The organism is Aeromonas sp. S9(2024) (assembly GCF_041403185.1).
Lineage (GTDB): Bacteria > Pseudomonadota > Gammaproteobacteria > Enterobacterales > Aeromonadaceae > Aeromonas > Aeromonas enteropelogenes.
In genome coordinates this window covers 1-57,671 of the sequence record NZ_JBGLRE010000004.1, presented here as the reverse complement: position 1 = coordinate 57,671, position 57,671 = coordinate 1, and the positions used below count along the sequence as shown (strand labels likewise).

The 57,671-nt window shown below is 58.8% G+C and carries 49 protein-coding genes, 2 other RNA genes and 1 pseudogene (1 of these 52 running past the window's edge); 19 read left to right on the top strand and 33 right to left on the bottom strand.

Translation table 11 applies throughout. The annotated features are described in order from the left end of the window. Positions 1-242, top strand: partial view of a sugar transferase gene (locus ACB028_RS08645; protein WP_042069523.1) — the end only. 394 nt of this gene lie to the left of the window's left edge; the window shows 242 of its 636 coding nt (coding positions 395-636); the start codon falls outside the window, past its left edge; it ends in the stop codon at positions 240-242. A gap of 538 nt (positions 243-780) precedes the next feature. Here the strand turns inward: ACB028_RS08645 and ACB028_RS08640 are convergent. From ACB028_RS08640 to ACB028_RS08615, 6 genes are all read right to left on the bottom strand, one after another. Continuing rightward, entirely contained in the window at positions 781-1,782 is a 1,002-nt protein-coding gene (locus ACB028_RS08640; RefSeq protein WP_371144042.1) for a glycosyltransferase family 4 protein, read from the bottom strand. Positions 1,783-1,864: 82 nt separating this feature from the next. After that, entirely contained in the window at positions 1,865-3,352 is a 1,488-nt protein-coding gene (locus tag ACB028_RS08635; RefSeq protein WP_371144041.1) for a SpoIIE family protein phosphatase, read from the bottom strand. A gap of 10 nt (positions 3,353-3,362) precedes the next feature. Next, a complete protein-coding gene (locus ACB028_RS08630; RefSeq protein WP_371144040.1) occupies positions 3,363-4,031 on the bottom strand; it encodes a CpsD/CapB family tyrosine-protein kinase in 669 nt (222 codons plus the stop codon). Position 4,032: 1 nt separating this feature from the next. Then, a complete protein-coding gene (locus ACB028_RS08625) occupies positions 4,033-6,138 on the bottom strand; it encodes an SLBB domain-containing protein (protein ID WP_371144039.1) in 2,106 nt (701 codons plus the stop codon). Positions 6,139-6,156: 18 nt separating this feature from the next. Continuing rightward, positions 6,157-6,573 carry a hypothetical protein gene (locus ACB028_RS08620; protein ID WP_371144038.1) on the bottom strand — a complete coding sequence of 139 codons (417 nt, stop codon included), beginning with the start codon at positions 6,571-6,573 and terminating at the stop codon, positions 6,157-6,159. Beyond that, complete coding sequence (locus tag ACB028_RS08615; RefSeq protein WP_371144037.1) at positions 6,570-6,920, bottom strand: STAS domain-containing protein; 351 nt, start codon at positions 6,918-6,920, stop codon at positions 6,570-6,572. The genes ACB028_RS08620 and ACB028_RS08615 overlap by 4 nt, the downstream gene beginning before the upstream one ends. A gap of 347 nt (positions 6,921-7,267) precedes the next feature. Between ACB028_RS08615 and ACB028_RS08610 the strand changes: the two genes are divergently transcribed. Together ACB028_RS08610 and ACB028_RS08605 are read left to right on the top strand one after the other, a co-directional pair. Continuing rightward, positions 7,268-7,759, top strand: a complete 492-nt coding sequence (locus ACB028_RS08610) for a molybdopterin-dependent oxidoreductase (RefSeq protein WP_026458109.1) — start codon at positions 7,268-7,270, stop codon at positions 7,757-7,759. A gap of 4 nt (positions 7,760-7,763) precedes the next feature. After that, positions 7,764-9,587 carry an ATP-binding protein gene (locus ACB028_RS08605; protein WP_371144036.1) on the top strand — a complete coding sequence of 608 codons (1,824 nt, stop codon included), beginning with the start codon at positions 7,764-7,766 and terminating at the stop codon, positions 9,585-9,587. Positions 9,588-9,707: 120 nt separating this feature from the next. Here ACB028_RS08605 and ACB028_RS08600 read toward each other — a convergent pair whose 3' ends face one another. Beyond that, positions 9,708-10,736 (bottom strand): MBL fold metallo-hydrolase, encoded by a 1,029-nt coding sequence (locus ACB028_RS08600; RefSeq protein WP_371144035.1) that lies wholly within the window; start codon positions 10,734-10,736, stop codon positions 9,708-9,710. 121 nt (positions 10,737-10,857) lie between these two features. Then, a complete protein-coding gene (locus tag ACB028_RS08595) occupies positions 10,858-11,841 on the bottom strand; it encodes an aldo/keto reductase (RefSeq protein ID WP_371144034.1) in 984 nt (327 codons plus the stop codon). A gap of 209 nt (positions 11,842-12,050) precedes the next feature. On the opposite strand from ACB028_RS08595, the gene ACB028_RS08590 reads away from it, so the two are divergent. Further along, the gene (locus tag ACB028_RS08590) at positions 12,051-13,034 is read left to right on the top strand and encodes a LysR substrate-binding domain-containing protein (RefSeq protein ID WP_371144033.1); all 984 of its coding nucleotides are present in this window, start codon (positions 12,051-12,053) and stop codon (positions 13,032-13,034) included. Between the two features lie 819 nt (positions 13,035-13,853). Further along, on the top strand, positions 13,854-16,010 hold the full coding sequence (locus ACB028_RS08585; protein WP_371144032.1) for a TonB-dependent receptor: 2,157 nt from the start codon (positions 13,854-13,856) through the stop codon (positions 16,008-16,010). A gap of 105 nt (positions 16,011-16,115) precedes the next feature. Here the strand turns inward: ACB028_RS08585 and ACB028_RS08580 are convergent, their stop codons facing one another. Together ACB028_RS08580 and ffs (ACB028_RS08575) are read right to left on the bottom strand one after the other, a co-directional pair. After that, complete coding sequence (locus ACB028_RS08580; protein WP_371144031.1) at positions 16,116-16,310, bottom strand: hypothetical protein; 195 nt, start codon at positions 16,308-16,310, stop codon at positions 16,116-16,118. A 181-nt stretch (positions 16,311-16,491) separates the two neighbouring features. Continuing rightward, positions 16,492-16,585: signal recognition particle sRNA small type (ffs, locus tag ACB028_RS08575), an RNA gene on the bottom strand. 269 nt (positions 16,586-16,854) lie between these two features. On the opposite strand from ffs (ACB028_RS08575), the gene ACB028_RS08570 reads away from it, so the two are divergent. Then, positions 16,855-17,037: a hypothetical protein gene (locus ACB028_RS08570; RefSeq protein WP_223920027.1), complete on the top strand. Its 183-nt coding sequence runs from the start codon at positions 16,855-16,857 to the stop codon at positions 17,035-17,037. A gap of 277 nt (positions 17,038-17,314) precedes the next feature. Here the strand turns inward: ACB028_RS08570 and ACB028_RS08565 are convergent, their stop codons facing one another. From ACB028_RS08565 to radC, 6 genes are all read right to left on the bottom strand, one after another. Next, a complete protein-coding gene (locus tag ACB028_RS08565) occupies positions 17,315-18,109 on the bottom strand; it encodes a hypothetical protein (RefSeq protein WP_223920026.1) in 795 nt (264 codons plus the stop codon). Positions 18,110-18,135: 26 nt separating this feature from the next. Further along, complete coding sequence (locus ACB028_RS08560) at positions 18,136-18,687, bottom strand: recombinase family protein (RefSeq protein ID WP_060389232.1); 552 nt, start codon at positions 18,685-18,687, stop codon at positions 18,136-18,138. 240 nt (positions 18,688-18,927) lie between these two features. Continuing rightward, a complete protein-coding gene (locus ACB028_RS08555; RefSeq protein ID WP_005345168.1) occupies positions 18,928-19,071 on the bottom strand; it encodes a hypothetical protein in 144 nt (47 codons plus the stop codon). Continuing rightward, positions 19,068-19,196: a hypothetical protein gene (locus ACB028_RS08550; RefSeq protein ID WP_254902196.1), complete on the bottom strand. Its 129-nt coding sequence runs from the start codon at positions 19,194-19,196 to the stop codon at positions 19,068-19,070. The genes ACB028_RS08555 and ACB028_RS08550 overlap by 4 nt, the downstream gene beginning before the upstream one ends. Before the next feature lie 17 nt (positions 19,197-19,213). Next, positions 19,214-19,582, bottom strand: a complete 369-nt coding sequence (locus tag ACB028_RS08545; protein ID WP_005345165.1) for a DUF2787 family protein — start codon at positions 19,580-19,582, stop codon at positions 19,214-19,216. Continuing rightward, positions 19,579-20,046 carry a DNA repair protein RadC gene (gene radC / locus ACB028_RS08540; protein ID WP_371144030.1) on the bottom strand — a complete coding sequence of 156 codons (468 nt, stop codon included), beginning with the start codon at positions 20,044-20,046 and terminating at the stop codon, positions 19,579-19,581. Before radC ends, ACB028_RS08545 begins: the two co-directional genes overlap by 4 nt. A 260-nt stretch (positions 20,047-20,306) precedes the next feature. Here radC and ACB028_RS08535 point away from each other — a divergent pair, with 260 nt between their 5' ends. After that, entirely contained in the window at positions 20,307-20,684 is a 378-nt protein-coding gene (locus ACB028_RS08535) for a hypothetical protein (protein ID WP_094697607.1), read from the top strand. Between the two features lie 216 nt (positions 20,685-20,900). Here ACB028_RS08535 and ACB028_RS08530 read toward each other — a convergent pair whose 3' ends face one another. From ACB028_RS08530 to ACB028_RS08510, 5 genes are all read right to left on the bottom strand, one after another. After that, positions 20,901-21,584 carry a M48 family metallopeptidase gene (locus ACB028_RS08530; protein ID WP_202009978.1) on the bottom strand — a complete coding sequence of 228 codons (684 nt, stop codon included), beginning with the start codon at positions 21,582-21,584 and terminating at the stop codon, positions 20,901-20,903. Then, entirely contained in the window at positions 21,584-24,928 is a 3,345-nt protein-coding gene (locus ACB028_RS08525; protein WP_371144029.1) for a type I restriction endonuclease subunit R, read from the bottom strand. Before ACB028_RS08525 ends, ACB028_RS08530 begins: the two co-directional genes overlap by 1 nt. Positions 24,929-24,989: 61 nt before the next feature. Beyond that, entirely contained in the window at positions 24,990-26,282 is a 1,293-nt protein-coding gene (locus tag ACB028_RS08520; RefSeq protein WP_371144028.1) for a restriction endonuclease subunit S, read from the bottom strand. After that, positions 26,275-28,950 carry an N-6 DNA methylase gene (locus ACB028_RS08515; protein ID WP_371144027.1) on the bottom strand — a complete coding sequence of 892 codons (2,676 nt, stop codon included), beginning with the start codon at positions 28,948-28,950 and terminating at the stop codon, positions 26,275-26,277. The genes ACB028_RS08520 and ACB028_RS08515 overlap by 8 nt, the downstream gene beginning before the upstream one ends. A 258-nt stretch (positions 28,951-29,208) precedes the next feature. Beyond that, the gene (locus ACB028_RS08510) at positions 29,209-29,568 is read right to left on the bottom strand and encodes a hypothetical protein (RefSeq protein WP_371144026.1); all 360 of its coding nucleotides are present in this window, start codon (positions 29,566-29,568) and stop codon (positions 29,209-29,211) included. 367 nt (positions 29,569-29,935) lie between these two features. On the opposite strand from ACB028_RS08510, the gene ACB028_RS08505 reads away from it, so the two are divergent. Continuing rightward, positions 29,936-32,629 carry a phage/plasmid primase, P4 family gene (locus ACB028_RS08505; protein WP_371144025.1) on the top strand — a complete coding sequence of 898 codons (2,694 nt, stop codon included), beginning with the start codon at positions 29,936-29,938 and terminating at the stop codon, positions 32,627-32,629. Positions 32,630-32,825: 196 nt separating this feature from the next. Here the strand turns inward: ACB028_RS08505 and ACB028_RS08500 are convergent, their stop codons facing one another. From ACB028_RS08500 to ACB028_RS08460, 9 genes are all read right to left on the bottom strand, one after another. Then, the gene (locus tag ACB028_RS08500) at positions 32,826-33,953 is read right to left on the bottom strand and encodes a tyrosine-type recombinase/integrase (RefSeq protein WP_371144024.1); all 1,128 of its coding nucleotides are present in this window, start codon (positions 33,951-33,953) and stop codon (positions 32,826-32,828) included. An 84-nt stretch (positions 33,954-34,037) separates the two neighbouring features. Continuing rightward, positions 34,038-34,134: signal recognition particle sRNA small type (gene ffs, locus ACB028_RS08495), an RNA gene on the bottom strand. 102 nt (positions 34,135-34,236) lie between these two features. Next, the gene (locus ACB028_RS08490) at positions 34,237-35,025 is read right to left on the bottom strand and encodes a sulfite exporter TauE/SafE family protein (protein ID WP_371144023.1); all 789 of its coding nucleotides are present in this window, start codon (positions 35,023-35,025) and stop codon (positions 34,237-34,239) included. A gap of 92 nt (positions 35,026-35,117) precedes the next feature. After that, positions 35,118-36,554, bottom strand: coding sequence for an arginine-ornithine antiporter (arcD, locus tag ACB028_RS08485; protein ID WP_371144022.1), 1,437 nt, complete (start codon positions 36,552-36,554; stop codon positions 35,118-35,120). A gap of 357 nt (positions 36,555-36,911) precedes the next feature. After that, a complete protein-coding gene (locus ACB028_RS08480; protein ID WP_201978972.1) occupies positions 36,912-37,673 on the bottom strand; it encodes an SDR family oxidoreductase in 762 nt (253 codons plus the stop codon). 51 nt (positions 37,674-37,724) lie between these two features. Then, complete coding sequence (gene mmsB / locus ACB028_RS08475; RefSeq protein WP_371144021.1) at positions 37,725-38,645, bottom strand: 3-hydroxyisobutyrate dehydrogenase; 921 nt, start codon at positions 38,643-38,645, stop codon at positions 37,725-37,727. A 47-nt stretch (positions 38,646-38,692) separates the two neighbouring features. Next, positions 38,693-39,805 (bottom strand): enoyl-CoA hydratase/isomerase family protein, encoded by a 1,113-nt coding sequence (locus ACB028_RS08470; RefSeq protein WP_371144020.1) that lies wholly within the window; start codon positions 39,803-39,805, stop codon positions 38,693-38,695. Continuing rightward, positions 39,798-40,619: an enoyl-CoA hydratase gene (locus ACB028_RS08465; protein ID WP_371144019.1), complete on the bottom strand. Its 822-nt coding sequence runs from the start codon at positions 40,617-40,619 to the stop codon at positions 39,798-39,800. Before ACB028_RS08465 ends, ACB028_RS08470 begins: the two co-directional genes overlap by 8 nt. Positions 40,620-40,721: 102 nt before the next feature. Then, positions 40,722-41,879, bottom strand: a complete 1,158-nt coding sequence (locus tag ACB028_RS08460) for an acyl-CoA dehydrogenase family protein (protein WP_371144165.1) — start codon at positions 41,877-41,879, stop codon at positions 40,722-40,724. 261 nt (positions 41,880-42,140) lie between these two features. Here ACB028_RS08460 and ACB028_RS08455 point away from each other — a divergent pair, with 261 nt between their 5' ends. The 9 genes from ACB028_RS08455 to ACB028_RS08415 all read left to right on the top strand — a co-directional run bounded on the left by ACB028_RS08455 (position 42,141) and on the right by ACB028_RS08415 (position 53,732). Further along, on the top strand, positions 42,141-43,289 hold the full coding sequence (locus tag ACB028_RS08455) for an isovaleryl-CoA dehydrogenase (protein WP_371144018.1): 1,149 nt from the start codon (positions 42,141-42,143) through the stop codon (positions 43,287-43,289). 55 nt (positions 43,290-43,344) lie between these two features. Next, positions 43,345-44,946, top strand: a complete 1,602-nt coding sequence (locus ACB028_RS08450) for a carboxyl transferase domain-containing protein (RefSeq protein ID WP_371144017.1) — start codon at positions 43,345-43,347, stop codon at positions 44,944-44,946. Between the two features lie 10 nt (positions 44,947-44,956). Then, entirely contained in the window at positions 44,957-45,796 is an 840-nt protein-coding gene (locus tag ACB028_RS08445; RefSeq protein WP_371144016.1) for an enoyl-CoA hydratase-related protein, read from the top strand. Further along, complete coding sequence (locus ACB028_RS08440; protein WP_371144015.1) at positions 45,793-47,763, top strand: biotin carboxylase N-terminal domain-containing protein; 1,971 nt, start codon at positions 45,793-45,795, stop codon at positions 47,761-47,763. The genes ACB028_RS08445 and ACB028_RS08440 overlap by 4 nt, the downstream gene beginning before the upstream one ends. Further along, positions 47,760-48,701: a hydroxymethylglutaryl-CoA lyase gene (locus tag ACB028_RS08435; protein ID WP_371144014.1), complete on the top strand. Its 942-nt coding sequence runs from the start codon at positions 47,760-47,762 to the stop codon at positions 48,699-48,701. The genes ACB028_RS08440 and ACB028_RS08435 overlap by 4 nt, the downstream gene beginning before the upstream one ends. Positions 48,702-48,731: 30 nt before the next feature. Continuing rightward, positions 48,732-49,142: a MerR family DNA-binding transcriptional regulator gene (locus tag ACB028_RS08430; protein WP_042029143.1), complete on the top strand. Its 411-nt coding sequence runs from the start codon at positions 48,732-48,734 to the stop codon at positions 49,140-49,142. Positions 49,143-49,179: 37 nt separating this feature from the next. Next, positions 49,180-49,941: an ABC transporter substrate-binding protein gene (locus ACB028_RS08425; protein WP_042069547.1), complete on the top strand. Its 762-nt coding sequence runs from the start codon at positions 49,180-49,182 to the stop codon at positions 49,939-49,941. A gap of 48 nt (positions 49,942-49,989) precedes the next feature. Next, positions 49,990-52,908, top strand: a complete 2,919-nt coding sequence (locus ACB028_RS08420) for a DUF748 domain-containing protein (RefSeq protein WP_371144013.1) — start codon at positions 49,990-49,992, stop codon at positions 52,906-52,908. 227 nt (positions 52,909-53,135) lie between these two features. Beyond that, a complete protein-coding gene (locus ACB028_RS08415; protein ID WP_026457598.1) occupies positions 53,136-53,732 on the top strand; it encodes a GPR1/FUN34/YaaH family transporter in 597 nt (198 codons plus the stop codon). A 75-nt stretch (positions 53,733-53,807) separates the two neighbouring features. On the opposite strand, the gene ACB028_RS08410 is transcribed toward ACB028_RS08415, so the two are convergent. Then, entirely contained in the window at positions 53,808-54,605 is a 798-nt protein-coding gene (locus ACB028_RS08410; protein ID WP_371144164.1) for a zinc-dependent peptidase, read from the bottom strand. Between the two features lie 29 nt (positions 54,606-54,634). Continuing rightward, on the bottom strand, positions 54,635-55,072 hold the full coding sequence (locus ACB028_RS08405; RefSeq protein WP_371144012.1) for a GNAT family N-acetyltransferase: 438 nt from the start codon (positions 55,070-55,072) through the stop codon (positions 54,635-54,637). 323 nt (positions 55,073-55,395) lie between these two features. On the opposite strand from ACB028_RS08405, the gene ACB028_RS08400 reads away from it, so the two are divergent. Together ACB028_RS08400 and ACB028_RS08395 are read left to right on the top strand one after the other, a co-directional pair. Further along, complete coding sequence (locus ACB028_RS08400; protein WP_042069553.1) at positions 55,396-56,895, top strand: sodium:alanine symporter family protein; 1,500 nt, start codon at positions 55,396-55,398, stop codon at positions 56,893-56,895. Positions 56,896-57,307: 412 nt separating this feature from the next. Then, positions 57,308-57,541, top strand: coding sequence for a hypothetical protein (locus ACB028_RS08395; protein ID WP_371144011.1), 234 nt, complete (start codon positions 57,308-57,310; stop codon positions 57,539-57,541). Here ACB028_RS08395 and ACB028_RS08390 read toward each other — a convergent pair. After that, positions 57,534-57,671, bottom strand: a pseudogene (locus ACB028_RS08390) (IS3 family transposase); the annotation flags it as partial. The gene ACB028_RS08395 and the pseudogene ACB028_RS08390 overlap by 8 nt on opposite strands.

Sequence of the window (57,671 nt, the reverse complement as noted above, 5' to 3'; positions counted from 1 at the left end):
CCAACCGGCTGGAGGATGCGGTGCCCTTCTTTATCGAGCGAACCTATGAGATCGCCCCCGGCATCACAGGACTGGCTCAGGTCAATCAGGGCTACGACGAGTCGCTGGACGATGTGCGCAGCAAGCTCGCCTTCGATCTGGCCTACTCGGTCGCCCTGCTCCACCCCTGGCGCTGGCTGCTGCAGGACGTGCACATCATCGGCAAGACGGTCGCTATTATGGTGGGCAAGAAGGGACGCTGATCCTCACCTTCTGCCGTCTCTCGGGCCACTGCCAGGGCAGTGGCCCGATGCTTTTCTTCCCTCTGTTGCTCCTGCCTGCAAAGCTCGCATCCCTTGTGGCCATTGCCGCTTATGAGCCGCCGACAATAGCTGACCAGCAGGCGGCCTTGCTGGTTTTCATCTCCCTTGGTTGGCCAACAACAGCGTTCGCATCAGGGCCGAGCTTGGGTGGCGATAGATCGGGTGGCGATAGATAAGCATCCTCCCCTGGACCTTGTCACGCAGAGCCTGCTCTGTTTGCAGGCACTCCTATTGGCTAAGGCACTCTTCGTCGGGATCCCCGACGGCCCGGTACTCAGTACTCAACTCCAAGCACTCAGGCGCATCGCGGCCAAGGCAGGGGAGCAGGCGGCGTGGTTACCCAGACTTTCGCCTGTGGCAGATAGAGACAACTGGAAAAGAAAGATTCGCGGCAAGGCTTGCACCTGAATGACAACCCCAAGGCCATAAAAAAAAGCGAGTGGCTTGGCCACTCGCTTGCTTGGCAGAAGATGGAGATTCAGGCGGTATAGACCGCCAGGATATCGCTCACCCTGTGGTTGACGCTGTAGCCCCGGGCGATGGTCTGGCGGGCCGCCCGGCTCATGGCCCCGCGCACCCGCTCGTCACTGCGCAGCCAGTAATTGACGATATCCGCCATGTCGTGCACCTGGCCAGGTGCCACCAGCCAGCCGTTGGACTTGTTGTCGATAAGGGAGACCAGCCCCCCTACCGCGAAAGTGCAGACCGGGATGCCGTGAGCCATGGCCTCAAGGGCCACCAGGGGCAAGCCTTCGAAGCGGGAGGTGATGCAGAGCAGATCGATCTGCTGCCACTCATCGGCCATCTTGCGAAAGCCGTGAAACGCCACCCTGTCCCCGTATTGCATGCTGAGATCCCCCATGAGTGGGCCTTCGCCATAGAGGTGAAAATCCCCCCCGGGGCAGAGGGCGGCCAGCTGGCAGAACGCCTGCGGCCCCTTCTCGGGGGAGAGGCGACCGACGAAGGCGATGCGGTTACCCGCCACCGCCGCGGGGGCTGCGGGCAGGGGCACAAAGTTGCTGATGACGGTACTCGGCACAGGCAATCTGCGAGCGATGGGCTCGCTCACTGCAATGCACTTCGCAAAGCGCGCCGTGAGCCTATCGAGCCAGCTATAGAGTTTCAGCAAGCCCTCCCCGTCATCCCCGCTGTGAAAGGTGGAAACCACGGGCTTGCCGCTGCACCAGGCGGTGAGGCGCCCCAGGATCCCGGCCTTGTAGCCGTGGGTGTGCAGCAGCACGAAGCCGGGCTGGCGGGCCAGCACTTGCACAAAGTCCCGGCTGTTGCGACAGACCCGGTATGGCAATCCTTGTTGCCTTAGCAGGGCGACAAAGGGAGTCATGCCGTGATCGGCCACCAGCACTATGGTGACCTCCAGCCCTCTGGCCAGCAGATCGCTGGCGAGGTGGGTGATGTGAACCTCGATCCCGCCGACCTGGCGGGCATCGATGGCGAGCCAGACCTGATGTGTGGGCAACATGGGCAACCTCCTCTCGTGGCACCAGACCAGGTGCAGCGGGATGTTGCATAGAGCGGGCCAGACAGGCCGTGGTGACGAGCTTTCAGTCGGCGGGAAAGGCCACCAGCAACAGGGTCATGTCGTCCGGAGCGCTGTCGGCCCTGTCATCAAACCAGTTGGCGATGCGCTGGGCCAGCCGGGCAAGGTCGGGCTCGGGGGCAAGACAGATCTGCTGCAATTGCGCCTCCCACAACTGGCGCTCGGCACTATCCCGGCTCTCCAGCAGGCCATCGGTCCAGAACAGCAGGCGCTCACCCGGTTGGAGCAGATGCTCGCAGGTTTCGAATTGGGGATCCGGTCGCAGGCCGGGCAAGGGCCCGGTGACGCCGAGCTGGCGCATACCGTCCGCCCCGATCAGCCAGGGCGCCGGATGCCCCGCGCTGGCCCAGCGGATCCGTCCGCCCTCCCCCAGCTCGATGCAGAGGGTGGTGAGCAGGGTCGCCCCCAGCAGAGGGTCGCTGTGGACGGCGGTGGAGAGGGTGGTCAGCAGGCTGGCAGGCGATCGCTGCTCGCTCTGGGCGGTCAGCAGGCCGCGCAGATACCCCGCATAGGCGTGGGCGAAGAACTTGGCCTCGGCATCGTGCCCCATCACATCCCCGAGCCAGAGCACCCGATCCCTTACCAGCAGAAAATCCCCCCCGCCCACGGCGGCGGCGCGGGTCTGCAGCGCCAGTTGATAGCCGTGCAACTGGTCTGCCGGCAGCAGGGGACGCAGGGCCGAGGTCATCCGCTGATCCAGCTGATCCCCCCACTGGGCCTTGAGCTGGGCCGAGCGTTGCAGCACCCGGGAGACCGCCAGCTGCAGCGCCTGCTTGGTGATGGGCTTGACCAGAAAATCATCGATGCCGAGGGCACCGGCCCGGCTCTGGGTCCATTGATCCTGATGGCCGGTCAGGAAGATAAAGGGGACGCCGCGCATCTTGGGATCCTTCATCAGCTGCTGGCGCAGGGCGAAGCCGTCGATCCCCTCCATCTCGATATCGGAGAGCACCAGGGCCGGCGGCTGACGACCGAGCGCCTGCAGGGCGGCGCAGGGGTCGGCATAGCTCTCGATCCGATAGTGGTCGTGCAGATAGCCGGTGAGCAGGGTGCGCATCACCTTGTCATCGTCGATGACCGCCACCACAGGCGCCTGTCTGGCACAGCCGCGGGCCCGCAGCATCACCCGGTTGCGATCCCCCTCTCGGCTGAAGTTCACTTCGTCAAACAGCTGGTGCACCAGCGCCAGGCCATAGCCCCCCTCCTGCGGCTCGTCCGGCAGGGGCGTCGCCGCCAGTGCGGGCTGGGGCCCGCCGTCATCATCAAGCAGCAGGCTCAAGCCGGATTCATCCTGCTGCAGGGTGAGCCAGAGCTGGCTCGCCGGCGGCGAACCATGGCGCACGATATTGGTGGCCAGCTCGCTGAAACAGAGCAGCCAGTTGGCCTGCTCCCGGGGAGGCACCTGAAACAGCGCCAACCCCTGGGCCAGGCGGGCGCGCAAGTCGCGCACCGACTGCAGGGTGGCGGGGGCAGATCGCAGCCACTCTTCCATCGCGTCTCCTTCAGATCCGGAAATTGAGCAGGGCACTGCGCCGGCACCAGCGCTTGAGCCACTCGGTCAGTCGATTGCTCGGCAGCCGGTTGAGTTCGCGCAGGATCTCGCTGGCCAGCCCCGGATTGACTCTGTCGTTGAACACGGCCCCCAGCAGGTTGGCCTCGGCCCGGGTCAGCTTCTCCACGGCGCTTTGCACCATGGTGGTCGGCGTCACCCCGGCCAGCACCACCAGCAGGGCCCCCTCGCAGGCGGCGCACACCAGATCCGCCGGGATATTGCCCCGGTTGAGGGCATTGAGGGGGGAGGTATCGAACAGCACCACATCATAGTGCTCGAGCCAGCGCACCAGCAGGGCGCGCAGGGTCTCTTTGTTGCGAAAGGCCATCAGATCCTTGCCGGGCGCCGGCAGCACTGCCAGGGCATGGCCCTGGCTCAGGGGCTCGGGCACATCGTTCGGGCCCCAGGCCAGGGGGGCGGGCCGACCTGGATGGTAGAGATTGAGATCCACCAGCAGGGTCTTGAGGCCGTCCGCCTCGGCGCGCCTGGCCAGCGCCTCGCAGATGGTACTGACCCCCTCGCCCCCCTCGGCCGAGGTCACCGCCAGGGAGCGGATCCCCCGCGCCAGGGTCGAGGCGTAGAGCGATTCCAGTTCCAGGTACTGGATTGGGATGCTCATCTCACAGGGTTCCTATCAGGGCGACGACCGAGATGGTGGTGAGAATGTCCCGCATCCCGTCCATAAAAATGGCCCAGTTGCTGCTCTTGCTGTCGGGGATGAAGACGGTGTCCCCTGCCCTGAGCACCGGCAGCTGGCTGAAATCGGGCTCCTTGGCAAAGCCGTCCAGATCGAAGGTGCGCGCCTGATCCCCCTGCCCGCTGGCCGCCATGTTGATCACCACGATTTTCTTGATGTAGGCCGAACTGGTCGGCCCGCCGGCTTCTGCCAGCAGATCCAGCAGGGTCATGGAGGAGTTGAAGCGATAGCGGCCGGGCCGGGCGATGGCGCCCAGCACCCGTATGGTGTTCTCCTTGGGCTCGTCGAGCCAGGGGCGGTTCTTCTCCGGCAGGTAGATGGAGTCCCCCGGCAACACTTTTGGCAAGAGTGTCTCGTCGCCGGTCTCGAAGTAGAGGGCGAGATCCAGCTTGCTTACCCGCGCCGTACTGCCGTTGCGATGGGCGATGCGCACGTTGCGCAAATCCGCCGCTGCGGTGGGGCCATCGGCGGCGGAGAGGATGTCGATAAAGCCCATCTGATCGTTGAAGGCATAGCGACCCGGGGCACCGACCTGGCCGAAGATGTAGATGGAGCTCTCCGGTGACTGGCGCACCCACTGGGACTTGTTGTCGCTAGGATCGGTGGGCAGCTCGGGGATCATGATGGTGAAACCGGCGTGGATCTTCGGCAGGCTGCCAAGCGCTCCCCCCTGATGGAGGAACTTGTCGAGATCGAAGAGTGTGGGCGTCGCCATTCCCCCGTCCGAGGTCAGGATCTGCACCTTGGCGATATCGGCCCGCTCGCTCGGGCCGCCGGCGTGGGCGATGAGATCGAGCAGGGACATCTCGTCAGACCATTCATAGCGGCCGGGAATGCGCACCGCCCCCATCACCATCACGGCACGCCCCGGCGCCACCTTGAGCCAGGACTTCTCGTTGATGTCGGTCTTCTCGGGGATAAAAATGGCGTCCCCCGGCCTTATCTGGGGCAGCGCCTTCTGCATCCCCTCGGTATAGGCCTGCAGATCGATGGGTTCGACGGTGCCATCGGTGCGCAGCAAGCGGATCTGGCGACTCTCGGCATAGCGGGTCGGACCGCCGGCGTTGGCCAGGATGTCGAGGAAGGAGTCCCCCTCCCGCCCCTCATAGGCGCCGGGTTTGAACACCTCCCCCATGATGTAGATGGTGCGCGCCCCCCGCTTGATCTGCTCCTCATCCTTGGGCACGAAGATGGTGGCCCCGGGAGCCAGGGTGGGCAGCAGCTTGTTGTTGCCCGAATCCAAGTAGGCCTTGAGATCGAACAGCTCGGGGGCATCCCCGTTGATCACCCGGATCCGCTCCACCCCAGCAAAGCGGGTCACGCCACCGGCCCGCATCAGCAGATCCACGATGGAGTTGCCGCTCTTGAAGCTGAAGGCTCCCGGGCTGTTCACCTCGCCAAACACCTTGATCGCCTTGCCGGTGTCGCCATCGCCCCCGGCCGCCAAAGTGGCCGCATCGAAATCAATCTGGACGTTGCCGATGAGGGGGGATGCGGGTACGAATACCACGTCGAGGGATTGCAGCGGGGGCAGCAGGCTGGCGTCGCCGGTATCGAGATAGCGCTTGTAGTCAAAACTGGAGACGGTCTCGCCACGGCGCACCTGCATGTTGTTGAGCTGGGCCCCCGGCACCAGACCGCCGGCAGCATCGAGCGCCATCTGGATGTTGCCGTCGGGGGCGAGATCATAGCTGCCTGGCTTTTTCACATACCCCATGACGCTCACCAGCAGGCGTTTTTCCAGGAGCGTGACGGTCAGTTGGGAGAGGTTGTTGTAGACGGGTTTGAGGGCGGTGCGGATGATAGCGTCGGCCTCTGGGAGCGTCTTGCCCCCGACCACCACGTCCCCTACCTCGGGCAGTTTGATCTCCCCCTGCTTGTTGATCTGGAAGGACTGATCGAAGGCCGCCTCCCCCGGTTGCACTATCGCCAGTCGATCCCCTGGCGCCAGCACGGTACTGGCCAGCAGAGGGCAGGTAAACAGCAAGAAAACAAGACCAATCAATCCTTTGATAGCGCCCCGATTCATAGAGATCCTTTTTGTTCGCTACGTTTGCCCCCACTGGCTCAAGGGGAGTCCCGACCAGTCGGCGCGACAGCCCTCACGGCTTGTCTGCTCCAGCTGCAAACGTACCTGTTGTAATGATTGTGCCAGCATGGCCTGACGCCAGGCGACCTCTGACCAGAGCCGACCATGCATATCCCGTACGATGTCAACTCGTTGAGATTGTAGTAGTTTCAGCCCGGCAGGCATACAGTCGCGCAAATGGGCTTGCTGCAGGGTGGCCAGTTGCTGATCGAGCTCCTGTTGACGCTCATCATACCCTGACCAGAGGCGACGTTCATCCTCGTTCACCGGCAAACGGGTGGGCCTGACCTCGGCCAGCCCGCCATACCCTTGTGGCGGCCACTGGGTACAACCGGCGAGCAGCAGGCAGGTCAGCAACAGGCCCCACCCCTTCATGATGCGGCCGCCACCATGCCGCGGGTGCGCATATAAGCTTTCACGCTATCATGGCAGGGGATCACCTTGTCTATATGTAACATTTCCAGCAGGTCATGGGGTTGACCCGGCCCACAAATCAGCGCCAGCTGATGCCCATTCATGATCAATCGCTTGTAGAGAAAGACCAGCGCCCCGATCCCGGACGAATCGATGAAGTGGACATCGCTGATGTCGGCGAGCACATTGCCCCCGTGCAGCGACAGTTTCTCGAACAGGGGACGCAGTTCGGTGACGGCCATCGCATCGAGTTCACTCTCCAGAACGACGACCTGGGTATCGTTGATGGTGTAGGTCATGCTTTCCATGGTTACGCTCCTTATCTCTGCCAGATATGCCAGGGTGGCTCACTTGTCACGACAGTGGGGACAATGCAAGGGCCATGCCTGGACAAATCGGCCCCATAAGATTCCCAGTTATCCCTCGTCAGCCTCTCCATTTGAAGCACCTTGCACCGGATTTCGTTGCCAATTTGCAACTTGACCCGACCGGCCCATTGCAAAGTGCAATGAAAATGGGTTTGATGAGCGCCCTTTTCGCTCGCAAGGCCCGCCAATAGGGGATCTGACCGTTCGGCCCGCTTCTTGCTTTACCCTCTCTGCCGGTGCTTGCCGTTGCCCTGGTGTCAGCTTCGAACGGATTCATGGAGGAAGGTATGAGATTCACTTTGTATGTAGCACCGCTTCTGGTCGCCCTTTGCGGGGCCGCGCAGGCCACCCCCTCTCCCGACAGCGCCCTGCTCAAGGTGGAAGGCGCCATCACCCAACCCAACTACCAGCAGCTGGCCCTGTGGGACAGCGCCATGCTGGATCAACTGCCCGAATACGAGATCAAGACCCACACCCCCTGGTATGACGAAGAGAAGACCTTCCGCGGCCCGCGCCTGAGCGATCTGCTGGCCAAAGTCGGCGCCAGCGGCAAGCAGCTGACCATCACCGCCCTCAATGACTATTCGGTCCAGGTCCCCACCAGCGATGCCAGGCAATACGAGGTGATCCTGGCCCGCAGCATCGATGGCAAACCGCTCTCGGTGCGTGACAAGGGGCCGCTGTTTCTGATCTATCCGTTCGATCAGTACCCGGAGCTTCGCAACAAGCTCTATTACGGCCGGGCCATCTGGCAGATCAGCCAGATCAAGGTGGAGTAACCCCATGCGATCCATGGCTGCGAGCCAGCGCTCCCTGTTCGTGGTGCTCTGCGTCCTGCTGTTGGCCTTTGCCGGTATCGGTACCATCCAGTACCGGCAATTCCAGGATCTGCAGCGCAGCACCAGCCAGGGTGAAGACAACGTCATGTGGAACTATTTCCAGCTCTACAACGAGGCGCTGCGCTTTCAAAACGCGCTGCGCCATGACTCGCAAGCCAAATTCCAGCTCAGATATGACATCCTGGTCAGCCGGATGGAGCTGGTGCTGGAGAGCAAGGATCGCAACCTGTTGCAGCAGACCCCGATTTACCAGCAGGCCAGCAAGGGGATCCGCCGTTATATCGCCCTCGCCGATCTCTGGCTCGGGCCGGGTCAGGACAAACCGCTGGATCAGGCCGCACGTCTGCAGCTGAACCAGCAACTGGAGCAGCTGATCCCGCAGCTCCATCAGCTGACCCTGGAGGTCAACGAGCAGGCGACCCTGTTCGACGTTGCCCGCCGTGATGGAGTGCGCAAGCAGATCATCACCACCACCCTGATCGCCACCCTGCAGTTTGCCTTATTGTTCGTGCTTGCCCTGCTCATCTGGCGGCAGATGAATATTTCGTTCCTGCAGCACAAGATGATGCAGCAGCTCAACGAGAAGCTGATCCGGGCCAACCGCGAGGCCGAAGCGGGCAAGCGGGCGAAAAGCAGCTTTTTGGCCAACATGAGCCACGAGATCCGCACCCCGATGAACGGCATCCTCGGCATGCTCTCCCTGCTGGCCGATCGCGAGATGGATCCCAGGGAGCGGGACTACCTGGACACGGCCCGTGAATCGGCCAACCACCTGCTGGGGCTGCTCAACGACATTCTGGATATCTCCAAGCTCGAAGAGGGGCGAATTGAGCTGTTGCTGGCCCCCCACCACCTGCCCCAACTGCTGGAAGACAGCCGGGCACTGATGCAGAGCAGTTGTGACGAGAAAGGGATCCGCCTCAATCTGACCCTAGCCCCGGATACACCGGAGTGGCTGATGATTGATCCCCTGCGGGTGCGCCAGATCCTGTTCAACCTGCTGAGCAATGCCATCAAGTTCACCCACCAGGGCGAGGTCAATGTCAGGGTGGACAGCCAGCCGCTGGACAAGGAACGCCACGCCATCCGCATTGCCATTCAGGACACGGGGATCGGCATGAGCCAGCACCAGATAGAGAACCTGTTTCAACGCTTCTCCCAGGCCGATGTTTCCATCACTCGCCAATATGGCGGCTCGGGCCTGGGCCTCGAGATCTCCCGCAACCTCGCCCGCCTGATGGGAGGGGACATATCGGTCGAGAGCCGGGAGGGATGCGGCAGTACCTTTACCTATACCTGGCCCGCTCAGGCCACCACCCCCTCCATCGTCTGCCTCCCCGCCAAACCCGTGGTGCAGGAGAGCTATCGCATCCTGCTGGTGGATGACAACGCCACCAATCGCAAGGTGATAGGCGCCATGCTCAACTCCGTCGGCCATCAGGTCACCCTGGCGGTTCAGGGGGAAGAGGCGCTGACCAAACTGGCACAAGCCACCTTCGATCTGGTGCTGATGGATGTGCAGATGCCGGTCATGGACGGGCTGGCGGCCACCACCCATATTCGCGCCTCACGCCAACACTGGGCCAACATTCCCATCATCGCCCTGACCGCCGATGCCATGCCCGAATCGAAGCAGTACTATTTGTCCCACGGGATGAACGGCTATATCACCAAGCCCATCAACAAAGAGACGCTGCTGGGTGAGATAAACAAATATGTGGCGCGCGACCAGCGCCAGCGCGCCATGTCCATCGGCAACCCGGCCTGAGGAAGCGCCGCCGCGCCAGATTCAGCACCGGTGCTCAGCGGCTTGATGGTTCAGTATTTGGTTCGATAAGACGGGCGCCTTGCTGGGGCGCCCGTTTTCATCCTTGAGCCAGACCATGGCTCACTCCCGCCACCAAGTGCTGCCACCATGGGGAGACAGAAAGGACAGAGGCTCGCCCATCATGGGGGTGGTCAGCGGGATCTGCTGTTCGGTCGCCAACCGGGTTATTTGCTCCAGGGGCTCATCCCATGGGTGCATGGCGAGATCAAAGGTGCCGTTGTGGATGGGATAGAGCCAGGCGGCGCGCAGATCGTGAAACGCCTGCGCGGTCTGGGCCGGAAACATGTGCACATGGGCCCAGCGCGAGTTGTAGGCACCCGTCTCGAGGAAGGCCATGTCAAACGGGCCATGGCGCTGCCCTATCTCCTTGAAGCCGGCGAAATAGCCGCTGTCACCGCTGAAGAACAGTTTGAAATCGTCGCTGCGAATGACCCAGGAGGCCCACAGGGTCTGGTTGCCATCGCCCAGGCCGCGGCCGGAGAAGTGCTGGGCCGGTGTGGCGATGAGTTCAATGCCATCAACCCGGGTCTGCTGCCACCAGTCCAGCTCCCTGATCTTGTGCGCAGGTACGCCCCAGGCGCGGAGCCTGGCCCCGACCCCGAGCGGGGTGATGAAGTGCGCCACCCGCCCTTGTAGCGCCACTATGGTGGCGTGATCGAGGTGGTCATAGTGATCGTGGGAGAGGATCACCCCTTCAAGAGGCGGCAGATCCTCAAGGGCCATGGGCGGGGCGTGCCAGCGCCTGGGGCCGAGCCATGAGAGTGGTGATGCGCGCTCGCTGAAGACGGGATCGGTCAACCAGAACTTGCCGCGCAATTTGAGCAGCAGGCTGGAGTGACCCAGCCGCCAGACGCTGGAATCCGGAGCCGCCATGACATCCGCAAGGGTCATGGCCTGCACCGGGATGGCGCGATCCGGCAGGGTGCCGGCAGGCTTGCCAAACAGGAAGTCACGCCAGATCCCGACCCCCTCCCAGAAACTGCGCTCCGGAGGCGCCACCAGATTGTGAAACTGGCCTGCCCGATACTGGGTTGAGTCCTGGTGTTCGGGCAGACCCGATTGCAATACAGACGAGATAATACCGGCCATCGCGGCTCCTGTGAGTCATAACAACATAACGGCCCTGGCGAACCGGGGCGGCGCGAGAAAGCACCTCAAAGCGCTGTATGAACCAGGCTTCTTGGCAAGGCTCGCTTTCAAGCAGGGTGCCTTAGCGCCCCACCAGTTTTCCCAGGTGCGCCGGGTAGCGCCCCCCTTCCAGCTCGATGCCTGCTACGGCAGCGTCAATGTCGGCCAGCTCGCGGCTGCCGAGCCTGATGGCGGCCGCTCCCAGGTTCTCTTCCAGCCGGTGCAGCTTGGTGGTGCCCGGAATGGGCACGATCCAGGGCCGCTGGGCCAGCAGCCAGGCAAGCGCAATCTGCGCTGGCGTCACCCCCTTGCTGGCAGCCAGATCCCCCAGCACCTCGACCAGACGCAGGTTGGCCGCGCGGGCGCTTTCGGCAAAGCGCGGCACTATGCTGCGAAAATCGGTCGCCTCGAAGCGGGTATCGGCCTTGATGGTTCCTGTCAGAAAGCCCTTGCCGAGCGGGCTGAACGGCACGAAACCTATCCCCAGCTCGTCGAGCAGCGGCAGGACCGTCTGCTCGGGCTCACGCCACCAGAGGGAATATTCGCTCTGCAGCGCCGCCACCGGCTGCACCTTGTGGGCACGGCGGATGGAATCGACGCCGGCCTCGGACAGACCGAAGTGGCGCACTTTCCCCTCGCGGATCAGATCCTGTACGGTGCCGGCCACCTCTTCCATCGGCACCTCGGGATCGACGCGGTGCTGGTAGAAGAGATCGATGACATCCGTGTTGAGCCGGCGCAGGGAGGCCTCAGCCACGGCGCGGATATTCTCCGGCCGGCTGTCCAGCCCATCGGGTACCTTGCCGTTCTTGAAGCCGAACTTGGTGGCTATCACCACCTTGTCGCGAAACGGGGCCAACGCCTCCCCCAGCAGCAACTCGTTGTCGCCCGGGCCATAGGCCTCGGCGGTATCGAAGAAGGTGACCCCGAGCTCATAGGCACGCCGGATCAGGGCGATCGCCTCCGCCTTGTCGGTGGCGGGACCATAGCCAAAGCTCAAGCCCATGCAGCCCAGACCGATGGCGGACACCGTCAGTCCGCTGTTACCCAATTGACGTGTTTGCATGCTTGCTCCTTTTCTCACAATGCAGCCGAAACTGCCCTGGTAACCATGGATGCACAGCCCCTTGTCTCAACCAACCCGAAGGGGAGTCAAGCGCTAAAGGCTGGCGCGGTCGATGGACGAACTATAGAGATGGGATAAACATCGAACTAGACGGTAAATGGCGGAATCAGTTACAACCAAATGATGTAAATCCATGAGCCAGACCATGCATGATCAACGAATTGCGTTCCATCACCACCTTCGTACACACGGCCGAGCTGGGCAGCCTTAGCAAGGCGGCCGAGGCCCAGCAGATCTCTCCCCAGGCCGCCAGCAAGGCGCTCGGGCAGCTGGAAAGCTCTCTGGGGGTACGCCTGTTTCATCGCACCACCCGCAGCATGTCGCTGACCGAAGAGGGGCAACGATTTCTGGAGGCGGCGCAGCCTGCCCTGCTCGGCCTGCAGCAAGCCCTGACGGCGGCGCGCCAGACCCGTGAGGAGTTCGCCGGCCCGCTGCGAATAGTGGGCCCGCGCTCCGTGGTGCAGACGGTCATAGGGCCGCTGCTGGAGGAATACTGCCACCGCTATCCCGATGTGCAGCCGGATATCCGGCTCGATGACAGGGTCGGCAACTGGGTGGAGGAGCGGGTCGATGTGGGGCTGCGCATCGGCATCTCGCCCCAGGAGGGGCTGATCGCGCGCCGCCTGTTCCCCATGCAGCTCATCATCTGCGCCGCCCCCGCGTATCTGCGCAAATATGGCGTCCCCCTCACCCTGCACGATCTTGCCCTGCATCGCTGCAGTGCCTTTCGCCACGCGGGCAACGGGCGCCTGATCCCCTGGTACGTCAAGATGGGGGACGAGCTGCAGGAGCATCCGGTGCGCCCGGCACTCTCCACCAACGACGAGATGGTGGAGCTGGGGGCCGTGCTGGCCGGCGACGTCATCGGCCAGCTGGCCGGGCCGACGGCGGCGGCGCATATCCGCGCCGGCCGCCTGGTGCCTTTGCTGCTCGAGCACATGACCCAGATGCACGGCCTGTTTCTCTACTACGGCAGTCGCGCCGCCCAGCCCGCCCGGGTGCGCCACTTCATCGATCTCGCAATAGCCAGCCTCGCGGACAACCGGGAATATGTGCTCGACATGGATGAACTGGAGCAGGCCCACCGGATCGGCACGGCCTTGCCATACGAAGAGTCGCCGACAAGGGATTGACGAGATGACCGGTGCTTTGATGGCTGCGGTGAATAACCGTGGTCCCCTTCCTGCGAAGCACACGGCTTTTGTGCCCTCGGGAGCAGGATCTATCCCACCTCCAGTACCCCTTTCAGGAGGGCTGAAATCAAACAGCCCCGTTTCCTGCCAGCTGCGGGCTCTCTCCAGCTTGCTGATAGATAGAGCAGTTAATGCTTTGTTGATGGCGTTCACCAAATTGCAAAAAACCGTTGAAAGCTCAAATGATAATTAATATCATTTGTTCGTTTGCAAGGTAGCGAGAAAGAGGATGGAGCCTGATAGCAACCGGCTCGACACGGATCATGTACCCACGTGGTTAGCTCCGCCTTATCTGTGATTGCACCTGCTCTCCATTTTAGTTATGGAGCGCCAGTCGACACCGGTTATGCGCAGCAATGATGACAGTCACTTTTATCCATGTGTGTTTGCCGAGCGCTCGAGATATTCATATTCCGCCGAGTAGCTGTCCGGTATTTGGCACTCATGAAGACTCTTCATATGCATTAGTGCTCACTCGAAATCAGTTTGATGTGCTTGCTTTAAATCACCTACAAATGACATGGAAGGATATTTATAAAATACGTATTTGTGAATAATCACCTTGCAAAACAGGCGGGTATCCATTGCCCATATAGAGTCTGTTATTTACCTAACGCCTGAACTTAAAAATACAACCGAATGGGTAATTTAAACGGCTCTGAGTTGGCACTGCCAAAAATTATTTTTAGATAAGCACACTGCTTATCATCATTGTAAAACTGATTTTTACGGATTTATTACTATAAAATAGGGAAGGAAATGAAAGTCAATAATGAAAAATTGCGCTTATCCACAGCCGCATTAGCGGTAGCAAGTGCACTCCTAACGACTCCTGCTCTAGCATCAGAGTCCACCTCGTTCGATGAAATGGTCGTCGTCTCAAGTCGCACGCCAAAAGCCATCAGCGATATTCCCGGTACAGTCTGGTATATCGATTCTGAACGCATCGAGCAGGAGTACCGTGGTGGTAAATCCTTAGGAGAAATTCTGGCATCATCGATTCCTTCCCTGGATATCAGCAGCGGAGCACGAACCAATTACGGCCAAAACCTGCGCGGACGAAAGATGCTGGTCATGATTGATGGCATTTCCCTGCAATCATCCCGTCAAATCAGCCGTTATATGGACTCTATTGATCCATTCAACATTGAGCGCATTGAAGTGTTGTCAGGAGCCACCTCTATCTATGGTGCCGGCGCGTCTGGCGGGGTGATCAACATCGTAACCAAAAAAGCCACGAATGAAGAACTCGAGTTTGAATCCTATGTCGGCACCACCTCCGGCTTTAACTCGGGTGAAGACCTTGACTACAAGCTCGCCCAATCTATTTCTGGAGGAAATGACAAGGTGAAAGCACGCACCTCTGTCGTTTACTCGGAATCACAAGGCTTTTTTGACGCCGATGGCGAGATCATTACGCCGGATATTTCGCAAGGTTCACTGCAGTTCAATCAGACCGTTGATTTCTTGACCACTGTGGGTATCAACCTGTCAGATACCAAACACCTCAACCTGCTGGGCCAATACTATGACAGCCAACAGGACTCCCCTTATGGCCTATATATTGAAAATGGCGACTTTATCGACGTAAGAAAAGGCTTCGACTCGGATCGCGAACATGGCACGACGCGGGTAATGCTCAGCACATCTTATATTGACGATAAGTTTTTGGATCACCAGCTGATCACCGAAGTGTCCTATCGCAAGGAAGATCAGACCTATACCCCTTATTTCAGCTCATCGGGCCAGCAAATTAGCGACGTTTTTTCGGTAAAGGCTGCGCTGGCGAAAAAATTTGACAAACTCAACCTGGTATATGGCCTTGATGCATACCAGGACAAACTGGAAAGCAATCAGGCGCTCTATGACCCTGTCCTTGCAAATAATACGGGGAGCCTTCTCAACCGCACCTACGCACAAGTCGGCCGCTATCCGGGTATTGAAGTGGGCTCGGTGGCCGGATTTGTGCAGGCAGACTACGCCATCACTGATGACTGGATCGTGGAAGGCGGCTTTCGCTACCAATACATGACCAATAAAATCGACGATTTTGTCGGTTATCAGCAGCAGCAAAGGATCGCCGCAGGTAAAGGCTCTTCCGCAGACGCCGTGCCCGGAGGCGAGACAGACTACAGTGTTGGCTTGTTCAACCTCGGCACCATTTATCATCTGAACGATAGCTCGCAGGTATGGGCAAACTTCTCGCAAGGTTTCGATCTTGCCGATCCGGCCAAGTACTATGGTCAGGGGGAATATACCCGGGTCGGCGATCACTGGCAGCTCAACAAGAGCATCAACGTCAACGACTCCAAAATGTCCGGTATAAAGACCAATAGCGTTGAACTTGGCTATCGCCTTGATCAGGGTGGTTTCAATTTCCAGACTGCTGCCTACTACTCTCACTCGGACAAGTCAGTGGAGTACAACAAAAAGACCCTGCTTATCGAAGAGCTGGCAGACAAGAAACGCGTGTATGGCCTGGAAGGCATGGCTTCCTACTGGGTGCATGACAACATCCAGCTAGGGGCAGCTGGCCACTATGTTGTCTCTGAAATCAAGGGAGATAACGGCTGGCAAGATATGACCGCCGGTGAAGCCAGTACCTCAAAAGCCAGCGCCTGGGCAGGCTGGTATGGTTCAGCCCTCTCGCTCAAGGTGCAGAGCCAAACCATGTTTGACTACGAAGACAGCGAACAGAACAAGTTGAATGGTTACACTGTGTTTGACTTGTTGGGCAGCTACCAACTTCCGGTCGGGAGCCTGGGTTTTGGCGTCCAGAACCTGTTTGACCGGGACTACACCACCATCTGGGGACAACGCGCCCAGATTGTCTACTCGGCTCACTATGAACCGGCCGCCTACGACTACAAGGGGCGTGGCCGAACTTACACATTGAACTATCAAGTGAAGTTCTAAACCTCACACATATAAAACCGCCCCGATGGGCGGTTTTACTCTTTTTTGCATCTTCGCGTGCCATTCAATCCGGGTACTTTGCCAAGTCGATGGCTTTTTTGATTGTCAGGAGCTATCGGTCCCCTGAGCAACGCTTTCTCTTTTAACCAGGGAGCGCAGAGTTCTGACTACTATCCAGGTTGAGCGGGTGCTACTGACCGCGGCAATGGCAATGGCAATGGCAATGGCAATGGCAATGGCAATGGCAATGGCAATGGCAATGGCAATGGCAATGGGAGAATGACGACTGGATAAGTACAAGTACACACCACTACGAGCACAAACAAGCCACTGGATCAGCTTGCGGTAGTTGCCAGAGATCATGCAAAGGGAGCGGTAGAATCGCCAGGAAGCGTGCTTAACTATCCACACAAAGTGGATTACCAAGAGGTCTGAAGGGGTGCTGGGAGCTAACTTATTGAATGGCAGAAACAAGTGGTGGCCCTACCAGCCACATCCCGGCACTCGAGTCCCCCGCCTTGGCTGCTACCTTCCGGTCCTGACCAGGTCGACGGGTTATCAATGCGAGCCCAAATAAATCAGGCACTTGGGGATGGAACTGATTGCCATCACAGTGTTCTGAAACCTCAACAAGCGAGAATCCGCCGCAAGTACGGTCATCCACATCAAGTGGACATGCTTAAATGGGTAACAAACAGGGCAATCCTACCCGCCCTCCCCCGTACACTGCAAGCACCTCATTAAAGACCCCATCCCCTCCCGCAGCAGTTCAACAATCAACCCAATGTTGAGCAAAATGACATCTAATGATAACTTTGGGTCTCACTTAAACCCGAGGTGACATATGGCTACGAACACAGGCAAAGGCTATCGACAAGGTTCCGTCAACGACCGTACCCAGGTAAAAAATCCGGTGACTGGAAACTGGGTGAAACGGGACGCTGACACTGGCCGCTTTATCGACCAGAAACAAGATGGAGAACCCTTCAAAGGGGTAGCCAAAGAAACCGACAACCGCCGTAAGTGAGATCGCCGATGACCGACCAGTGTTCTTGTGGCCAGCCACTCAATCATTCTGTTGTGTTCCATCAAAACGGGCAGAAACTCAAAAGCTGCCCGAACTGTTCAGAACAGGCTGGCGTTCATGTGTTCTATCGGGCAGGAGAATTCGGATTCAGACGGATGGCTGGTGTAACCAGGATACAATCATGGTGCCGTGGTTGCCGAGCCAAGCACCGCTACCGGCTTGATGCCTTGCATACCTGCTAAAGAAAGGAGCTCTGATGTGAGCTCCTTCAAGTCTACTAGGCCAGAATCGCCACTGCCGGAAACAGCAGAAGCAAATGGAACACAAACAGGATCGGGGTAGGATAGCCCTGTGCCTTCCCTAACGCCTCTTTCGCCTCTTCTGCAAGGTTATCGCTGTTGCGGTAACTTGGGATCAAGAAGAGCAGAGCCAAGCCAACGTAGACCATGACTTGGCTGGCCAATATCCAGGAGTCATAGCCTAGCTCCGACAAAAACTCTGATGTTTTGAGTCCAACGTCATAGCCGAGGCCAAGATCATTGGATAGTCCATAAATCCTTGCAAAGTGTGCAGAACGTTCAATGCTGATGAACCATCCGATCACGAATCCTGTCGCAGTCATCGCAACAGTAGCCACACCGATCATGCGGCTCAGCGGGTCTGTGAGTACGGCAGCCTGGAGACGCTTTTCGTAGCCAATAAAGACCAGAATGGCCCAGTGCAGAGTACCAACTACAACAGTGCCCATGATGATCCCAAGCCCTGCGTTGTAGTTAATGCTCATCCCCATGCGAGGCAGCAGAAACTGCCAGGCGAGCACGAGAAGTGCCGTCAGCCACAACCCCCACAGGTGAGCCCTCAGCATGCCCGAGAGATAGGCGTTATAACTGCAGATCCCGCCCCGCAGATAAGGGTTGTTGTTGACCTCGCTTGAATTGGACGGAAGTTCTAGTCGCACAGATTGCTTTAGCCAATCGCGATAGCGGGCCCACTTACCTGCGACCTGTGCCGATGCTGTTTCCCGCTGCTCGAAGAACCGGCCGGACTCTTGTTTCGTCTTCTCTTGTTCCATGTAGTTTTCCTTGTTGTCAAAACTATTCATTCGCCAGACAGTCCACGCAAGATCCGCTGCACACTGGAGAGACTGATCCCCGTTCGACGTGCGATTTCGGCCTTGGCTAGTCCCCGTTCAGCGAGTGACAGCACCTCCTCCCCTTTAGCCATGGCGGTCGGCTTGCGACCTTTGTAGACCCCACGCTGTTTTGCCATAGCAATCCCTTCTGCCTGACGCTCCAGCATCAGCTCCCGCTCAAACGTGGCGATGGCACCGATCATGGTTAACATCAGTTTTCCGGTAGGTGTCGAGGTATCGATACCCAGATTCAAAATCCTCAGAGCAACCCGCTTAGCGTGCAGGTACTCTGAGATCTCCAACAGATGGCGAGTGTTGCGAGCCAAGCGATCCAGCTTGGTCACCATCACCACGTCTCCCTCACGAACAAAATCCAGCATCAACGCGAGCTGAGGGCGGTCATCCTTTGCACCGCTCACCTTCTCCCTGAATATCTTGCTGCACTCGGCCAGAGCCTGAAGCTGGGCATCCAGGCTCTGCCCCACAGTGCTGACACGTGCATATCCCACCAGTGCCATGGTCTCCTCCTGGTCAATAGGGCAAGGTATACTGACGCGACCGGTCAGAAGGTCGAAAGGAACCCATATGACCGGCAAAAAGTGGCACTTTCGCTCGCGTCACACGGGCTTGGTCTATTGACCTGTGCCAGTGATACAAATGAAAACGGGCCACTCCGTGATGGAGGGCCCGCAAGGGTAGTCAACCAGATGCTCTGGCTGCTCTATCTATTGGTCATGCAGGGTGCCGACCGGGGGATCTCAATGACGCGTCGCCCCGCCCGGCATCCGCAATACCTTGGCCAGCTCCTCGGCATGAGCCTTGTCACGGGCGATTAGGCGGATCATCAGGGTTCCCCCTGCAATGGCAACCAGAGTCACCGAGGTCAGGATCATTTTGTTCATGGGTAGTCCTCTTCGTTCATGTTGTAGAAGTGCGGCGGCATGTAGCGGGCCATCATCGCGTTGACGATGACAGACGCGAACGCCGTCAGGGCTGCCTTCAAGGCGTCCAGCAGCAAGGTTTTCATGAAGTCATTCATAGCGATCACTCAGGGGTTATTTTCAGGCGGTAGACCTCCATCCGGTGATAGTCGAGAAAGTTCCTCTCCCAGAGCCGGTAGAGGTCCATGGTGGTGGCCAGCGGCCGCTCTCCACACCAGAGCTGGGAGGCCAGCCCGGCGTTGAAGTCAAAATCGAGATCCTTGACCAGCTCGCCACCGAGGTAAGTGAACTCGGTAACGTAGGCCATCCCCCAGCTACCAGCCCGTTTCTCCAGACGAATTTCGACCGGACGGTAACCCCCCGTGTCGGCGGAATAATCGGGACTTCGGAAGTTGAGGGTCAGGGCAGTGGCATCGGGGTGGAGGTCGATTAACTTGGCGAACAGGGCCTGTAGCGGTTTGGATGGGGTCATAGCAACCCCCTGTCGGCAAACGAGACGATGTCATGCTGTCCCACCACAAAGTGGTCGAGCACTCGCACGTCTACCATCTCAAGCAGATCCTTGAGACGAGTGGTAATCGCTTTGTCTGCATCTGAAGGGTCGACCATACCGGAGGGGTGGTTGTGGGCCAGTATGACCGCTGCGGCGTTTCTGTTGAGGGCCGCCTTGACCACCTCACGGGGATGAATAGTGCCGGCATTGATGGTGCCGAAGAACAGCTCCTGGTAATCGAGCAACCGGTGTTGATTGTCGAGCAGCATGACGGCAAACACTTCCCGCTCGTACTCCCCCATCTTGAGCCGAAGGAAGTCTGCTGCCGCTTTGGGTTGAGTGAAGGCGTGGCCCAGATGCCGCTGTCGGCTCTCCAGAATGGCCAATGCCTGATTGATGATGTGATCACCGTGTCCGGGATGATCATCGTAGTGGTGTGTCATAACAGTAACCTCGCGTCGTTTGGGTACACGAGTTACTTATGCCAAGGGGCCTGGTTGTTATTGAATCCGAGCGGGGCTGGTATAAGGAGTGCGGGGCCCACATTCACCTACGAGCCCTCTTAAAAATTTTTAGACGGATTTCACGGTTTTCCCTTTTATGACGCGATATGTTTCCACTCGTGGTCAAAAAAGAAGGATTAAAACCCACTTGAGACCAATTTTTAGCAATATCGTCTCGTTTTGTGTGAAGGAGAACACCAGTGGCAACTACTCATTTTATCCCCGCTCAGCCCAGTGAGTACGGTTACATCATTGTCGAACCAAATGACAACGGAGAAACGACCCTTGAGCGTTACCCATTGCTCGGGTACGCCGTCAAGATTACAGAAGGCAAGCCAGAAGACTTCAAGATACAGACACAGCCAGTCTGCACAACAGGTGAGAGCTTCACCCCAAACTTCATCCAGCGTTATGACGGCACCTTCAGCCGAGCTGATGGCGAGTACCTCTGTCACTCCCTGTCAGAGATGATGAATCTGTTCGGTTTCGAAGCAGATGATCTGCATACTCTGCCCCCGGCAAATGCCAAAGAGCTGTCAGGATACGTCTGGCGCCCACTGCGGAATCCGCAAAGCTAATATCTGCTGATTTTGGATCTGGCCCTTTTGCCCGCTATCAAAGGCAAAGGGGCCATGTCGGATGTTCAATCTGCTGAAATTTCATTTGTTTATAGAACTTTTCTGTTTGAAATCTCGCAGAAAAAGTTCTTAAAAATGCCAAAATTTCAGCAGAATGGCTGCTCTTAGTCGCCCCCTATGGCTCTGTGTATCCCCTTTTCCGGGCGATAGGTGCATCTAAAGCGTCATCCCTGCCCCATTGTGTTTCAGCCAGGAGACTTGCTTCTGGTAATCCGGCAGCACCTTATCGACAGCATCCCAGAATGCAGCGTTATGGTTGCGGTGGAGCCGATGGGCCAATTCATGCACAACGATGTAATCCAGCACAGACAGCGGTGCCATCAGGCAACGCCAGTGGAAATTCAGATCCCCCTTGGTCGAACAGGAAGCCCAGTGATGCTGCAGCTCCATCACTCTGACTGTCCGGTAGTCTACTCCAAGTTTGGGGGCATAATAGGTCACTCGCTTTGTTACCCTGGACAATCCCTTATTGCGATAGAAGTGTTTGAACAGCTCCATTCCCCGATCAGCTCTGTCACGCCTCATCAAGAAGTAACCATTCTTGAGGATCAGGTCTTCCTGCTGATCATCCACCAGCTTGAGGCGATAGTTGCTGCCTAGATAGGGGAACCCTTCACCACTGACAAACTGACGCTCGACATGAGTTCGGTTAAGGTCTTCCCACTCGGCCAGATTACGATAAATCCAGCTACGCTTCTGCTCCAGGATCTGCTCGATTTTTTCGGCATCATATCCTTCTGGAGCCAACACTGACACGCTGCCGTCTCGCTCAATAAAGATGCTGGTCGTCTTGCGTTTGCTCTGCTTGAGCCGGTACTGAATGTCTTTGTAAGAGAGCATCAAATCGACTCACTACTGTCAGCTATATGGCTCATGCCCAACACCTCGGCACTACGACGACGAGCCAGAGCAACAACCTCAACCGCCAGTTGTTCCCGTTGAGCCTTCAGTTGCGGTACTCTGCTGAGAAACAGCTCTTTCTTGATTTGCCCTTTCAGGTCCGATACCAGATCGGCCCTTTCCCAAAAATCCAGATTGCCGATATTTTCATTCAGCAGTTCCATGATCTTGTCGAGGCATGCTTTCACCTGCTCCACATACTCAGCCAAATTGCCACCCGTAAAGGCGATACTGACTATCAAATCAAAGAAGGGGTCCTCGACTTTGGCATCGGGGCCTCGTCCCGCCAGCACATCTTTACGCAAAGCAGCCAGCTCAAGCATCATCTGCTCCCAGTTGCCAGCGTGCTTCTTGATGATCTCCTCCAGCTTCTCGCTCATCTTTTTGAAGAAAACCGGGTCATCTTCCGCATTTACCTTACAGTGCTTACGGATGGCATGTTCCATCTCGCTGGCTTGAGCCTTCAAGTCAGGCTCTTTGGCATTCTGGGTCATAAAGCTGTCGCTAAACAGCTCCATCGGCTTGATCTTGGGGTTGATGCCCAGGCTGATCAGGTGTTCGTCTATCAGCTTGCGGATCTTCTCGCCCACCCCGCTAAAGCTCATGGTCTCGTCTTTATAACGCTCCTTCGCCTTCGCCTGAATGTGGACAAACTGGTACATGGGGATCTTGTATGGATTGGCCAGAGCGCTTGGCATGACGATATCCATACTCTGCAAAAACTTTTTCAGGAACACGTTGAAACTGTCCCGCCGTCTGGGGTCTTCCAACACTTCGATAGCATTCAGCTGCACCTGATAATGTTCATCTGGCCCCAGCTTTTGCATCACCATGGCTTCAATTTGTTGAACATCAGCATCGGTAAAAAGTTGTAGCAAGCGGCGATAACGGCTCTCAAGTACCGGCAGTTCACTGTCGATACTCTGCAAACTGTTCAGGATATCGTTTCGATCATCCTGTGAGTACATAGCGAGAGCTTCGTGCAGATGATGGGCCAAACCGATGTAATCGACGATGTAGCCACGAGTCTTCTCCTTGGCGGTTCGGTTTACCCTCGCAATAGTTTGCAACAGGTTGTGTTCCCGCAACTTTTTGTCCAGGTACATCACCTGCTCGATGGGGGCATCGAAGCCGGTAAGTAGCATGTCACAAACGATCAGGAACGCGACACCCGTATTGGGATTGGCCTCGTCAAATTTTTTCTTGAAACTCTCAACCGCATTGAGCTCGTTAGCCTGCTTGCGAGCCTGAATAAATGCAGCCGACTCGTTAGTACCATCCGAAGAGATAACCACTGCAGTCTTGAGGAACTTGAGTCGAGCCAACCACTCATGGCTTACTGACGAGGGCGGCTGCTTTTCGTAGGCTGCAATCTCTTCGGCCAGAGCCTTGTCAATGGCTTCCTGATAACGGATAGCTGCCAACTTGGAAGAGCAGACAACCTGAGCCTTGAAACCGGATGGCAAAATATTGCGAAGGTAGTGTTTTACCAGATCGCTGGCGATAGCCTCGATACGGGCCTTGGCCTCCAGGATATCCCCTTCCGCCCCGTACTTGCGGCGAATGGCCAATAGTTCTGCCTCGGTGCGATCTTTGAACAGGTCTTCGAACTTTGTGTCGAAACCAGACTTATCGTTGATGGCACTGTCGGCAGTCTTTCCCTCGTAGAGGATCTGCAGGGTAGCCCCATCATCTACCGCATCTTGCAGTTTGTACTTGTCAATATAAGCATGTTCCTGACTGGTGCCGAACCGCTTCCAGGTCGGAGCGGTATGATGCTCGGCGATCAGTGGCGTACCGGTAAAAGCGATGCGTGTAGCCTTGGGGAAGGCGTCAAAGAGATTATCCGAGAGGCTGGCTCTATCCTTGCCGCTACGCTGGGTACGGTGAGCTTCATCAATCAGGATCAGCACCTCTTCGCGGTTGCTGATCACACCAAAGGGCTGATGGCGAACAATCTCGGCCTGATAATCGGCACTGACCTCTTCGATCTTGTCCTCGTCACCACTGGCTCGAGCGGCAGCATAGTCAAGGTCGAGCTTCTTCTTGACCGATTCAGGCAAGAAACGGCTATCCTGCTCCCGAAACTTGTGGATCATCACCATATTGAGGTTGGAGCTGTCATTGGCGAGCTGGCTCTTGGCCTCTTCGGTACTGCTAATCTCAATCACCTTTTCGTCAGTGAGCACTGCTGTTTCCGTCAACTGCTCTTCAAGATCAGTGCGATCGTTGACCATCAAGACTTTGTAACGCTTCAACTGGGAGCAACGACGCAGTCGACGAACCAGAAACACCATGGTCAGGCTCTTGCCGCTGCCCTGGGTATGCCATACCACCCCGGAGCGTCGCAACCCGGTCTCTCCCTGCCGCATACGCTCGATAATCTTGAGCACTGCCCGATACTGCTGATAGCGGCAGATCACCTTCACTCGGGCACCACCCGCATCCATAAACAGGGTAAAGCTGCGGGTAATGTCGAGCAGCCGCTCTGGCTTTAGCATCCCCTGCACCAACTGTTCTTGAGGACGATGGCGACCAACCTCAAGGGCTACATAGGGTTCTTCGTCCGGATAGATGGTCTTCCAGTTGAAGTAGTACTCCTCGGTCGAAGTGAGGCTGCCGAAACGGCAATCGTTACCATAGGTGCTGATCATCAGCTGATTGGTGAAAAAGAGGGCGGGCTCACCTTCCCGCAACTTGCTGTGCTCAGGCTCTCGCAGATCGGCGAATCGCCGCAGCTGATTAATCCCCTCAGCCATGGGGTCTGAGCAATAGTCAGCCAGCAGCTTGCACTCGATCACTACCAAGGGCATGCCATTGACGAACAGCACGATATCAGGGCGGATATGCTCTTTGCTGTGGCCTGGGGTATCTATGCGAAACTGATTAATGGCGGTAAAGGTGTTGTTCTGCCAGTTATCGAAGTCGATCAGCTTGACCACAGGGTCGGCCTCGCCGGTCACTTCATTGCGGTCAAGCTGCCACTTGTAGAGACGCTGCAAGAAGATCTCGTTGGCCTCCAGAAGCTTATGGGTGCCGAAGTCAGTGACATCCCCGAGCAGCGTCTCAAGCTGGCTATCGGTCAGCCAGTGTTGGCCATCCTCGGTGGTGTTGATGCGATCCACCGCCTTCTTAAAGATATCGGGGAGTACTACCTGCCGGAATGAGGAGCGAAAGCTGGTGGACGGGTCTTTGGGCACTCCCTGCCCCAAATCATGCACTTCCCAACCCATCGCCGCCAGCTGGTCCAACAGCGGCTTTTCAACCTCCAGATACTCCGACATCCGTCCTCTCCCTTAAATAGGGGCCAAAACTCGGCCCCATATCGCTATCTTATTGTTATCGCTAGGCGTTGACTGGCACCTTACCGGTTAGCAGGTCCCTCATCAAGCCAGACTTTTGCTGTTTTAACTTATCGACGTCAAGCTGGCACATATCAATCATGCGATCGATGGATTGCAAGCGATCTTCTATTGCTGACTGCTCATCCACGCTGGGTTTTGCAACAGGGAATGCTTTGAGTTGCGTCGAGTTAATGGATGCCAAATTAGTTGACTGTTTAGAGTTCAAGATAAAGTAACGCTTGCCATAAGTTGATGCTGACCAATAGGCTAAAAACTCTGGGCGTAACTCAGCTTGGACAGTTCGAACTCGAAAAACGTGGTTTTGATGGCAACAACCTTCGACTTCATTCCGCCAGACAGCGCCACGTCCTAGTTTGTCAAAATCGCCCCCTTCATTCATGAGCACATCCCCATATAGAAGGAGATATTTAGTTGCTTCCGCTTCAGGGACGTCGACAAACTTCACTTCAGTCAAATCCAGATATCCATCTTGAACATTCGCGACACGAAGATAGGGTACTCTCACTGTCGTCATCTTAGACAAGTCCTTGCCCAACGTGATGCCTGATGCTATCGACGAAATGGAACCTAGCGGACACACTTCCCATTCTTTAGGAAGTAGACCTATAGAGGTTTCTTGGTAAAGCTCGGGAGCATCATGAACACTGGGACGAAGCTGGCCAGTAGCGGGGTCAATCCCACGGCTAAACAAATCTGTCATTATTCCCTGTTTAACACGTTGATACTTACTGACAAGAGCCTCAGTCGCTACGATCTGAGCATTTACATTCCGCGAGATATGGCCAATCTTCCTCTGAGTTGGCAATCCTGTCAGCATTATCGGTGTTTCTTTGATAGCTCCATTAGATAAACCGAATCTAGTTGAACCTGCAGCGACTTTGCCAAAATACTTTACACAGGCATCATCCGATAATTGCTTTGCCAAATAGTAGGGGTCAACCTGAGTCAGATCAGGGCGGATAATTGCCAAATGATACCCACATACAAGATTGGGAATATCATCGACAACAACTGCAGGAACACCAATATCGAAGGGAGACTCCGAATCCTTGGTGATGACAATATCACCCTTTTTTAAAGTGAACTGACTGATCTCCTTATCAGAAGCAGTTGACTCCATGAACGCCAAGTCAGCAGTGATGTAATCATTAGAATAAACATCCATATAGTTGCAGAGAACAACCTTTTTCTGCCCGCTGTATGTCTTCTTGTCGACATTACTGACTAATACCATGGCGATATCTTGAAGCTTTGCAGTATAAAAATTACTCATACCCCAGCTCCTTTAAGTACTTAGCCAGTTTTTGAGCTGCATCGTTACGCTGCTCAGTGATTGCCTTGGCCGTCACCTGATATTTGCGATGTAGATTTTCAATGGCGGCGATCCGCTCAAGTAACAGGGCACGCACATAACCCTGATACCCTGAATCCAATTCGCTCTTAAAGCGAGCCAGGATAAGGCTCTTTGCCTCGTCTGGAGTAATAGACTGGCGAGCTGCCTGCAGCAGTTGATCTCGTCGCAGTTCGGTCTCCTTGATCTCCGCCTTGAGCGTCTTGAGTTCACCCTCCGCTGCTTTATCGGCAGCCAACACCTGTTCTATCTCGGTCACCCGCTGCACGGCCTGATCGCCTTGAGTAGCGATACGAGAGATCAGTGTCTGGTTGCTCAGAGTCAGACCATGTTCTGCCGCGAGAGCCAAGATCTGAGAAGAGACCGCAAAATTCTGTTCCTTGGCAGTCAACCCCTGCTGATAATCACTGGCTTTGCTGCCCTTGGGCACTGCCGCAACGAGCTTAACCTCGGCAAAGGCATCCTTAATCTGATACTTCAATTGCTGCACACAGGTCGCCACCAAGGCTTTACGCTCTTTCAGTTCCTCTTTCAGTTGGCTGGAATAGGCAGCGGGGAGTACCGGGTTGTCGTCGGAAGGCTCGTACTCCTCCTCTTCAGCGGCATCGAAGCAGGCTTGCAGCTCGTTGATACGGGTCTGCTTATCGGCCAAATCTTTGATGATATCGCTGCACTGGCTGGCAAACAGCACTTCATCCGGGATCAATTCAGCATTCCATCCGCTGGCAGCCACCGACTTGAGATCGGCTTCCAGCGACTTGAACCAATCAGCCAATGCCCCTCGCACCTTGTAGGTATCGAGCAGATTGACCGGCAGCAGATGCTGCTCGATGGTGTTCAAGGCGTTACGACGAAGCGAGAAGACCCCGCTATCTCCTAACTTGTTATCACCCAGCGCCGCAAAAGCAGGCAGTTCGCTTTGCCACCAGCTATCCAGGGCCTGCTGAAATTGCAAATGTTTCTCCAGCACCGCCGGGAACTTCTCGATATGAGGTTTGATGGCTGACAACGGCTCAAACTGCTCGACAAAATCGAGATAACGATCGCAGTTAGCTCTTGGAACAAACAGACTCTGCTGTAAACCAGGATAGTCCTGCCACGTGCTGGCTTGTGCGGCGATCTCATCGGCAGGGATGCCACCGTTTAGATGGGCCCGCACATCTTGCGGCTCAGGAGCTGGGCTGTTGTCGACATAGCGGCGGATATTGAAGTTGAAGTCTTCTTCAGCCAGCTTGATTACGCTAACTCGCTGGGCATACCCATCGATATCTGGATCAGCCGGGTTCGCCAGCAAGGAGCGATAAACACGAGTGATCTTTTCGATATCTTCCGGCCGCAGGCTGTTCTGGGCCTTTCCTTCACGGTATTCCCTATCCGCATTGATAAAGAGCACAGAGTCCCGATCTTCTGCCCCTGATTTATTGAATACCAATACGCAAGCCGGAATACCTGTGCCATAGAACAGCCCTGCAGGCAGGCCAATGACCGCCTCCAGAATGCCTTTCTCGACGAAGTGCTTGCGACAAGCACGCTCTTCAGCTCCCCGGAACAACACACCATGGGGCATCACCACCGCCATTTTGCCGTTGGCCTTAAGCGATGCAACCATATGCTGAACGAACATCAGATCAGCCTTTTTTCCCCCCTCCGGCATAAAGACATCGAAGCGGCTCTTGAGCTTCATATCTGCCTTTTTGTAATTCTGGGAGAACGGCGGGTTGGCGATCACCCGATCAAAGGTCCGCACCTCACCGGCTTCGGTCAGATGCAGAGGGTTGGCAAGGGTATCGCCATTCTCGATATCAGCCCCGCCTGAACCATGCAGGATCATGTTCATTTTGCAGATAGACCAGGTGCCGCCGTTATCTTCTTGGCCAAAGAGGTGCAGATTGCGGACGTTACCACCCGACTCCTGCACATAGTTGCGGCTCTGGATCAACATCCCACCTGACCCGCAGGTGGGGTCATAGATTTCCATCCCTTCCTGAGGTTCCAGGATCTCGACCAACAAACGAACCACTTCGGCCGGGGTATAGAACTCCCCTCCTTTCTTGCCCGCACTGTCAGCAAAATATTTGATCAGGTATTCGTAAGCAGCACCCAGCAGATCGGGAAACTCGAAGTCATCGTTGGAGAGCGGGATCTGGTCAAAGTGCTGGATAAACTCGATCAGCCGGGCATCGGGGATCGGTGTTTTACCAACCTTACGGTTAAAGTTGATGTGCTTCAGAACCCCTTCCAATCCTTTGCTGGTGTTCTCTTCCTCCAATGCCGCCAACGCCTTGTTGAGGCCCGAACCGACGTTATCCTTCAGGTGCTTGAGGCTGCTCCAGTGGGCTGCTTTGGGTACAAAGAAGTCAAACAGGTCAGCATCGCTCAGCAGATCCTGAATATCATCATCGTCGAGCCCGTCGGCCTTGAGCTGCTTAGCCTTATCGGCGTAATCCTTGTCGAATTGGTCGGACATCCGTTTAAGGAACAGAATGCCGAAGATGTACTCCTTGTACTCGGAGGCATCCATCTTGCCACGCAGAATGTCGCAAGCCTTGAACAGCTCGCGGGAGAGTTTGGAGAGAGTAAGTTTAGCCATGATACGGGGATCCATAAGCCAACATCAGGCGGTACAAAAGTGGCCTGACTGGCAGTGACTGCAGAAATTGGCGTTAACCTACCACGATGATGGGATTGAGGAAAATCGAATCTGCCGAGAAGGCGGGTTGATGTAGGCAGAGTGCCTCTAAAGAGGCGCTCCTCATCTTGGCAGCTATGAACCAGTATGATTTCTATCCTGAAATCCAACTGGCTCGATGAACAATATTCTTGGCTGGTTCATCGAGCCGCACTTCGGCTACTTACCGGTTTTCCTTTTTAGGTCTTCTAAGCGTGCACGGAGGTCTTCAGAACCATCTTTGCCAGACTGAAAGTTGTGACCCCCTTTAGCTACACCACTTACTGCATCAGCCTCTCTGGTGGCATAGTACAATCCGCCAAAAACAATCCCAGCCAAAATGGCGCCACCACCTGCATAGACGTATTTTTCAAGATTATCCTTCTCGTTATACTCACGCATGAACTGACTGCAAGACTCTTCTGAGCCCACCACATTGATTTCCTTATGGTATCCGGCGTCAAAACCTGCACATTTTGCAGACAGTATCTTTTTTTGAGTCACCTTTAACTGATCCTTCTTATCGCCATCCTTTGGCATACCGCTTCTCCCCACAATGTATCGCCTGAACGCACAGTAAGAGAAACTATAGCAATCTCCCACACAACATTACAGCCTCCCAAAAACTGGGATAAAGCCATTAGAAAATTTCATGAATAGCCGTTTTTGCGTTGCTCACAACGAAAACGCGAAATGGGGCCTTGGGGAAGAAAAAAGAGGGGTTGTATTGCTTCTGCCGATCCGTATAGTCGGGGTTGTCGGCGGGCAGACGCCCCCGCACATCGCACCTTGGCTCACGCCATAAGCCCTCGGGGGGCGCCAATTACCCGACCTGATTACCGCCGCTTGGAACACACTCAGCCTAATTTTAGTTCCACAGCAGCGGTCATCTAAGAGGAGAGACATCATGTCTCAATCCACTCTGTGTGACCTTGAATTTGCCCTGGCCGATGCAGGCCACTCCCTGACTCTCGACTTTGCTGCCATCAAAGAGCAGTTCCCCATCATGGATGTCGCTTCGGCTCTGACTGGGCAAGACGTCAAGAAAGTCGGCTCCAACACCTATCGACTGGACGACGCCAGTTGCCCACTGTGCGGCCATAACGATTGCTTCACCCTCTATCCTGACGACGATAGGTTCCACTGCTATAGCTGTGAGGAGAGAGGGGACGTGTTCGAGCTTATCGTCAAGTGCGACAAAGCCCGTAGCTCTGCTGATGCCGCCCGTTTACTCCTGCTGGGAGAGCTGTCACTCGCTCCGACCGTTCGCAAGGTGGTGAAGTTGGAGCAGCCGGTCTACACGGCCCCACCTGCTCGCCTGCAAGAGCTCTTCAAGCTGGCCGCCAACCACTACCAAGCTCGCCTGGATGTAGAGGAGCTGATGGAGCGGCGTGGCCACTCTGAGGAGGTGCTGGTGGGGTTGGATATCGGCTTCTCCGGTGGCCTGAACAAGGCACTGAAGGATGCAGGATTCAGCCAAGAGGAGCGACTGGCCTCCGGTCTGGTCAAAGCCAGCCAAGAGAGCCCAGACCTCCTGCGTGACTTCTTCCCGCGTGGTGTCTATGTGTTCCCGCACTTCGACCGCAACGGACAAGTCAGTCGCTTCACCTTCAAGGATCCAAACAAGGGTCAGCCGTACCAACTGCCGAGCCGTCATTGGCTTAACGGGGTGCAGTTCTACGGGGAAGAGAGCCTGAATTCCCCCGGCCCTGTCGCCCTGGTAGAGGGAGAGAATGACCGCCTGTCTCTGGTAGATGCCGGTTGGCCGGGCCCTGTGCTGGCTACCATCGGGACACTATCACAGACCCAGTTGGCGTGGCTGGGGCGTGAGCTCGTTGACTGTGATGTCGTCACCTTCTTCGATACCGACGATGCTGGCGACAAGTACCGCTCAAAAGTGGCCCAACTCGGTCTCAAGCTGACCCAAGTCAAGCTGCCGGATAGCGTCAAGGACATCGACGAGTATCTGCACGGCGACAACCCGTTGCCCCTGGCCGAGCTGGTGGCAGCATTCACCCTGGTTGAGCCTGTGGCCGAAGCCGAAGCCGAAGCCGAAGCCGAAGCCGAAGCCGAAGCCGAAGCCGAAGCCGAAGCCGAAGCCGAAGCCGAAGCCGAAGCCGTCCAGGACGATGATCAGCTATCGGAAGTCGTCAAGGTCATGCCACGTACAGCCATCTTTGAAAACGAGCTCAACGATTCGGCCAACGCCGAACGGTTTGTGCAGATGCACGGGCATAACCTGAAGTTCGTCCCTGAGTTAGGTGGCTTCATCCACTTTGATGGTACGCACTGGACCCAGAATGACTTGACGCCCATGACCCTTGCTCAAACAGTGGGCAAAGAGATCCAGGAAATCGGGCAGGCATTGATCAAGCAGGCATGCAAGAAAGAGGAGCTGTCTTGGGCCTATACAGTGCTCAGACACGGCTCTAGCAGCCTTAACCGGGCTGGCATTCAGAACATGCTGGAGCTGGCCAAGCCAATGATGACGGCAAGGCTGCACGAGCTGAACGCCAACCCGATGCTGTTGGGCACGGCGAATGGTGTCATCGACCTGAAGTCGGGTCGCCTGCTGGCACCAAGACGGGCATTCATGATGACCCACCATAGCCCGGTGACCTATAACTCGGCCGCTACCTGCCCGCGATGGGAGCAGTTCATCGGCGAGATCACCTGTGGCGATGCCGAGTATGCGGCCTTCCTGCAACGTTGTGTTGGCTACTGGATCACCGGCCGCACCGACGAACAGCTCCTGTTCTTCCTCCACGGGGGCGGCTGCAACGGCAAGAGTACCTTCATGTCGGTCATTCAGCAGTTGCTGGGAGAGTTCAGTCGGCAGATCAGCAGTAACGTCTTGCTGTTTAACCGCAACGGTAATACCGGGCCGAACCCGTCACTGACCAAGCTGGTGGATGCCCGTCTAGTGGTGGCCAACGAACTGCCAGAGGGGTCTCGCATGGATGAGAACTTGGTGAAAGCCATGACGGGGGATGACGTGATTGTCGCTCGTGCTCCCTACGCCAAGAAGGAGATGGAGTTCCGCCCGACCTTCTCACTGGTAATGGTGGGCAACCACAAGCCCGAGATCCGCGATACCAGCAATGGTATGTGGCGTCGGATGCTGATGCTGCCCTTCAATGCTTCCTTCACGAAGGCACAGCTAGACCCCATGCTGATGGAGAAGCTGCGGGCCGAGATGCCAGGCATTCTGAACTGGGCCATCCAGGGCTGCCAGATGTGGCAAGAGCAGAGACTCAAGGCATCGACTCCTGCTCGTCTCAAGCAGGATGTCGAAACCTACCGTGCCGAGTCGGATATGGTTGGCTGCTTCCTAGAAGAGTGCACGCAGGCCAGAGCAGGGGCCAAAGTGCCCATGAGCGAGGTCTATGCAGTCTACTGCGAGTGGATCAAGCAGAACGGTGAATGGGCCATGAAGCAGCAGGCCCTGAAGAAAAAGCTGATGGAGAAGGGCTTTGCCACCACCCGCTACAACAGCAAGGTAACCATCATCGGATTGACCCTGCTAGATAGCGAAATGGCTGACATGACGGTCTCAGCCCACCGAGAGCAGCCGGAGACAGGAGCGAACTACACAGTATGACGAATGGGGGGCCTGCGGGCCCCTCTGCCGTTTTTGATTTTCCCGTTTTGCCCGCCAACAAAGGCAAAAGGCCCAAGCCAAGCAGTAAATCTGCCGAAATTTCAGCTATTTATAGAACTTTTTCTGTATGAAATTTCGTAGAAAAAGTTCTTAAAAATGCCAAAATTTCAGCATCTCGGCAGACCCACCCTTCCCTTTATTCGGCATCAGCAAAGGATGAGAGGGCTGCGTCCATCACCTCTTTGAGCTTCTCCAGCGAGACATCCCCACCGTATCGGTCATAGCTGATCGCCCCGTTGGTGTGACCCAAGATCGCCGCCGCATACTGCAATGGCACTCCGTGATCTTTGAGGGCTGTTCCCACGGTATGCCGCAGGCTGTGGAAGTCCTTATCTACAGGGCGATGGCGGCTAAACCACTGCCCCCACAGGTGGCTATAACCGTCCTGACGATGGGGTAGCTCGGTGAAGAGTCGCCCTCCTGCCCTCCCCTTCACAAACTCGATGAAACCACTCTGGAGGAGGTGTCGATGGAGAGGAACGAGACGAGTACTGTTGGCCGTTTTGAGTTTCTGATCTGGTCGTCCGCTGCGAATATTCAGGCACCATATGCCGTCAACCTGTTGCACATCATCGGCATAGAGCTGGCAGATCTCGTTGGCACGAGCTCCAGTGAACAGACCCAGCAGAGCAATCCACCTACGGTGGGGCTCTTGCTGCTTAGTCCACCCGATAAACTTGCGACGTTCTTCCGCTGTGTATCCACTTCGTGAGTTCACCTCCTTGGCTCGCTGCAGCTTCAATCCGGCGAAGTGGTTGATGACCCCCTCCTGATGGTTAGCCAGCCAGTTAAACAGCAGGGAGAGCTTCTGCAGATACTTGTTGATCGTCGTTGGGCTTTTGCCGGAGTTCAGCAGGTCCTCCTTGAACTTGACCACATCCGCTTTCGCATAGTCAGCAGCCGGTCTATCCCCCAGCGCCTTGATGAAGCAGCCGATGTAGTTCTTCTGGTTGCTGAGCTCTTTCGGTGCCCAGGAGAGGGCCTTCTCTTTCAGATAGCGGTCACTCAGGACCGACAGGAGCGGAGCACGCGGTTTGGTCGCCGGAGTCATGGGCTGGGTGACTGATTGCTCATGTGGGGCAGCAGGCAACTGAATGGGCTTGGGTTTGGAACGCACACAGGCAAGCAGCTTCGCAACAGCTGCACGGGCCGTCAGCTTGTCTCGGGTATGCAGGGATTTTTTGATCTCTTTGCGGCGACCACAGGGGAGCGTGGTGACTTTCCGGTAATACCAGATGCCGTGGGGACTGAGCCAGAGATTCATCGATGAGCACCTCGTCGTCCACACAAAGTGGATGACCAAGGGCTTTAGGAAGCTAACTTATTGAATGGCAGAAACAAGTGGTGGCCCTACCAGCCACATCCCGGCACTCGAGTCCCCCGCCTTGGCTGCTACCTTCCGGTCCTGACCAGGTCGACGGGTTATCAATGCGAGAGGACCAATAGGACCACCGGCGAGGAGAATAGGCAAACTGGCGTATCAATGCAACGGCTTTCTGCACCACAGCAGTTCGTTTGCCTTATTTTTCAACAATCTGCCGAACAGATCAGCTAAACAGCATAAATTTCGCCCCCACCAGCAGCATCAACAGGGCAAATGCCTGCTTGAGGTGCTGAGGCGAGAGGCGGTGCGCCAACCTGGCTCCCACCCGGGCAAACTGGGTGCTGGTGAGCACGATGCCGACGAGGGCCGGCAGATAGATGTAACCCAGGCTCCACTCGGGCAAATTGGCGTGACCCCAACCGGCATAGAGATAACTGAGACTGCCTGCAAAGGCGATGGGCATGCTGCAAGCCGCAGACGCTGCCACCGCGTTGCGCATCGGCACCGAATTCCAGCTCAGATAAGGCACGGTGAGCGAGCCACCACCGATGCCAAACAGCGCTGACATCCAGCCGATGATGGAACCCGCGATGCCAGTGCCCACCGGCCCCGGCATTTGACGCTCCGCTTTGGGCTTTAGATTGAGCCCCATCTGCAGCGCCATGGTCCAGGCGAAGCAGCCGATGATGATGTTGAGGGTGCTGGCACTGAGCAGGTTGGCGGTCATGCCGCCCAGCCAGGCCCCCAGCAGCATGCCGACGGCGAGGCGGCGGATCATCACCCAGTCCACTGCCCCCGCTTCCTGATGCGCCCGCAGCGAACTGAAGCCGGTGAAAATCATGGTGGGCAGCGAGGTGCCAAGGGCCAGGTGGGTCACGATGTCGGGCGCCACCCCTTGGGCATGAAAACTGAGTACCAGCACGGGCACTATGATGAGACCGCCGCCGATCCCGAACAGCCCCGCCAGCATGCCGGCGAAGGCCCCCAGCAGCAGATAACCCATAAACAGCATAACGATTCCTTACGAAACGGCGCAGCCACGCACTGGCTCATGCTGCGCATAAAAAAAGAGATGGCCATCAGGCCATCTCTTCATTGTGCCGTTTAATTGAGGGGAATGGTACCGTCCATCACCTTGTAGAAGGCCAGCACGGCAAACCCGAGCAGGGCCGCCGTCATCCCCTGCTCCAGCCGGTTGAGGCTGCGCAGGGCATGGTGCTGACGGGCTTTCCAGTAGATGAAGATACCCGGGCTGTAGAGCAGCGCCACCAGCAGCAAGTACTCCACCCCGGCGGCATAGACCAGCCAGCAGCCGTATACGGTAGCGACCAGCGCCAGCAACATGTCACGATTGCGCTGATGAGGCTGGCCCTCGTAGGTCTCGCCCTTGAGTGCCAGCTTGAGGCCATAAGCACCGGAGAAGACATAAGGCACCAGAGCGGCCGACGTGGCGATGTTGACCAGCGCCAGATAGGTACTGCTCTGGAAGTAGATGATGATGAGGAAGATCTGCACCAGGCAGGTGGAGCACCAGAGCGACACCTGGGGTGAGCCGTTTTTGTTCTCCTTGGCAAACCAGGCCGGGAACACGCCGGTCTTGCCCGCGATGTAGGGCACTTCGGCCGCCAGCACGGTCCAGCTCAGCAGCGCCCCCATCACGGAGATCACCAAGCCGATGTTGATGAGCCAGGCCCCCCAGGGACCGACAACTGCTTCCAGGATCATGGCGGTGGACGGGTTCTTGAGCTGGGCCAGTTGGGGCTGGTTCATCACCCCCAGGGAGAACAGGGTCACCATCACGTAGAGCGCCAGGGCACCAAGCAGCGCCAGCACGGTGGCGCGCCCCACATCCTTGCGATGGCGGGCACGGGCAGAGACCACCACGGCCCCCTCGATCCCGATGAAGACCCAGAGGGTAACCTTCATGGTCGACTTGACCTGTTCCATCACGGAGCCCAGCTCGGGATTACCCTGCCCCCAGATATCCAGGTTGAAGGTCTCCAGATTGAAAGCCAGCAAAATGGCGACGCAGAACACGATGAGGGGCACCATCTTGGCGATAGTTGTCACGATATTGACCAGCGCGGCAACTTGGATCCCGCGCAGCACCAGAGCATGCACCGACCAGATCAGGATGGAGGCGAGCGTGATGGCCAGCGGTGTGTTGCCGTCACCGAAGATGATGTTGTCAGGCGTATCGAAGAAGTAGCCGAGCGCACTGAATACCACGATGGCGTAGGAGACGTTGGCCAGCAGCTGGCAGAGCCAGTAGCCCCAGGCTGCGTTAAAGCCGATGAAATCACCGAAACCCGCCTTGGCGTAGCTGAAGATACCGCCATCGAGATCCGGGCGGCGCATGGAGAGGTTCTGATAGACCAGCGCAAGACAGATCATGCCGATGCCCGTGATGGTCCAACCCAGGGCGACGGCCCCGGCACTGGCGTGGGCGGCGATGTTTTGTGGCAGACTGAAAACCCCGGCGCCGACCATGGAGCCGATCACCAGCGAAATGAGGGCGCCCAGCCCTAGTTTCTTGTCCATCTCAATCCTGTTTAATTAGGCGGCGGCAGAGCGTCCCTATTCATACTGCACGCGATATGGGAGGGGCGAGAAATCCATACCCCGTGAAAAAGGCGGCAACTATATTGCATGATTATTCCGGCCGCAATCCTTCGTGCCATCAATCATGCGCCACCTTGACCGCGCGCAATTTTACAGCACTGACCATGAGTGCCTGTGAGCTGAGTCAAATTAAGCAAGACCCATTGATATTTATGATAATTTGGCAAAACAAAAGGGACTCGAACTTATCTATTCAGCAGTATGCAGTCGCCTCGGTTTCGACCTGGCTGCATAAAAAATCCCCGGCTACCAGACCGGGGATTTTTCTGCTCGCCGTTACAAACGCAGGCCGCCGTCGAGCTCGATCATCCGCCCCGACAAGTAGTCATTGGCGAGGATGAACTGCACCGTCTCGGCCAGCTGGCGCGCCTCCCCCAGCACACCAACCGGTATGGCCTGCTGCATGCGGGCCATCGCCTCCGGTTTCATCGCAGCCGTCATGTCGGTGGCAAATACCCCGGGGGCGATCCCCATCACCCGGATGCCGTGACGGGAGAGTTCCCGTGCCCAGGTCACCACCAGCGAGGCCACCCCCGCCTTGCTGGCGGCATAGTTGCTCTGGCCGATATTGCCGGCGCGGGCGATGGAGGAGATGTTGATGATGACGCCCCCCTGCCCCCCTTGCGCCATCAGGGCAGCCCCCTCTCGCCCGCACAGGAAGGTGCCGGTCAGGTTGACGTCGATGACGCTCTGCCACTGGCTCAGACTCATCTTCTCCTGCAGTACTCCCTCCTTTACCTTGATCAGCATGCCGTCCCGCAGGATGCCGGCGCAGTTGATGAGGCCATGCAAGGCGCCGTATTGCTCCTTGATCGCGGCAAAGGTCGCCTCCACCTCGGGTTCGCTCGCCACGTTGCAGACGAACAGGCCACACTGGCCATCCCGGCTGCGCAGTTCGGCCTCGGTCACCTCCAGATCGGCGCGGTTGACGTCGATAAGCGCCAACTGGGCACCTTGCTCTGCCAGACTCAGGGCGATGGCCCGGCCAAGTCCCCGTCCTGCCCCCGTGATGGCGATGACCTTCTGCTTGATGTCCATGCATGCTCCTTGTGTTGTCACTGGGTTATTCGGGTGATGGCAACGGCGCCGCTAGCTGTCTTGTTTTTTGTCCAGATAAAGCTCGACGATGCTGGAAAAATCCCGCGCATCCTGCCCCTGCGCTGCATGCAGGTTGAACAGGTTGCGGGCGAGCGCCCCCATGGGCACGGCGCTGTGGGCATGTTCGGCCAGGGCCATGGCCAGCCCCAGGTCCTTCACCATCAGCCGGGTCATAAAGCCTCCCTGATAGTTACGGGATGCGGGAGCGTTCTCCATCACCCCGGGCCAGGGGTTGTAGCGCTCCAGACTCCAGTTGTTGCCTGAACTCTTGCCCATGATGGTGGAGAGCACCGCCGGATCCAGCCCCTCCTTCACCCCGAGGGCCAGGGCCTCGGCGGTGCCCGCCATGTGGATGGCGAGCAGCATGTTGTTGCACATCTTGGCGATCTGCCCCGCCCCGAGGGCACCGGCATGGAACAGGTTCTGCCCCATGTGGGCGAGCACGGGTTTGGCGGCCTCAAAATCGGCAGACTCGCCCCCCACGATAAAGGTCAGCGTTCCGGCTGCCGCGCCTGCCACGCCCCCCGATACAGGGGCATCGATAAAGCGGATGCCGCGCGCCCTGGCCGCCTCCCCTACCTGGCGGGCCGAGGCCACGTCTATGGTGGAGCAGTCGATGACCAGGGTGCCTGCCGGCAAGGCCGCCAGCAGATCCTGGCCGCCCCCCTTTCCGGCATCTTCGCCAAGCCAGAGGGCCCGCACATGTTCCCCAGCAGGCAGCATGCTGATGACCACCTCGCAGTCGCTCACCGCCTCCCGGGCATCTGCGGCGGCGATGCAACCGGCGGCGATCGCCCGGGTCACGCTTTCGTGCACCAGATCAAACACCTGCACCCTGTGACCCGCCCGGGCCAGGTTGGCAGCCATGGGGCCCCCCATGTTGCCAAGTCCGATAAATCCAATCCTTGTCATCCTTTGCTCCTTGCGTTGTCCCTTGTCCGGCGCGCCTTCCCACTCTCTTAAGGCAGCAGGGGATTGGTCCCTTCTGGCCAGCGATAGAAGGCATCCAGCCACGCCTCCCCCGTTTGGGCTGGCTGCCAGCGGGGGGATTTGTCCTTGTCGATAAGTAGCGCCCGCACCCCTTCCACAAAATCTCCCTTGAGCACGCAGTTGACCGAGAGGGTCAACTCGTCGGCAAACACCTCGGCGAGCGACTGACGGCGGGCCTGCCAGTATTGGCGCCACAGGATGACGCGGCTGATGGGGCTGCCGCTGCGACAGGTATCGCGGGCCTGCGCCAGGCACCCCTCACCGGACTCGAGATCGAAGCGGGCATCGAACAGGCGATCCAGTACCCCTTGCAGGGAGCGCCCCGCCAGCAGGGCATCAATTCTGGCTTGATGGGGCAAAACCACTGGCTCGGGGAGCGCGGCAAGCACCTCGCGATGCAGCTCTTGCAGCAGTTGATCGATCTGATCGCGGGGCGCCCTGGCTTGGGACCAGTCGAGCGCCGCGAGCCGGGGCAGCAGCGCCTCCCGCTCACGGCTGGCGATGGCGTGATCCGCGAGCCCCAGAGCAATAGCATCCTGGCCATTGAAACGGGCGCCGGTGAGGCCGAGCCAGAGCCCGAGGCGCCCCGGCATCCGGCTCAAGAACCAGCTGGCCCCCACATCCGGATAGAGGCCGATGGTTACCTCCGGCATGGCGAACAGGCTCTTCTCGGTCACCACCCGAAAATCGGCGCCGGCAAAGAGACCAATGCCGCCCCCCATACAGATGCCATCCGCCACGCAGACGAGTGGCTTGTCATAGCAGTGGATCAAGTGATCGAGCCGATACTCCTGCTCAAAAAAATCGCGGGCATAGCCAAACAGTGCCGACTCGCTCGCCTCCTGCTTGCGGTAATAAAAAGAGCGAATATCGCCGCCGGCGCAGAAGGCCTTCTCACCCGCCCCTTGCAGCAGGACGCAAACGATGGCGGGATCCTGCTGCCACTCTACGAGAGTGCGCTGCAGGATCTGGATCATCTCAAGGCTTAACGCATTGAGCGAGGCGGGACTGTCGAGGGTCAGCACACCAATCTGCCGACCATCGCTAGTGGGATAACAACTGACCTTGACCGGTTCACTCATGAGGGGCTCCCTCTTGGGCATTGGGTGAAATGCTGGCAGAGGTACCGTAGTGCCAACGGGGCGGCCGTTTCTCCAGGAAGGCAACGACCCCCTCGCGCTGGTTGGCGTCGGCAAACAGCTCGAGAAACAGGCTGCGCTCAAGGGGCAGGGCTGCATCCCGGGGGCCGCTGCGCCCCTGATTGATGAGGGTCTTGCAGGCGCGTAGGGCGCTCGGGCTCTGACGTTCCACCAGCTGCGCCATCTGGTGGGCGGCTTCCCAGGCGTGGCCGGTTTTCACCACCTCCTCCACCAGCCCCATCTCGTAGGCAAGGGTGGCATTGACCTTTTCGCCGCACAGGATCATCCGCTTGGCCCAACCCGGCCCCACCAGCTCGGTGAGCCTCTGAGTGCCGCCGGCGCAGGGCAACAAGCCCACCGAGGCCTCTGGCAACCCCAGCAGGGCCTGCTGCTCGGCGATACGGATGTCGCAGGCCAGCGCCACCTCCAGCCCGCCTCCCATGGCATAGCCATTGATGGCGGCGATGCTGACGCCGTGGAACCGGGTCAGTGCCTCAAACGCCTTGCCAAACGCCTCGGCCACCTCGCGGGCATGCTCCACATTGCCGTCGGCAAACATCTTGAGATCGGCGCCGGCGCAGAAAAACTTGTCCCCCGCCCCGCGGATCACCAGGGCCACCACATCGGGACGGCTATCGAGCTCCACCATCATCTGCAAGAAGGCCTGCAGGCTGGCGAGAGTCCAAGTGTTGGCGGGGGGGTGATCCAGAGTGATGTAGGCGACGTGGCCATGATATTCGAGCCTGATCCTTGTCATTGCGTTGTCCTTGTCAAAAAGCCTGTCCCATGATGACAGGGTTGCATGGCACCAAACCGGGTCTGGTTCACAAAGCGATCCCGCACACCGGGAGCATGCCCGTCACCCCAGCGCCAGACCGGCGTCCGCCAGCAGACGGCGGGCGATGATGAGCCGCATCACTTCGTTGGTCCCTTCCAGAATGCGGTGTACCCGGGTATCGCGCAGGTAGCGTTCCAGCGGATACTCGCGGATATAACCATAGCCGCCAAAGAGTTGCAGAGCCTCGTCGCAGACCCGGTAGCCCACATCGGTGGCAAAGCGCTTGGCCATGGCGCACCAGGCGCTCTTGTCCGGACTGCCCCGATCCAGCTTGTCGGCGGCCTGGCGCACCATCAAGCGGGCGGCGGCCAGCTCGGTGGCCATGTCGGCCAGACGAAACTGCACGCTCTGAAATTCGCTGATCGGACGCCCGAATTGCTGGCGCTGCTGGACATAGGCCAGCGCGTCATCGAGGGCCTGCTGGGCGGTGCCCACCGAACAGGTGGCGATATTGATGCGCCCGCCATCAAGGGCCTGCATGGCGAACTTGAAGCCTTCCCCCTCTTGGCCCAGCCGGTAGCTGGCGGGGATGCGCACGCCGTTGAAGGCCACCTCACGGGTCGGCTGGCTGTTCCAGCCCATCTTCTCCTCCGCCTTGCCATAACTTACCCCGGGCGTGTCAGCCGGCACCATAAAGGCGGAGATCCCCCCCGCCCCCTCGCCGCCGCTGCGCGCCATCACCACCAGCACATCCGTACTGCCCGCCCCCGAGATAAACACCTTGTTGCCCTCAATGAGATAGCTATCCCCATCGCGCACGGCGCGGGTCTTGAGGGCCGCGGCATCGGAGCCCGCCCCCGGCTCGGTGAGACAATAAGAGCCCAGCAGCTCGCCGCTGGCGAGCCTGGGTACCCACACCTCGGCGACATCGGCTGGTAGCCAGCTGCCCAACATCCAGCTCACCATGTTGTGGATGGTGAGATAAGCCGTGGTGGAGGTGCACCCCATGGCGAGACGCTCGAAAATAAGGCTGGCATCGAGCCGTGAGAGCGCGAGACCGCCATATTGCTCCTGAGTGTAGAGGCCGCAAAAACCCAGCTCCGCCGCCTGCTTGATGGTGGGGATGGGGAATTCGTGTTGCCGATCCCAGCGGGCGGCATGGGGTTTGAGCGCCTCGTTGGTAAAGGCGGTCGCCGCCTCGACATAGGCCTGCTGATCGTCTGTCAGGGTAAAGTCCATCTGCTGTTTGCACTCCCTTTCACGTTCTTGATGGGCACGACCGGCATGGCCCGCCACTATCCGTTCATCCATCCGGCACGCGCTCCCGACCAGAAAGGCCAGCAGGTTTGCCGTCGCCTGGATTGGATTTTACCTTAGACTAACAATTGATTTACGTTTACGCTAACGTAAACTTAGACACGAATGGACTGACCAGTCTGGCGCTGCCACTCCCGGGGAGCCACACCAGCAGACCAGTTTACCCACCGAAGGAGAGCAAGGATGCATGCAGTGATGGATGAGACCCTCTGCGCCCTGACCGAGCAGGTCGCGGCCTTCTGCCAGAAAGTGATCGCGCCGCGGGCCGGCGAGATCGATCAGAGCAACGCCTTTCCGCGCGATCTCTGGCCCCTGATGGGGGAGCTGGGGCTGCACGGCATCACGGTGGCAGAGGAGTATGACGGGGTGAACCTCGGCTATCTCGCCCATGTGCTGGTAATGGAGCAGGTGAGCCGCGCCAGCGCCTCGGTCGGCCTCTCCTACGGCGCTCACTCCAACCTCTGCATCAACCAGATCCACCGCCACGGCACCCCTGATCAGAAGGCGCGCTACCTGCCTGATCTGATCAGCGGCAAGCATGTGGGGGCGCTGGCCATGAGCGAGCCGGGAGCCGGCTCCGACGTGGTCAGCATGCGCCTCACGGCCGAGCGCGATGGCAATCACTTCGTACTCAATGGCAACAAGATGTGGATCACCAACGGTCCGGATGCCGACACCTTCGTCATCTATGCCAAAACGGATGCCAGCGCCGGGCCCAAGGGCATCTCCGCCTTTATCGTCGAGGCGGGCACAAAGGGCTTCACCACCGCCCAGAAGCTCGACAAGCTCGGCATGCGCGGCTCCAGCACCTGTGAGCTGGTGTTCGACAACTGCCGCATTCCGCAAGAGAGCCTGCTCGGCCCATTGCACGGCGGCGTCAAGGTGCTGATGAGCGGCCTGGATTACGAGCGGGTGGTGCTGGCGGCCGGCCCCCTTGGCATCATGCAGGCCTGCATGGACGTGGTGCTGCCCTATGTGCGCGAGCGCAAGCAGTTTGGCCAAGCCATCGGCGAGTTCCAGCTGGTGCAGGGAAAATTGGCCGACATGTATACCCGTCTGGCCAGCAGCCGGGCCCTGGTCTACTCGGTGGCAAGCGCCTGCGACGCCGGTCGCACCAGTCGCAAGGATTGCGCCGCCGCCATCCTGTTTGCCGCCGAAAACGCCACCCAGATGGCGCTCGATGCCATCCAGCTGCTGGGGGGCAACGGCTACATCAACGAATACCCCACCGGCCGCCTGCTGCGGGACGCCAAGCTCTATGAAATTGGCGCCGGTACCTCGGAAATTCGCCGCTGGCTCATTGGCCGCGAGCTGATGGGAGACAACGCATGAACCGCCTCGCTCCAGCCACAGCCATCGGCAGTCACTTGCAACAGGGAGCAGACGCATGAGCAGACTTCACTCCCGCCTCGATACCGCAAGCCCGGAATATGCGACCAATCGAGCCGCCATGCAGGCGCTGGTCGACGACCTCAATGCCCGCCTGGACGAAATAGCCCAGGGCGGCGGTGCCACCAACAATGCTCGTCATCAGGCCCGCGGCAAGCTGCTGCCCCGCGAGCGCATCAATCAATTGCTGGACCCGGGCTCCCCCTTTCTCGAGCTCTCGGCGCTGGCCGCATGGCAGGTCTATGACGAGCCGGTGCCCGCCGCCGGCATCATCACCGGTATCGGGCTCATTTCGGGCAGACTCTGCATGCTGGTGGTGAACGATGCCACCGTGAAGGGTGGCACCTACTACCCGCTCACGGTGAAAAAGCACCTGAGGGCCCAGGCGATCGCCGAGCGGCTGCACCTCCCCTGCCTCTATCTGGTGGATTCCGGCGGCGCCTTTCTGCCGATGCAGGATGAGGTGTTTCCCGACCGGGACCATTTTGGTCGCATCTTCTACAACCAGGCCCGCATGTCCGCCCAGAACATCCCCCAGCTGGCGGTAGTGATGGGGCTCTGCACCGCAGGCGGCGCCTATGTGCCCGCCATGGCGGACGAGTCCATCATGGTCAAGGAACAGGCCACCATCTTTCTGGCGGGCCCGCCGCTGGTCAAGGCGGCGACCGGCGAGGAGATCAGCGCAGAAGCCCTCGGCGGCGCCGAGGTGCACTGCGCCCACTCAGGCGTCGCCGATCACCTGGCCCGCGATGATGCCCATGCCTTGGCCATCGCCCGCACCCTGGTGACCCACCTGGGCAATGAGCCGGTAAAGACCAACCCCGGCTACGAGCCCCCCTGCTACCCCATCGAGGAGCTTTACGGCCTGGTGGGCACCAGTCTCAAGCGCCCCTATGACGCGCGGGAGCTGATCGCCCGACTGGTGGATGGCTCGGACTTTGACGAATTCAAGGCGCTGTTCGGCACCACCCTAGTCACAGGTTTTGCCCGGATCTGCGGCATGCCGGTGGGGATCCTCGCCAACAACGGGGTGCTGCACAGCGACAGCGCCCAGAAGGGAGCCCACTTCATCCAGCTCTGCAACCGGCGCGCCATCCCGCTGCTCTTCCTGCAGAACATCACCGGGTTTATGGTGGGGAGCACAGCGGAAAAAGAGGGGATCGCCAAACATGGCGCCAAGCTGGTCACCGCTGTGGCCTGCAGTCGGGTGCCCAAGATCACTCTGATCGTCGGTGGCAGCTTTGGCGCCGGCAACTATGGCATGTGTGGTCGCGCCTATGAGCCAGACTTTCTCTTTAGCTGGCCCAACAGTCGCATTTCGGTGATGGGGGGCGAGCAGGCCGCCGGGGTGCTGGTGCAGGTGCGCCGGGACAAGCTGGCCGCGGAAGGAAAAATGTTGAGCGAGCAGGAGGCTGCCGCCATCCGCGCCCCGGTGATCGACCAGTATGAACGACAGGGCCACCCCTATTACGCCAGCGCCCGCCTGTGGGATGACGGCGTCATCGACCCCGCCCAGAGCCGCACCGTGCTGGCGCTGGCACTGGCTGCCTGCCAGGGGGCTGGGACGGGCTCGGAACAGTACGGCATCTTCCGGATGTAAGGAGTTCGACATGTCCGACCCAATCTGCAATGACCCCCTGGCCGGTTTTCGCCTGGAGCGGCACGGCCCGCTGATCGAGCTGATCCTGGCGCGTCCGGCCCGCCACAACGCCTTTGATGACGATCTCATGCTGGGTCTGCTCGACTGCCTCGACGATCTGGCCCATCGTCACGGTCAGCCCCTCGCCGATCGGCCCCACGCCCTGATCCTGCGGGCGGAGGGCAAACATTTTTGCGCCGGCGCCGATCTCAACTGGATGCGCAATCTGGCCCACGCCGATTTCGAGCACAACCGGGAGGATGCCCGGGTGCTGGCGCGGCTGATGCAAACCCTGGACGAGCTCCCCTTCCCCACCATCGCCTTGGTGCAGGGCGCCGCCTACGGCGGGGCGCTCGGCCTTATCTGCGCCTGCGATCTGGTGCTGGCGAGCGACGATGCCCGCTTTTGCCTCTCCGAGGTAAGCCTGGGGCTGGTGCCTGCGGTGATCAGTCCCTACGTGGTACGCGCCATGGGGATGCGCCAAGCCCGCGCCTACATGCTGAGTGCCGAACCGTTCGATGCCATCACCGCCTGCCGGCTCAATGTGGTACACCGGCTCAGCAAACCGGAACAACTGTTGCACGACGGGCGGGCTCTGGCCCTGCGACTGTGTCGCAACGGCCCGGAGGCGATGAAGGAGACCAAGCGACTGCTGGCCGCCATCGAACACCACGCGCCCGCGCTTCATGAAGAGAGAACCGTCGAGACCATCGCCCGGGTGCGGGTCGGTCTCGAAGCCCAGGAGGGGATGCAAGCCTTCTTCGACAAACGCCCCCCCGCCTGGCGTCCCCGTTTCAAGGATGAAACATGACTCATATCAGCCCCATCAAACGACTGCTCATCGCCAATCGCGGTGAAATCGCAGTGCGCATCATCAAGACCGCCCGCCGACTCGGCATCCATACCATCGCCCTCTACTCGGATGCGGACGCCTGCGCCATGCATGTGCGCGAAGCCGACGAAGCCTGGCATCTGGGGCCCGCCCCCGCGCGCGAAAGCTACCTCGACACCGCCAAGGTGCTGCGCATCGCCAAAGAGGCCAACGCTGATGCCATTCATCCGGGCTACGGTTTTTTGTCGGAGAATAGCGACTTTGCCCACGCCTGCGAGCAGCACAACCTGCGCTTTATCGGGCCAAGCGGCGCCGCCATCCTCGCCATGGGGGACAAATCCGGCGCCAAGGCGCTGATGCAGGCGGCGGGAGTGCCCGTGTTGCCGGGCTACCACGGCGCGGACCAGTCACCCGAGGTGTTGCGCGAGCAGGCGCGACTGACCGGCTTTCCGCTCCTTATCAAGGCGGCCAGCGGCGGCGGCGGTAAAGGGATGCGCCGGGTCGAGCAGATAGAGACCTTCGACGAGTCGCTGGCGGCGGTGAAAAGGGAAGCATTGGCCGCCTTCGGCGATGATACCGTGCTCCTTGAGCGCTATCTGGCCAGGGCCCGTCATGTGGAGGTGCAGGTGTTTGCCGACAGCCTTGGCAATGCCATCTATCTGGGGGACAGGGACTGCTCCTTGCAGCGCCGCCACCAGAAAGTCATTGAAGAGGCTCCCGCCCCCGATATCTCCCCTTCCCTGCGCCGCGCCATGGGCGAAGCGGCCGTGGCTGCCGCCCGGGCCATCGATTACCGGGGCGCCGGCACCATCGAGTTTCTGCTGTGCGGGGAGGAGTTCTTCTTTATGGAGATGAACACCCGATTGCAGGTAGAGCATCCGGTGACCGAGTGCATCACCGGCCAGGATCTGGTGGCCTGGCAACTGGCTGTCGCCGAGGGAAAAGCGCTGCCGCTCACCCAGGAGGAGGTGCGCTTGCAAGGCCACGCGGTGGAGGCGCGCCTCTACGCCGAGGATGTGGCTGCCGGTTTTTTGCCCGCCAGCGGCCCCATCGAGTGGCTCAACTGGCCGAACGGGGTACGCATCGACACCGGCGTTGCCGCCGGCGATGCGGTGAGTCCCTATTACGACCCCATGATCGCCAAGCTGATCGCCCACGGCCAGAGCCGCGCCGAGGCTTTTGCCAGCCTGGCCGACGCCCTGGCGGCGCTGGAGCTGGGCCCTCTGGTGCACAATGGCTCTCTGCTGCTGCGCCTGTGTGAAGAGCCCGATGTGCTGGCGATGCGCCACCACACCCAGTGGCCCATTCCGACCGAGTCACGGGTCATTCCAGAGCTCGTCTGGCCGCTCGCCACGCTCTGGCTCGCCAGTCGCCCCATCGGTCCCTCTCCCTGGCAACAGGCCGTCGGCTTTCGTCTGGGACAGACCAAAAGCTTTACGGCGGCGGTGCGAATTGGCGAGGAAGCCAAGGTCGTGACCCTGCATGAGCGTGCGGGCACCTTGTTCTGGCAAGAGGAACCACACGCCTATGAGCTGGGCACCGATAATATCCGTCTTCAGCAGGCGGGGAGCTGGCAACGCTACCCCATCCACTCGCTGGCCGGGGGCGATTATGTGCTGCAGCTGGCCGGTCAACGCATTCGCTTCTCGGCCGATGATCAACGCCATCAGCACCACCATGATCAGGGTGCGGATGCCGCCAGGGGCGCGATTGCCCCCATGCACGGCATCGTGGTGGCGCTACAGGTCGAGGCAGGCCAGCACGTCAATAAGGGGCAGCCCCTGCTGGTGCTGGAGGCGATGAAGATGGAGCATGTCTTGCGAGCAGATAGGGACGGGATGATCGAGGCCCTGCAGTGCAGGCAGGGGGAGCAGGTGAGCCAGGGAGCCATGCTGGTGCGATTTGCCGGGGATCAGTCAACAGACAGTCAGGAGTGCAGTCGATGACGAGGGAACATGACGTGAGGGACGACAGGGTCAGTCTGGTGGAGATGGGGCCGCGGGACGGTCTGCAGAATGAAGCCAATACCCTGTCCCTGGTGCAGCGCCTGGAACTTATCCAGCGGCTGGCCGATAGCGGCCTGCAACGGATCGAGGTGGGGGCCTTCGTCTCCCCGAAGAAGGTACCCCAGATGGCGGATTCCGCCGCCCTGTTTGCGGCGCTGCCCCGCAAGGGCTCGACCCGCTATGGCGCCCTGGTGCCCAACCTGCAGGGATTGCAGGCGGCCCTTGCCGCCCGCGCCGACGAGATTGGCCTCTTCACTGCCTGCTCGGATGGATTTACCCGAGCCAATATCGGCATCAGCGTCGAGGAGTCGCTGGTGCGCTTCGCGCCCCTGGTGCAGGAGGCGCGCCAACTTGGCATCAAGGTGCGCGGTTATCTCTCCACCGTGATCGCCTGCCCGTTCGACGGCCCCACTCGACCAAAGCGAGTCGCGGCCATGGCCGAACGCCTGCTGGATCTCGGCTGTCACGAGATATCCCTGGGCGACACCATAGGAGTCGGCACCCCGGGCACGGTTGCCCCCATGCTGGATGCGGTACTGCACGAGATCCCGGCTGGCCGGCTCGCGGTCCATTTTCACGACACCTATGGTCAGGGGCTGGCCAACCTGCTGCCAGCGCTGGAGCGCGGCATCCGCACCATCGACTGCTCGGTCGCCGGGCTCGGCGGTTGCCCCTATGCACCGGGGGCCTCCGGAAATGTCGCCTCGGAGGAGGTGATCTACCTGCTGCACGGCCTTGGCATGAGTACCGGGGTGGATCTCGACAAGCTGGCCGCCACCGGTCAGTGGGTGAGCGAGCGGCTCGGTCGCCCCAACGGCTCCCGGGTCGGTCAGGCCCTCCATGCCAATGCCGAGCGGTTGCGAGCACGGCTTTGCTAGCCATCCCCTCACTAACTGGAGTCCATCACCATGGCCAATGCCCTGCCCGGCAAGGAGATCACCTACAGCATCTCCGAGCTGGCCCACGAATTTGACATTACGCCGCGCACCATTCGCTACTACGAAGATGAAGGGCTGCTCACCCCGACCCGGGAGGGACAAGCCCGCATCTACCGCCACAAGGACAAGATCCGCCTGAAGCTGACCCTGCGTGGAAAGCGGCTGGGCTTTACGCTGGCGGAGATCCGCGAGCTGTTCGACATGTATGACACCGACCGCTCGAGCAAAAACCAGCTCCACTCCATGATCCAGCTGATCGATTCCAGGCGCCAGGTACTGCGCCAGCAGCTCGAAGATATCCAGATGGTGATGGCCGAGCTGGACGCGGCCGAGCAGCGCTGCGTTAATTCCCTTAACGGCTTGAAAACCAGCGCAGATTAACCGAATCTGGGATCATTTCCCCCTTTCGGGACATCCCATGACACGCTGGTGCTGGTTACTGCTGTTGCTCTGCTCTACGGCGTGGGGCCATCCCCTGATCCGGGTCGGTGGCTACCCCTACGCGCCCTTCGTGGTCAAGGAGGGAGAAAACCGCTACAGCGGACTGACGCTGGATCTCATCGCACTGCTCAACAAGGCCCAGCAGGAAGTGCATTTCGTCTTCGTCCCCACCTCCGCCGTCCACCGCAGCCGGGCCATGGCCCTTGGTCGCTACTCCCTCATCCTGTTTGAAGAGATCCGCTGGGGTTGGGATGCCGGCGCAGTGCGCATGACCCGGCCACTGCTCCTGGGCGGCGAGAAGTATGTCGCCCTGAGGGAACCCAACCGGGATCAATCCTTTTTCAAGGATATCGCCAGGCGCCAGCTGATCGGCGTCAGCGGTTATCACTACGGCATCGCCGATTGGAATGCCTCGCCGGAAGAGCTCAAACGCCGCTTCAACATCACCCTGGTCAAGGACAACATCAGCGCCCTGCAAGGGCTCTTCAAGGGGCGCGGTGAGGTGGTCATTCTCAATTTCTCCTACCTGAACCAGTTCCGTATCCAGTACCCGGAGCAGGCGGCGCAGCTTTTCTATTCCGACAAATGGGATCAGCACTACCTGCTCAGGGCCCTGCTGAGCCCCACTGCGAGCATCACTACGGATCAACTGGAAACCTGGCTGAACAAACTCGAGAAAAATGGACAATTGACCCGACTCTGGACAAAGTACGGCGTGCAGCATCAAGTGGCACCATGATTGTGCCCCGACAATTTGTTATCCTGTGCGCATCAATTGGAGACCCCCATGCCCAAGCCCCTGCGCCCCCGCCTTCTACGCTACGCCCTCTATCTGTGCGCCGCCCTGTTCATCGCCCTTGGCATCCTGCTTTGGCAGGCGCCGACCCTCACCCAGCGTTACTTGCCTGGCTGGCTGGCCACCCACTACGGCCTGAACCTCACCCTGGGGGAGATTGACGTCACCCTGCGCTCCCCGTCACTCACCATAGGCCCCTCGGCCCTGCTCGATGACAAGCAGCACTCCATCGTCGCCTTCGAGCGATTGCAGGTCATACCGGCCTTAGGCGAAAGCTGGCGCCAGCGCGCCATCATCCTGAGCGATGTCACCCTCACCAAGCCAACCGTCACCTTGGTGCGCCTTGCCGACAACAAGGAGGGAGTCCGCTTCAACCTGACCGACGCTCTCGCCCGGGTCCTGAGCCCCAGCGAAACGGTCGCTGACAGCGGCGACACCCCGCTCGTCCTGCAAATAAATAAGTTGACGGCGCACGAGGGAGATGTCGTTTACCAGGACAGCCGCAAGTCCAGCGCGCCTGGCTGGGTGCCCACCCTTGCACTTGGTGGCATTGACTTGCAGTTGCCAGGCTTCACGACAGCAACGGGGGGCGCCAACCACTTTCAGCTGAGCGCTACCCTCAACAAACAGAGCCCGCTCAAGGCGAGCGGCCAGTTCGATCTCTTGACCGGGGCCGGCAAGGGGAACGTCAGCCTCGGCAAGCTGGTACTGGCCCCCTTCGCCCCGCTCTGGGCTCCCTATCTCAAGGTCAATCTGTCCAAAGGAAGCGCCAGCGCCGAATTTGATTACCGCCTCGACCAGAGCAAACAGGGGCTGGGCTGGCAGCTGAGCAAGGGCAAGCTGCAACTGGACAACTGGCAGTTGCAACACCCGAAAGGGGCCGAATTTGCCCGCTTCAAGCGGCTGGCCCTGAGCGGGATCGCGCTTGATGGCACCAAGCAGTCGTTCAAGGCCGAGCGGCTTGCCTTGAGCGCCCCGTCCCTCACCGCCAATCTCAATGCCAAACAGGAGCTGGATCTGGCCGCGCTGCTGATCCCGCAGCCTGCCGCCAAACCGGCAGGCAAAAAGGCAAGCAAGCAGGCCGAAGGCAGCAAGTCCTGGCAGTGGACGCTCAAACAGAGCAAGCTCACCCAAGGCAATCTCAAGCTGACCGAATCAAGCAGCGGCAAGCCCTTGCAGCGGGAGCTCGCAAACCTTGATCTCACTCTCGGCCCGCTGGGCAGCGAGCGAGCTCAGCGCAGCCCCCTCACCCTGCAGGCAACCCTCAATAGCCAGGGCACCAAAAACCCGAGCTCACTGGGATTTGACGGCGCCCTGGCCCTTGCCCCCTTCAGCCTCGACGGGGAGCTCAAACAACAAGGACTATCCCTCAAATGGGCCCAGCCTTATCTGCAGGATCTGCTGCGCATCAGCGTACGTGACGGCCTGCTCGCCAGTCGCACCAAGCTTGCCCTGGCCACCGATGCCAAGGGAGATCTCAGCAAGCTTGAGGTGAGCGGCGGGCTCGACATCGAGAGGCTCAACGTGCTGGATCGGGCCGACAACCAGCGTCTGCTGCAGATTGAGCGCCTGCAACTGAGCGGCCTGCACTATGACGGCATCCGCCAGCAGGTGAATATTGAGGATATCCTGCTGCGCAAGCCCTTCGCTCGCATCGAGATCAACGAGGATCGCGTCACCAACCTCCAGCAACTGCTGCTGCCACAACCGGCCGGCGACAAGCCCGCCAGCGGCCCGGCCCCCCGCGTCACTATAGGCCAGATCCGCACCGAGCAAGGCAACCTGCGCTTTGCCGATCGCAGCCTGAGCTCGGATTTCGTGGCAGATATTGCCTCCCTCAACGGCCAGAGCCGCCATATCAGCAATATCCCGGGCCAACGCTCGGAGCTCTCTTTTAACGGCAAGGTGGATCGCTACGCACCTGTCACCATTCGCGGGGGCACCAACCTGCTCATCGAGCACCCGGTGCTGGATGTGGCCGTCACCTTCACCAATCTGGAACTCACCACCTTCAGCCCCTACTCCACCACCTATGCCGGTTACGCCATCGACAAGGGTCAGCTCTCCATGAAGCTCAACTACAAGTTGCAGGGCAGCAAGCTGGAGGGTGACAACGACATCACCATCAAGAAGCTGCAACTGGGTGAAAAGGTGAAAAGCGAGCAGGCCAAGGATCTGCCGCTGGGGCTGGCCGTCGCCCTGCTGAGCGACGCCAACGGCGTCATTCAGATGAACCTGAAAGTCAAAGGGGATCTGGATCAGCCCGACTTCAGCCTCGGCAACATCTTCTGGAACGTGCTCGGCAACACCCTGAGCAAGGCCATTACCTCCCCCTTCTCCCTGCTGGCTTCCCTGGCGGGGGGCACGAAAGATCTGGACGAGCTTCCCTTCCTGCCCGGCAGCCCCGAGCTGACTCCCACCCAGCAGGCGAAGCTGGCCAAACTGGCCCAGGCCCTCAAGGAGCGTCCCAAGCTCAGCCTGAACATTCGTGGCAGGGTCAATTTCAATGAAGAGCGTCCCATATTGCAGCGCCAGAAGCTGGAGCGGGTGCTGGCCAAGATCACCGGCAACCCGGTCGACCTCAATCTGCTGGAGCAAGACCCCGCCATGCAGGCCGCGCTGGCCGATGCCTACGAGGCGCGCTTTGACGAAGACCTGGGGGAGCTGGCCGATCGCCTCCATATGGACGAAGAGAGTGCCCCCCTGCGGGCCCAGGCGGTGATCCTGCTGCGGGATCAGCAACTGATCACCGCCAAATCCCTGCGCAATCTGGCCATGCGCCGCGCCCAGAATACCAAGGAGTTTCTGGTCGATAACCAGGGCATAGCACCGGAGCGGTTGTTCGTGCTCGACAGCCAGGTCAAGGAGGAGGACAAGGAGGCCAAGGTGGTGCTGACCCTGGATGAGTAAGCCGGGCATGCAAGAGACCAGTGCGTAAGAAAAATACAGCCAATCAACTATTTTGACACCTTTTGCTCACAAAACGGGCTAGCTTGGTGAGCAATTGTGCCGACATGCAAAAAAACACGTAATTTTTTTACTGTTTATCTTCTTTTCCCCCTTGCGATGGGCTGCCAGCCTGCCTAAAATCGCGCGTCTTTTGTTAACCCCCACCTCTATTTTTTGGAGAACGCTACGTGAGCGAAAAATTGGCCAACCCTGCCCCCCTGGGTCTGATGGGTTTCGGTATGACCACCATTCTGCTGAACATCCATAACGCAGGTTTCTTCCCCATCAGCGCCATGATCCTGGCCATGGGCCTGTGCTATGGCGGTCTGGCCCAGATCATTGCCGGCATCATGGAGTACAAGCGTGGCAACACCTTCGGTGTCACCGCCTTCATCTCCTACGGCACCTTCTGGTGGAGCCTGGTGTTCCTGATGGTGATGCCGACCATGGGTCTGGCCGAAGCCACTCCGCACGCCTACATGGGCTGGTACCTGCTGATGTGGGGTGTGTTCACCCTGTTCATGCTGATCGGCACCGTCAACTACCCGCGCGTGAAGCAGTTCGTGTTCGCCTCCCTGACCGTGCTGTTCTTCCTGCTGGCCGCCCGTGACTTCACCGGTAGCGAGCTGATCGGCACCATCGCCGGTTTCGAAGGCATCATCTGCGGCGCCAGCGCCATCTACCTGGCCATGGCCACCGTACTGAACGAACAGTATGGCCGCACCATCCTGCCCATCGGCGATCACAAGAAAGCCGCTGCCGTGCAGCTCAAAGCCGCCGCCTGATTGCACGCAGCTTGAATTGAAAAAGGCACCTTCGGGTGCCTTTTTGCTATCTGTACGTCGTCGCATTTGCCTGGCTCAGACGGGCGATTCCCCTTCGTGGCTTCCCGCCAACAGGCGCGTTGCCGGAAAACGCGCCGCGGGATCCTGACCAAAGAGCTGTTCCAGCTGTTGATAGACGGCCGGATAGACGCTGCGCAAGCGCAGCGGATCGGTAAAGAAGCTTTCGCAGCAGACGGCGAAAAATTCGGCAGGATGCTCGGCGGCATAGAGATCGATGGCCGCCTCTTCTCCCGCGTCCAGCTGCCTGTTCAATGCATCAAACGCCCCCTGAAAGGCCTGCTGCCACTGCTGATGACTCATCTTGCCCGGCAACGGCGGCGCCCCGTCGGCCTCCCCACCCAGCATGTCGATTTTGTGGGCCAGCTCGTGAATAACGAGGTTGAAGCCATCCCAGTCCCCATCCTGCTGCAGCTCGCTCCAGGCCAGTACCAGCGGCCCCTGGGGCCAGGACTCGCCAGCGTTCTCTTCTTCCACCTCACTCACCAGGCCAAACTCGTCCTGCACCTCCTGGCGGCGGGTGACCGGTTCCGGGATCAGGATGATTTCGTGAAAGCCGCGATACCAGTCAAGGCCCAGATGCAGGATGGGCAGCACCGCCTGCAGCGCCAGCACCGCCTGCTGGCGCGCCGTGAGTTCGACCCCGAGCTGGGTCAGGGTCTTGCGCTTGAGCAACTGGCGCCCCAGCCGGATGAGCCTCGCCTGCTCCTCATCACGCAACCCTTGCAAGATGGGGACGGCTGCCAGCGCCTGCTCCCAGATCTCCGCCTCTTCATGGTGTTGCGTCCCTGCTGGGCGATGCAACCATTTGAACAATCCCAGCACGCTTGCTCCTTCTCTTTGCGTTACAACTGCTTGACGAACCGCTTGGGTCGTTCCTGATAATTCTGCGCCAGATAGAAACGGTGGGCCCCCTCCCGTTTCAGACTGCTGGATAGCTCCAGCTGGCTGCATCCCGCCACCCGGGCCTGGGCCTCGGCGTACGCCAGCAAGCCGGCCCCAACCCCCTCTCCCCTTGCCCTCTCTTCGACAACCAGCGCCGAGATCAGGCCCCATGCTGGTGCAACATGCAGGGGTTGCAGCCGGTGCCACACCAACACACCGACCACACTGTCTGCCAGGATGGCCAACAGGACAGAAGTGGCCGAGTCCGGATGCAGCAGACGCACCACCAGCTGATCACCGTCGGCAGGATACCCCAATTGCACGAACAAGGGGGCAAGGGTTGCGCCATCAGCGGGCTGCGCCGAGCGAAATTGCAGGTTTTCAATATGATTTGTCATGGTTGGCCTTATGTTTGCTTATGTCTGGCTCTCACTACACATATCAACAAGGAGAGCGTCATCTTTACTCACATAAATCACTGCCTGCCATCATCCGGCCACTGGTGTCAATTCACAAATTTGCAACAAGACAGATTTTTTTGCTGGGCAGAAATGCGACAAATAGATATGTTACATCCCACGCAGACCGTGGTTTTTCCACCGTCTGACAGAGTGTCACTCTATCCCGTTTGCTAACTAGCTTGTTAACAAACTGGACATAATAACGACAGGGAGCGAGGCAGAGACCTCGCCAAGACAGCGCAACAAAGGAGTTGTTGTACATGAATGAAATCGTCAATGCCATCAATGGCGTAATCTGGAGCCCTGCGCTCATCTATCTGTGCCTCGGGGTCGGCCTCTACTTCTCCCTGCGCAGCCGTTTTTTGCAAGTGCGTCACATCAAAGGCATGATCCGCCTGATGTTCCAAGGCAAGGGCAACGAAGCGGGCGTCTCCTCCTTCCAGGCGCTCTCCATGACCCTGGCAGGCCGGGTCGGTACCGGTAACATCGCCGGTGTCGCCACCGCCATCACTTTCGGTGGTCCGGGTGCCCTGTTCTGGATGTGGATGGTGGCCTTCCTCGGCGCCAGCTCCGCCTTCGTGGAGTCCACCCTGGGTCAGGTCTACAAAGAGAAGCTCAACGGCGAGTATCGCGGTGGCCCGGCCTTCTACATCGATAAAGGGCTTGGCATGAGCTGGTTCGCCTGGATCTTTGCCATCGCCACCATCTTCGCCTGCGGTGTCCTGCTGCCGGGTGTACAGGCCAACTCCATCGGCTCCAGCCTGCAGACCGCCTTCGCCATCGATCCGAACGTGACGGCTGCCGCGCTGGCGTTGCTGCTCGGTTTCATCATCTTCGGCGGCGTGAAGCGGATCGCCAACTTTGCCAGTACCGTGGTGCCCTTCATGGCGCTCGGCTACATCATCGTTGCCTGCGTCATCATCGCCCTCAACATCGGCCAACTGCCCTCCATCATCCTGCTGATCTGGAAGAGCGCCTTCGGTCTGGACGCCGGCTTCGGCGCCATCCTGGGTCTGGCCATCATGTGGGGGGTAAAACGTGGTGTCTACTCCAACGAAGCCGCCCAGGGAACAGGCCCGCACGCCTCCTCCGCTGCCGCAGTGAGCCACCCGGCCAAGCAGGGTCTGGTGCAGGCGTTCTCCGTCTACATCGACACCCTGTTCGTCTGCTCCGCCACCGGTTTCATGCTGCTCATCACCGGCCTGTACAACGTACAGGGTCCGGAAGGTGCCGCCCTCTACACCGGTATCGCCGGCGTGGCCGCAGGCCCGGGTTACGTGCAGACCGCCATGGAGAGCATGATGCCGGGCTTTGGCAACTACTTTGTCGCCATCGCACTGTTCTTCTTCGCCTTTACCACCATCGTCGCCTACTACTACATCGCCGAGACCAACATTGCGTTCGTCAATCGCAAGATTAACCGTCCCTGGCTCACCTTCCTGTTGAAGATCGGCCTGATGGCGGCGACCGTCTACGGCACCGTCAAGACGGCGGATCTCGCCTGGGGTCTGGGTGATATCGGTGTGGGTCTGATGGCCTGGCTCAACATCATCGCCATCCTGCTGCTGCAAAAAACCGCCTTCATCTGCCTGAAGGACTATGAAGCCCAGCTGGCACAAGGGATCGACCCGGTATTCCACCCCGAAAAACTGGGGATCAAGAATGCCGACTACTGGATCGACAACCGCGCCGAAGTCAACCTGATGCGCGAGAATACCGGCCACCCGTTCGAAGCGGATGTGGATACCGTCGCCAAGTAAACGCAGACATGACACAACAAAATGGCAGCCCAGGCTGCCATTTTTATTTCTTTTAATTCAATGATTTACATTAAACCCAAGGAGTTGAGTGCCACACAAGGGGACACTTTGGGACGTGAAAAGACACCAAAATTGGCAAAATGTGGACACTTTTTTCGGCCCATTCTCGAGGAGGATCAAGCTGGTTTAAGATGGTGTTCCAGCGGGTTAAAGCGGACCGCATCATTCAGATAATCCGGTGCAAAGTGGGCATAGGTCATCGTCTGATGAATGTTGTAGCGAGTTGCCGTTAAGCGGCGGCAGCCGCGCCCCTTGAAGTTCTGACAATAACTGTACGCAAGGATCTCATACGGCAGAAAAAGGATCCGCATTAGCTCGTGATCTGCCCCGTTTGGGACTTGAATCTGACTCGATGACCATCAAGCTACTTGAGCAGGGCAGCATTTTTAATAATGGAGGCCAATTGGTTCGGCTCGTGGGGGACCGCCTGATGGTGTCCTGGCCAGAACCCGAAGACGCTGCGGGGATAGAAAGCGCTGAGTTCACCGAAACTGAGCACCAGCGTAAGGAGCGGCTGAAGCTGCAGGTGCGCTGCGCCGTGCTGACGGGGAGTGATCTTGAGTTTATTTTTGTAGTGGTCAACTAAATCCGGACACATAGTTAAGCCGCTTTTCGGCTTCTGCTGGCGCTATCCCGTCATTGTGTTGATGTGGGCGCCGCCAGTTGTAGTAATCCATCAGGTAGTAACTGATATCCCGCTTCGCTTCCCGCAGGCT

What these genes read in the sequence shown, in the direction of transcription:
- ACB028_RS08640 (WP_371144042.1), bottom strand. Translation starts at nt 1,782, where the DNA reads ATGTTGCCCACACATCAGGTCTGGCTCGCCATCGATGCCCGCCAGGTC.
- ACB028_RS08430 (WP_042029143.1), top strand. Translation starts at nt 48,732, where the DNA reads ATGGCCAATGCCCTGCCCGGCAAGGAGATCACCTACAGCATCTCCGAG.
- ACB028_RS08500 (WP_371144024.1), bottom strand. Translation starts at nt 33,953, where the DNA reads ATGAATCTCTGGCTCAGTCCCCACGGCATCTGGTATTACCGGAAAGTC.
- ACB028_RS08565 (WP_223920026.1), bottom strand. Translation starts at nt 18,109, where the DNA reads ATGGAACAAGAGAAGACGAAACAAGAGTCCGGCCGGTTCTTCGAGCAG.
- ACB028_RS08625 (WP_371144039.1), bottom strand. Translation starts at nt 6,138, where the DNA reads ATGAATCGGGGCGCTATCAAAGGATTGATTGGTCTTGTTTTCTTGCTG.
- mmsB (WP_371144021.1), bottom strand. Translation starts at nt 38,645, where the DNA reads ATGACAAGGATTGGATTTATCGGACTTGGCAACATGGGGGGCCCCATG.
- ACB028_RS08480 (WP_201978972.1), bottom strand. Translation starts at nt 37,673, where the DNA reads ATGGACATCAAGCAGAAGGTCATCGCCATCACGGGGGCAGGACGGGGA.
- ACB028_RS08525 (WP_371144029.1), bottom strand. Translation starts at nt 24,928, where the DNA reads ATGTCGGAGTATCTGGAGGTTGAAAAGCCGCTGTTGGACCAGCTGGCG.
- ACB028_RS08425 (WP_042069547.1), top strand. Translation starts at nt 49,180, where the DNA reads ATGACACGCTGGTGCTGGTTACTGCTGTTGCTCTGCTCTACGGCGTGG.
- ACB028_RS08435 (WP_371144014.1), top strand. Translation starts at nt 47,760, where the DNA reads ATGACGAGGGAACATGACGTGAGGGACGACAGGGTCAGTCTGGTGGAG.
- ACB028_RS08530 (WP_202009978.1), bottom strand. Translation starts at nt 21,584, where the DNA reads ATGCTCTCTTACAAAGACATTCAGTACCGGCTCAAGCAGAGCAAACGC.
- ACB028_RS08460 (WP_371144165.1), bottom strand. Translation starts at nt 41,879, where the DNA reads ATGGACTTTACCCTGACAGACGATCAGCAGGCCTATGTCGAGGCGGCG.
- ACB028_RS08595 (WP_371144034.1), bottom strand. Translation starts at nt 11,841, where the DNA reads ATGCAAACACGTCAATTGGGTAACAGCGGACTGACGGTGTCCGCCATC.
- ACB028_RS08600 (WP_371144035.1), bottom strand. Translation starts at nt 10,736, where the DNA reads ATGGCCGGTATTATCTCGTCTGTATTGCAATCGGGTCTGCCCGAACAC.
- ACB028_RS08585 (WP_371144032.1), top strand. Translation starts at nt 13,854, where the DNA reads ATGAAAGTCAATAATGAAAAATTGCGCTTATCCACAGCCGCATTAGCG.
- ACB028_RS08420 (WP_371144013.1), top strand. Translation starts at nt 49,990, where the DNA reads ATGCCCAAGCCCCTGCGCCCCCGCCTTCTACGCTACGCCCTCTATCTG.
- ACB028_RS08440 (WP_371144015.1), top strand. Translation starts at nt 45,793, where the DNA reads ATGACTCATATCAGCCCCATCAAACGACTGCTCATCGCCAATCGCGGT.
- ACB028_RS08520 (WP_371144028.1), bottom strand. Translation starts at nt 26,282, where the DNA reads ATGAGTAATTTTTATACTGCAAAGCTTCAAGATATCGCCATGGTATTA.
- ACB028_RS08560 (WP_060389232.1), bottom strand. Translation starts at nt 18,687, where the DNA reads ATGGCACTGGTGGGATATGCACGTGTCAGCACTGTGGGGCAGAGCCTG.
- ACB028_RS08445 (WP_371144016.1), top strand. Translation starts at nt 44,957, where the DNA reads ATGTCCGACCCAATCTGCAATGACCCCCTGGCCGGTTTTCGCCTGGAG.
- ACB028_RS08615 (WP_371144037.1), bottom strand. Translation starts at nt 6,920, where the DNA reads ATGGAAAGCATGACCTACACCATCAACGATACCCAGGTCGTCGTTCTG.
- ACB028_RS08620 (WP_371144038.1), bottom strand. Translation starts at nt 6,573, where the DNA reads ATGAAGGGGTGGGGCCTGTTGCTGACCTGCCTGCTGCTCGCCGGTTGT.
- ACB028_RS08510 (WP_371144026.1), bottom strand. Translation starts at nt 29,568, where the DNA reads ATGCCAAAGGATGGCGATAAGAAGGATCAGTTAAAGGTGACTCAAAAA.
- ACB028_RS08465 (WP_371144019.1), bottom strand. Translation starts at nt 40,619, where the DNA reads ATGACAAGGATCAGGCTCGAATATCATGGCCACGTCGCCTACATCACT.
- ACB028_RS08505 (WP_371144025.1), top strand. Translation starts at nt 29,936, where the DNA reads ATGTCTCAATCCACTCTGTGTGACCTTGAATTTGCCCTGGCCGATGCA.
- ACB028_RS08550 (WP_254902196.1), bottom strand. Translation starts at nt 19,196, where the DNA reads ATGAAAACCTTGCTGCTGGACGCCTTGAAGGCAGCCCTGACGGCGTTC.
- ACB028_RS08455 (WP_371144018.1), top strand. Translation starts at nt 42,141, where the DNA reads ATGCATGCAGTGATGGATGAGACCCTCTGCGCCCTGACCGAGCAGGTC.
- radC (WP_371144030.1), bottom strand. Translation starts at nt 20,046, where the DNA reads ATGACACACCACTACGATGATCATCCCGGACACGGTGATCACATCATC.
- ACB028_RS08395 (WP_371144011.1), top strand. Translation starts at nt 57,308, where the DNA reads ATGACCATCAAGCTACTTGAGCAGGGCAGCATTTTTAATAATGGAGGC.
- ACB028_RS08555 (WP_005345168.1), bottom strand. Translation starts at nt 19,071, where the DNA reads ATGAACAAAATGATCCTGACCTCGGTGACTCTGGTTGCCATTGCAGGG.
- ACB028_RS08630 (WP_371144040.1), bottom strand. Translation starts at nt 4,031, where the DNA reads ATGAGCATCCCAATCCAGTACCTGGAACTGGAATCGCTCTACGCCTCG.
- ACB028_RS08450 (WP_371144017.1), top strand. Translation starts at nt 43,345, where the DNA reads ATGAGCAGACTTCACTCCCGCCTCGATACCGCAAGCCCGGAATATGCG.
- ACB028_RS08400 (WP_042069553.1), top strand. Translation starts at nt 55,396, where the DNA reads ATGAATGAAATCGTCAATGCCATCAATGGCGTAATCTGGAGCCCTGCG.
- ACB028_RS08470 (WP_371144020.1), bottom strand. Translation starts at nt 39,805, where the DNA reads ATGAGTGAACCGGTCAAGGTCAGTTGTTATCCCACTAGCGATGGTCGG.
- ACB028_RS08570 (WP_223920027.1), top strand. Translation starts at nt 16,855, where the DNA reads ATGGCTACGAACACAGGCAAAGGCTATCGACAAGGTTCCGTCAACGAC.
- ACB028_RS08515 (WP_371144027.1), bottom strand. Translation starts at nt 28,950, where the DNA reads ATGGCTAAACTTACTCTCTCCAAACTCTCCCGCGAGCTGTTCAAGGCT.
- ACB028_RS08490 (WP_371144023.1), bottom strand. Translation starts at nt 35,025, where the DNA reads ATGCTGTTTATGGGTTATCTGCTGCTGGGGGCCTTCGCCGGCATGCTG.
- ACB028_RS08405 (WP_371144012.1), bottom strand. Translation starts at nt 55,072, where the DNA reads ATGACAAATCATATTGAAAACCTGCAATTTCGCTCGGCGCAGCCCGCT.
- ACB028_RS08635 (WP_371144041.1), bottom strand. Translation starts at nt 3,352, where the DNA reads ATGGAAGAGTGGCTGCGATCTGCCCCCGCCACCCTGCAGTCGGTGCGC.
- ACB028_RS08610 (WP_026458109.1), top strand. Translation starts at nt 7,268, where the DNA reads ATGAGATTCACTTTGTATGTAGCACCGCTTCTGGTCGCCCTTTGCGGG.
- ACB028_RS08605 (WP_371144036.1), top strand. Translation starts at nt 7,764, where the DNA reads ATGCGATCCATGGCTGCGAGCCAGCGCTCCCTGTTCGTGGTGCTCTGC.
- arcD (WP_371144022.1), bottom strand. Translation starts at nt 36,554, where the DNA reads ATGGACAAGAAACTAGGGCTGGGCGCCCTCATTTCGCTGGTGATCGGC.
- ACB028_RS08545 (WP_005345165.1), bottom strand. Translation starts at nt 19,582, where the DNA reads ATGACCCCATCCAAACCGCTACAGGCCCTGTTCGCCAAGTTAATCGAC.
- ACB028_RS08590 (WP_371144033.1), top strand. Translation starts at nt 12,051, where the DNA reads ATGATCAACGAATTGCGTTCCATCACCACCTTCGTACACACGGCCGAG.